42 protein-coding genes and 2 pseudogenes are annotated in these 52,883 nt (G+C 65.8%); 34 read left to right on the top strand and 10 right to left on the bottom strand.

Annotation, left to right across the window (positions count from 1 at the left end):
- Positions 1-56: 56 nt before the first annotated feature.
- The 9 genes from IEW15_RS15680 to IEW15_RS15720 all read left to right on the top strand — a co-directional run bounded on the left by IEW15_RS15680 (position 57) and on the right by IEW15_RS15720 (position 13,576).
- Positions 57-572: a SidA/IucD/PvdA family monooxygenase gene (locus IEW15_RS15680; RefSeq protein WP_229708157.1), complete on the top strand. Its 516-nt coding sequence runs from the start codon at positions 57-59 to the stop codon at positions 570-572.
- The gene (gene fhuF / locus IEW15_RS15685) at positions 569-1,357 is read left to right on the top strand and encodes a siderophore-iron reductase FhuF (RefSeq protein ID WP_229708158.1); all 789 of its coding nucleotides are present in this window, start codon (positions 569-571) and stop codon (positions 1,355-1,357) included. Before IEW15_RS15680 ends, fhuF begins: the two co-directional genes overlap by 4 nt.
- Entirely contained in the window at positions 1,354-3,735 is a 2,382-nt protein-coding gene (locus IEW15_RS15690) for a penicillin acylase family protein (protein WP_188579616.1), read from the top strand. The genes fhuF and IEW15_RS15690 overlap by 4 nt, the downstream gene beginning before the upstream one ends.
- A 199-nt stretch (positions 3,736-3,934) precedes the next feature.
- Entirely contained in the window at positions 3,935-6,466 is a 2,532-nt protein-coding gene (locus IEW15_RS15695; protein WP_188579618.1) for a TonB-dependent siderophore receptor, read from the top strand.
- A gap of 85 nt (positions 6,467-6,551) precedes the next feature.
- Positions 6,552-7,322 (top strand): ATP-binding cassette domain-containing protein, encoded by a 771-nt coding sequence (locus IEW15_RS15700; protein WP_188579620.1) that lies wholly within the window; start codon positions 6,552-6,554, stop codon positions 7,320-7,322.
- A gap of 16 nt (positions 7,323-7,338) precedes the next feature.
- Positions 7,339-8,268 carry an ABC transporter substrate-binding protein gene (locus IEW15_RS15705; RefSeq protein ID WP_188579622.1) on the top strand — a complete coding sequence of 310 codons (930 nt, stop codon included), beginning with the start codon at positions 7,339-7,341 and terminating at the stop codon, positions 8,266-8,268.
- A 2-nt stretch (positions 8,269-8,270) separates the two neighbouring features.
- Positions 8,271-10,262: a Fe(3+)-hydroxamate ABC transporter permease FhuB gene (gene fhuB / locus IEW15_RS15710; protein WP_372401790.1), complete on the top strand. Its 1,992-nt coding sequence runs from the start codon at positions 8,271-8,273 to the stop codon at positions 10,260-10,262.
- 37 nt (positions 10,263-10,299) lie between these two features.
- Entirely contained in the window at positions 10,300-11,985 is a 1,686-nt protein-coding gene (locus IEW15_RS15715; protein ID WP_188579626.1) for a cyclic peptide export ABC transporter, read from the top strand.
- Positions 11,986-13,084: 1,099 nt separating this feature from the next.
- Positions 13,085-13,576 carry a GNAT family N-acetyltransferase gene (locus IEW15_RS15720; protein ID WP_188579629.1) on the top strand — a complete coding sequence of 164 codons (492 nt, stop codon included), beginning with the start codon at positions 13,085-13,087 and terminating at the stop codon, positions 13,574-13,576.
- 60 nt (positions 13,577-13,636) lie between these two features.
- Here the strand turns inward: IEW15_RS15720 and IEW15_RS15725 are convergent, their stop codons facing one another.
- The gene (locus tag IEW15_RS15725) at positions 13,637-15,463 is read right to left on the bottom strand and encodes an acyclic terpene utilization AtuA family protein (protein WP_188579631.1); all 1,827 of its coding nucleotides are present in this window, start codon (positions 15,461-15,463) and stop codon (positions 13,637-13,639) included.
- A 315-nt stretch (positions 15,464-15,778) separates the two neighbouring features.
- Between IEW15_RS15725 and IEW15_RS26480 the strand changes: the two are divergent.
- Both IEW15_RS26480 and IEW15_RS15735 read left to right on the top strand, forming a co-directional pair.
- A pseudogene (locus IEW15_RS26480) lies at positions 15,779-16,938 on the top strand (acyl-CoA dehydrogenase family protein).
- Positions 16,939-17,028: 90 nt separating this feature from the next.
- On the top strand, positions 17,029-18,018 hold the full coding sequence (locus IEW15_RS15735; protein ID WP_188579633.1) for a phosphoenolpyruvate carboxykinase (ATP): 990 nt from the start codon (positions 17,029-17,031) through the stop codon (positions 18,016-18,018).
- Here IEW15_RS15735 and IEW15_RS15740 read toward each other — a convergent pair.
- The gene (locus IEW15_RS15740) at positions 17,995-18,834 is read right to left on the bottom strand and encodes a GntR family transcriptional regulator (RefSeq protein ID WP_229708159.1); all 840 of its coding nucleotides are present in this window, start codon (positions 18,832-18,834) and stop codon (positions 17,995-17,997) included. The genes IEW15_RS15735 and IEW15_RS15740 overlap by 24 nt on opposite strands.
- A 320-nt stretch (positions 18,835-19,154) precedes the next feature.
- On the opposite strand from IEW15_RS15740, the gene IEW15_RS15745 reads away from it, so the two are divergent.
- From IEW15_RS15745 to IEW15_RS15775, 7 genes and pseudogenes are all read left to right on the top strand, one after another.
- Positions 19,155-20,315 carry an acyl-CoA dehydrogenase family protein gene (locus tag IEW15_RS15745; RefSeq protein WP_188579635.1) on the top strand — a complete coding sequence of 387 codons (1,161 nt, stop codon included), beginning with the start codon at positions 19,155-19,157 and terminating at the stop codon, positions 20,313-20,315.
- A gap of 13 nt (positions 20,316-20,328) precedes the next feature.
- Entirely contained in the window at positions 20,329-21,156 is an 828-nt protein-coding gene (locus IEW15_RS15750; protein WP_188579637.1) for an enoyl-CoA hydratase/isomerase family protein, read from the top strand.
- 215 nt (positions 21,157-21,371) lie between these two features.
- Positions 21,372-22,985, top strand: a complete 1,614-nt coding sequence (locus IEW15_RS15755; protein ID WP_188579639.1) for a class I adenylate-forming enzyme family protein — start codon at positions 21,372-21,374, stop codon at positions 22,983-22,985.
- 125 nt (positions 22,986-23,110) lie between these two features.
- Positions 23,111-24,265 (top strand): C4-dicarboxylate TRAP transporter substrate-binding protein, encoded by a 1,155-nt coding sequence (locus IEW15_RS15760; protein WP_188579641.1) that lies wholly within the window; start codon positions 23,111-23,113, stop codon positions 24,263-24,265.
- A gap of 105 nt (positions 24,266-24,370) precedes the next feature.
- Positions 24,371-24,937 carry a TRAP transporter small permease gene (locus tag IEW15_RS15765; RefSeq protein ID WP_188579643.1) on the top strand — a complete coding sequence of 189 codons (567 nt, stop codon included), beginning with the start codon at positions 24,371-24,373 and terminating at the stop codon, positions 24,935-24,937.
- On the top strand, positions 24,934-26,241 hold the full coding sequence (locus IEW15_RS15770; RefSeq protein WP_188579645.1) for a TRAP transporter large permease: 1,308 nt from the start codon (positions 24,934-24,936) through the stop codon (positions 26,239-26,241). Before IEW15_RS15765 ends, IEW15_RS15770 begins: the two co-directional genes overlap by 4 nt.
- A 119-nt stretch (positions 26,242-26,360) precedes the next feature.
- Positions 26,361-27,094: pseudogene (locus tag IEW15_RS15775) on the top strand (DUF4396 domain-containing protein).
- Positions 27,095-27,098: 4 nt separating this feature from the next.
- Here the strand turns inward: IEW15_RS15775 and IEW15_RS15780 are convergent.
- Positions 27,099-28,364, bottom strand: a complete 1,266-nt coding sequence (locus tag IEW15_RS15780; RefSeq protein ID WP_188579694.1) for a cation:proton antiporter — start codon at positions 28,362-28,364, stop codon at positions 27,099-27,101.
- 221 nt (positions 28,365-28,585) lie between these two features.
- Here IEW15_RS15780 and IEW15_RS15785 point away from each other — a divergent pair, with 221 nt between their 5' ends.
- Genes IEW15_RS15785 through IEW15_RS15840 form a run of 12 tightly spaced genes read left to right on the top strand, consistent with a single transcriptional unit; the run spans position 28,586 to position 40,839 of the window.
- Positions 28,586-29,254: a cytochrome c3 family protein gene (locus IEW15_RS15785; RefSeq protein WP_188579648.1), complete on the top strand. Its 669-nt coding sequence runs from the start codon at positions 28,586-28,588 to the stop codon at positions 29,252-29,254.
- A gap of 4 nt (positions 29,255-29,258) precedes the next feature.
- Positions 29,259-32,261 (top strand): TAT-variant-translocated molybdopterin oxidoreductase, encoded by a 3,003-nt coding sequence (locus tag IEW15_RS15790; RefSeq protein WP_188579650.1) that lies wholly within the window; start codon positions 29,259-29,261, stop codon positions 32,259-32,261.
- Entirely contained in the window at positions 32,258-33,571 is a 1,314-nt protein-coding gene (nrfD, locus tag IEW15_RS15795) for an NrfD/PsrC family molybdoenzyme membrane anchor subunit (protein ID WP_188579652.1), read from the top strand. The genes IEW15_RS15790 and nrfD overlap by 4 nt, the downstream gene beginning before the upstream one ends.
- Positions 33,571-34,131, top strand: coding sequence for a DUF3341 domain-containing protein (locus IEW15_RS15800; RefSeq protein WP_188579654.1), 561 nt, complete (start codon positions 33,571-33,573; stop codon positions 34,129-34,131). The genes nrfD and IEW15_RS15800 overlap by 1 nt, the downstream gene beginning before the upstream one ends.
- Positions 34,132-34,172: 41 nt before the next feature.
- Positions 34,173-34,733, top strand: coding sequence for a c-type cytochrome (locus IEW15_RS15805; RefSeq protein WP_188579696.1), 561 nt, complete (start codon positions 34,173-34,175; stop codon positions 34,731-34,733).
- Entirely contained in the window at positions 34,730-35,803 is a 1,074-nt protein-coding gene (locus IEW15_RS15810; RefSeq protein WP_188579655.1) for a hypothetical protein, read from the top strand. Before IEW15_RS15805 ends, IEW15_RS15810 begins: the two co-directional genes overlap by 4 nt.
- A complete protein-coding gene (locus IEW15_RS15815) occupies positions 35,800-36,282 on the top strand; it encodes a hypothetical protein (protein WP_188579657.1) in 483 nt (160 codons plus the stop codon). Before IEW15_RS15810 ends, IEW15_RS15815 begins: the two co-directional genes overlap by 4 nt.
- Complete coding sequence (locus IEW15_RS15820; RefSeq protein ID WP_188579659.1) at positions 36,279-37,091, top strand: SCO family protein; 813 nt, start codon at positions 36,279-36,281, stop codon at positions 37,089-37,091. Before IEW15_RS15815 ends, IEW15_RS15820 begins: the two co-directional genes overlap by 4 nt.
- Positions 37,088-38,092, top strand: a complete 1,005-nt coding sequence (gene coxB, locus IEW15_RS15825) for a cytochrome c oxidase subunit II (RefSeq protein WP_188579661.1) — start codon at positions 37,088-37,090, stop codon at positions 38,090-38,092. The genes IEW15_RS15820 and coxB overlap by 4 nt, the downstream gene beginning before the upstream one ends.
- Positions 38,089-39,894, top strand: coding sequence for a cytochrome c oxidase subunit I (locus tag IEW15_RS15830; RefSeq protein ID WP_188579663.1), 1,806 nt, complete (start codon positions 38,089-38,091; stop codon positions 39,892-39,894). The genes coxB and IEW15_RS15830 overlap by 4 nt, the downstream gene beginning before the upstream one ends.
- Entirely contained in the window at positions 39,891-40,529 is a 639-nt protein-coding gene (locus IEW15_RS15835) for a cytochrome c oxidase subunit 3 (RefSeq protein WP_188579664.1), read from the top strand. The genes IEW15_RS15830 and IEW15_RS15835 overlap by 4 nt, the downstream gene beginning before the upstream one ends.
- Before the next feature lie 4 nt (positions 40,530-40,533).
- The gene (locus tag IEW15_RS15840) at positions 40,534-40,839 is read left to right on the top strand and encodes a cytochrome C oxidase subunit IV family protein (RefSeq protein ID WP_188579666.1); all 306 of its coding nucleotides are present in this window, start codon (positions 40,534-40,536) and stop codon (positions 40,837-40,839) included.
- Positions 40,840-40,860: 21 nt separating this feature from the next.
- Here the strand turns inward: IEW15_RS15840 and IEW15_RS15845 are convergent, their stop codons facing one another.
- On the bottom strand, positions 40,861-41,847 hold the full coding sequence (locus tag IEW15_RS15845) for an alpha/beta fold hydrolase (protein WP_188579668.1): 987 nt from the start codon (positions 41,845-41,847) through the stop codon (positions 40,861-40,863).
- Positions 41,848-41,925: 78 nt separating this feature from the next.
- On the opposite strand from IEW15_RS15845, the gene IEW15_RS15850 reads away from it, so the two are divergent.
- Positions 41,926-42,597, top strand: a complete 672-nt coding sequence (locus tag IEW15_RS15850; RefSeq protein ID WP_188579670.1) for a TetR/AcrR family transcriptional regulator — start codon at positions 41,926-41,928, stop codon at positions 42,595-42,597.
- Here the strand turns inward: IEW15_RS15850 and arcC are convergent.
- The 5 genes from arcC to IEW15_RS15875 all read right to left on the bottom strand — a co-directional run bounded on the left by arcC (position 42,575) and on the right by IEW15_RS15875 (position 48,406).
- Positions 42,575-43,492, bottom strand: coding sequence for a carbamate kinase (gene arcC / locus IEW15_RS15855; RefSeq protein WP_188579673.1), 918 nt, complete (start codon positions 43,490-43,492; stop codon positions 42,575-42,577). The two genes, IEW15_RS15850 and arcC, sit on opposite strands and share 23 nt — an antisense overlap.
- A gap of 1 nt (position 43,493) precedes the next feature.
- Positions 43,494-44,495: an ornithine carbamoyltransferase gene (locus IEW15_RS15860; RefSeq protein ID WP_188579675.1), complete on the bottom strand. Its 1,002-nt coding sequence runs from the start codon at positions 44,493-44,495 to the stop codon at positions 43,494-43,496.
- An 18-nt stretch (positions 44,496-44,513) separates the two neighbouring features.
- Positions 44,514-45,746, bottom strand: coding sequence for an arginine deiminase (locus IEW15_RS15865; RefSeq protein ID WP_188579677.1), 1,233 nt, complete (start codon positions 45,744-45,746; stop codon positions 44,514-44,516).
- Between the two features lie 24 nt (positions 45,747-45,770).
- A complete protein-coding gene (arcD, locus tag IEW15_RS15870) occupies positions 45,771-47,240 on the bottom strand; it encodes an arginine-ornithine antiporter (protein WP_188579679.1) in 1,470 nt (489 codons plus the stop codon).
- A 227-nt stretch (positions 47,241-47,467) separates the two neighbouring features.
- Positions 47,468-48,406, bottom strand: coding sequence for a LysR family transcriptional regulator (locus IEW15_RS15875; protein WP_188579681.1), 939 nt, complete (start codon positions 48,404-48,406; stop codon positions 47,468-47,470).
- Between the two features lie 107 nt (positions 48,407-48,513).
- On the opposite strand from IEW15_RS15875, the gene IEW15_RS15880 reads away from it, so the two are divergent.
- A complete protein-coding gene (locus IEW15_RS15880; RefSeq protein ID WP_188579683.1) occupies positions 48,514-49,533 on the top strand; it encodes an NADP-dependent oxidoreductase in 1,020 nt (339 codons plus the stop codon).
- Between the two features lie 167 nt (positions 49,534-49,700).
- On the top strand, positions 49,701-50,603 hold the full coding sequence (locus tag IEW15_RS15885) for an alpha/beta fold hydrolase (protein ID WP_188579685.1): 903 nt from the start codon (positions 49,701-49,703) through the stop codon (positions 50,601-50,603).
- A 54-nt stretch (positions 50,604-50,657) separates the two neighbouring features.
- On the opposite strand, the gene IEW15_RS15890 is transcribed toward IEW15_RS15885, so the two are convergent.
- Positions 50,658-51,911: an acyl-CoA dehydrogenase family protein gene (locus IEW15_RS15890; protein ID WP_188579687.1), complete on the bottom strand. Its 1,254-nt coding sequence runs from the start codon at positions 51,909-51,911 to the stop codon at positions 50,658-50,660.
- 263 nt (positions 51,912-52,174) lie between these two features.
- Here IEW15_RS15890 and IEW15_RS15895 point away from each other — a divergent pair, with 263 nt between their 5' ends.
- A complete protein-coding gene (locus IEW15_RS15895) occupies positions 52,175-52,417 on the top strand; it encodes a hypothetical protein (RefSeq protein ID WP_188579688.1) in 243 nt (80 codons plus the stop codon).
- Positions 52,418-52,883 lie beyond the last annotated feature (466 nt).

Consider the following 52,883-nt stretch of genomic DNA (forward strand, 5'->3'; position numbering starts at 1 on the left):
CACCTCACCCGAGGGAATCAGCCCCGCAGCGCGGGGGCAAGCGGACATCGACAGGGTTGGAGCCCATTCTGCAACAGGCTCTCGATCTGGACCTGATCCGCAAGATCTATGAGGCGCTGTATCAGCAGAAGGTCTCGGGTATTGAACGCCTGCGCGTGCTGCGCGGCCGGCGGATCACCGGTGTGGCCGCCGATGCCGCCGGGGTGGTGCTGGGCAGCCGCGACGTGCTGACCGGCGACAGCGAGACCACCGGCTATCAGGCGGTGATCCTGGCCACCGGCTATGACCGCGATGTGCCGGACCAGATGGTTGCCGGGCTGGCGCCGCATGTCGTGTCCTATACCCCCGATCGCTGGTACCGCGCGCAGACCGCGCCGGGCTTCGGCCCCCGCATCTTCCTTCAGGGGAGCTGCGAGGACAGTCATGGGCTCAGCGACACGCTGTTGTCGGTGGTGGTGGTGCGGGCGCATGAAATCGCCACCGCCCTGCTGGACGGGACGCTGTCCCGCGCGTTCGACTCCGATGCGCTCGACATCGTGCCGCAGGCCGTGGGGGCAGGGCGCCGGCCGTGACACTGCCCTGTCTTCAGCCCTTGCTGCCCTGGCTGACCGGCGATTATGTCGGCTATGCCGGGGTGTTCGCCGTTCATGGCACCGTTGAGCGTGGCCCGGTGGTGCCGCTGGCCGATCCGGCGGCACTTGGCGCTGCGGTGCTGGGATTTGCGGCGCCCTTGGGGCCCGCCCGCAAGGTGGCGGCCGTGTCGCAATGGACCAAATCCTATTTCGGTGCCCTGATCCTGCCGGCACTGGCGGCCAATCTGGTTCTGGACGTGGTGTTGCCGCTGGACCCGCGGGCTATGGCGATGGTGCTGGACGGCGATGGCCGGCCGGCGGGCTTCGACGTTGCCGGCGACGGGTTGCCGCTGGATGCCGTGGCTCGCGCCAGTGACTGCGGCTTCGTCCGCCATGCGGCACTGGTCGACGGGCATCTGACGCCAATGATCGCGGCCTTCAGTGCCGCGACCGGTGTGCCGGCGCGGATGCTGTGGAGCAATGCCGCCGATTATCTCGACCGGGCCGCGCGGATGCTGGTGCCGCTGGCCCGGTCGCTGCCCGGCCGGCAGGCGGCGGCCGAGGCCACGGCCGGGCTGCTGTCGCGCGCCGACCGGCCCGACGGCACCCCCAACCTGCTGCATGATCCGGTGCGGATGGTGGCGGATCTGCGAACCCGCAAGGTCTGCTGCCTGCGCTATGTGATGCCGGGCGAGGCCTTCTGCGGCAGTTGCCCGAAGCGGCGCCGGGCCGAGGCGGTGGAACGCGATCGTGTGGCACGCCTGACCGGTGCGGCCGGGGCATGACCATGAAGCCTCTGATTGTCGGGCTGGCACTGCTGCTGGCCGGGCCGGTTGTGGCCGCCGATGCGGATACCGCCGCCTATGACGTCGTCATCCGGGAAACGGCCTTCGGCATTCCCCATATTCAGGCCGATGACATGGCGAGCCTGGGCTTCGGGGCCGGTTATGCCTATGCCGCGAAGAATGTCTGCCTGCTGGCCGATGCGCTGGTCACCGTGCGTGGTGAACGCTCAATGGCCTTCGGGCCGGAGGCGATGGTCGATCTGGTCGGCGGCCCGACCCGCAATCTCGACAGCGACGTGTTCTTCCGCGCCTATCTGGATGACGACCGCATCGCCGCCGGCTATGCCGCCGGCGATGCCGATGCCGTGGCGCTGATCGATGGCTATGCCGCCGGGTACAACCATTATCTGGCCGAGCGCGGCGCCGGCGGGCTGCCGATGGCGTGTCGCGATGTCGATTGGGTGCGTCCGGCCAGCGGCGGTGATCTGCGCCGGTTGTTGACCGAACGCGCGATCCAGGCCAGCGGCGGCCGTTTCGCCACCGCCATCGCCACCGCCGCGCCGCCGGCCAGTGATGCCGCCACGCCGCCCGTGCCCGTCTCCGTGCCCGCCTCCGGCCTCGTCTGGCCCGATGATGCGGTCCGGCTGGGCAGCAACGCCTATGCCCTGGGCGGCGGGCTCACCGCCGATGGTGGCGGCTTGCTGCTCGGCAACCCGCATTTCCCCTGGCAGGGCAACAGCCGCTTCTTTCAGATGCATCTGACCCTGCCAGGGCGGCTGGACGTGATGGGGGCCGCACTGCCGCCCTTTCCGGTGCCGGTGATCGGTTTCAACCGCGATGTCGCCTGGAGCCATACGGTGTCGGGCAGCCAGCGTTTCGTGCTTCATGAACTGCCGCTGGTGCCGGGGGATCCGCTGTCCTATCTGGTCGATGGACGGCGCGAGCGGATGCAGCCGGTGACGGTGACCGTGCCGACGGCCGGCGCTGCCCCGGTGACCCGGACCGTCTATGACACCCGCTTCGGCATGGTGGTGACCATGCCCGGTCGCGGGCTGGCCTGGACCGGCCGGATTGCCTATGCGCTGGCCGATCCGGAACGCCACGACACCCGGCTGGTGGAACAATGGCTGCGGCTCGCCACGGCCGCCAGTGTCGGCGAGATCGATCGGGCGCTGGCGGATGTCAGGGGCACGCCCTGGATCAACACGCTTGCCGCCGACCGCCAAGGCGATGCGCTCTATGCCGACATGACCGGCGTGCCGGCGGTGTCCGACGATCTGGCCGTCCGCTGTGCCCCGTCGGCTGCCGGGGCGGCGATCGCGCGCGCGGCGCGGCTGGTGGTGCTGGCCGGCGACCGTGCCGCCTGTCAGGTGGTGGATCGCAATGGCGATCGGCCGGATCACGGGTTGATGCCGGCCGACCGCATGCCGCGCCGGATGACCCGCGGGCTTGTGTTCAACAGCAATGACAGCCATTGGCTGGCCGATCCGGCGGCACCGCTTGCCGGCTATGCCCGGATCATCGGGCCGGAGGCGGTGCCCCAACGGCTGCGCACCCGGATGGGCAAGCGGCGGCTGGACGAGATCGTCGCCGCGACCGGCGGCCGCGTCGCCCCGGCCGATCTGGAGGCGATGTTGTTCGACAACCGCAATCTCGCAGCCGAGCTGGTGGTGGATGCCATGCTGTCGGTCTGCCGGGTGGAGAGGGGCGGGCCGGGTGAGAGGGGAGAGGGCGATCTGGCATCCGCCTGCGCCGCCCTGGCCGGCTGGGACCGGAGCAGCAGCCCCGACAGCCGGGGTGCTGCGCTGTTCCGCGAGGCGTGGCGCCGGGCACGGGCGATCGACGGGCTGTGGGCGGTGGCCTTTGATCCGGCGCAACCGTTCACGACGCCGGCGGTGGTGGATCTGGCCAATCCCACGGTCGCCTCGGCCATGCGGCGGGCATTGGCCGAGGCGGCGGCGCAGTTGCGCGTGGCAGGTTTTCCGGCCGATATCGCCCTGGCTGCGGTTCAGCAGCGCCGGACTGGTGCCCGAACTGATGCGGCGGGCATTCCGGTGCCGGGTGGCGATGAGTTCGAGGGCGTGTTGAACGAGATGACCTTCGGCCCGCTTGGGGCCGGTGGCTATGATGCGACCCAGATCTATGGCAGCAGCTATATTCAACTGGTGCATTGGAACGTGGGCGGGCCGGTTGCGCGGGGGCTGCTCACCTATGGTCAGTCGGCCGACCCGGCATCGCCCTTTCATGATGACCAGACCCGGCTGTTCGCGGACGGCCAGTTGATGGCGCTGCCGTTCCGGCAAGCGGAGATCGCCGCCGACCCGGGTTTGCACGTGATCAGGCTGCGTGCCGGCCGGACTGACACCGGCCAACCCTGACACCAAAGGTTGATCAGACCCAAGGGTTTGCAGGGTTGTGGCAGAAATCGGGCATCGCCATGAAAAAACTGCGCCCCGGCCTGAAAAATCCCGCCCCCGGCCCGTCCTATCGGGGAATGCGACTGCCAGGCAGTCGCAAATCAGAACCGATGATAACAAAAGTACGGGAGCCGGTTGGTCGATGGCAGGTCATAGGAACATGGAGGCATCGGGGCCGGCATTGGCCCGGCGCGGACGCAATCTGGCGGTCGCGGGCAGAAGGACGGCCGGACAGCGCCGGGCCGATCTGGTCGCCGATGTCGCCCTGGCTGTGGGCATGGCCGGGTTGATGCTGGCCACCATGCCCGCCGCCCGTGCGGCGGACGCGGCGGGCATCCAGCTTGCCCAGGCTGGCCAGAGCTTCGACATCCCGGCCCAGCCCCTGGCCGGCGCCATCACCAGCTTTGGCCGTCAGTCGGGCCTGCAGGTGACAGTGGAAGCCGCGATCGCCAATGACCTGCAATCACCCGGCGTCAGCGGTTCCTATACCCCCGACGAGGCACTGAGCCGCCTGCTGGCCGGCACAGGCGTGTCCTATCGCTTCATCGATGCCAACACGGTGACGCTGGTGCGTGGCACCGCGGCTGACGGGGCGGTGGTTCTGGATCCCCTCTCAATCGATGCGACGCGTCGCGCCGAAAGCGCCTGGGGCCCCGTTGCCGGCTTCGTTGCCAAGCGAGCCTCGGCGGCGACCAAGACCGATACACCGCTGCTTGAGACGCCCCAGTCGATTTCGGTGGTGACCCGCGACCAGATGGATGCGCAGGCGGCACAGACCATGCCGCAGGCGCTGCGTTATACCGCCGGCATGCAGACTGACCGCAATGGCGCCGACGAACGGACCGATTTTCTTTATGCCCGTGGCTTTCAGGTCAGCCAATACCTCGACGGGCTGCGTCTGATCGGTGGCACCTGGGCCACGCCGCAGATCGACAGCTATGGTCTGGAACGCATTGAAATCGTTCGTGGTCCGTCTTCGGTTCTTTATGGGCAGGTGTCGCCGGGCGGGCTCGCCAATCTGGTCAGCAAGCGGCCGCAGCCGGATGCCTTCAACGAGGTTCAGCTTCAGTTCGGCGAATATGGCCGCCTTCAGACCGCCTTCGACATGACCGGGCCGCTGACGGAGGATGGTGATCTCAGCTATCGCCTGAGCGGTCTGGCGCGAAGTGCGGATACACCCATCGATCAGACCAAGGAAGAGCGTTATGCGATCAACCCGGCGATCACATGGCGCGCCGGCGACGACACGACGCTGACATTGCTTGGTAAGTACCAGAATGATCCCGCCCTGGGCGCCTATCAGCGCCTTCCGGCCTATGGCACGGTTCTGCATAACCCGTCGGGAGACATTCCGACCGACCTGTATATCGGTGATCCGACCTTCGACAAGGAAGAGCGAACCCAATACGGCATCGGTTATGAATTCGAACACCGGTTTGATGACACCTTCACGGTCCGCCAGAACGCCCGGTTCTTCCGGACAGACAGCGACTTTGGGTATCTGTACACCGGTCGGTTGATGGCGGCTGACAGCAGTGTGATCCGTCGCAGCGGCGTTCTGGCCGAAGAGGTCAATGATGCGATCACCATCGACAACCAGCTTCAGGCAAAATTCACGACCGGCGCCGTCGGACACACGGCCCTGTTCGGCCTCGACTATCAGAACAATCACAACGACAGTGATGTCGACTACCTCGCGGCCAATCCCATCGATTACAACAATCCCCAGTATGGAAGCCCCGGCATCGATTTCACGCCGTTCTTCGAACAAAACACGTCGCAGCGGCTTGAGCAGCTTGGTCTTTATGCGCAGGATCAGATTTCGATCGACCGGTGGCGCTTTACCTTGGGTGCGCGCCATGACTGGCTGAACAGCAACACGAACGATCGCTTGACCAACACAAGCACCAAGGTCACCGACCAGAAGTTCACCGGGCGCGTGGGTGCTCTCTATCTCTTCGACAATGGTCTGGCACCGTATGCCAGCTATTCGGAATCGTTCGAGCCGCTTGCCGGCACCAACGACATCGGAGAGCCGCTGAAGCCGACCACGGGTCAGCAATATGAGATTGGTATCAAGTACCAGCCGACCGGCTATAACAGCTTTGTATCGCTGGCGCTCTATGACCTGACTCAACAGAATGTCCTGAGCTATGGCTCTCGCACGATCATTGATGGGTCCGGTAACCCACAGGTGATTAGTTTTTCAACTCAAAACGGCGAAGTGAGCTCACGGGGTATCGATATCGAAGGAAAGATCAGTCTGAATGATAATATTAGCCTGACAGCGGCTTATAGTTACCTAGAGACGGAAGTGACGGAAGGGTCTACGGGCGATAATACAGCAGGGAAGACGCCGGTATACCTGCCGGAGAATTCTGGATCAATCTGGGCGGACTACAGATTTATTGATGGATATTTCAACGGGCTCGGGCTTGGTGCCGGTGTGCGGATCAGCGACGAAACCTATGGTGACGCGGCAAACAGCTTCACGGTGCCTGGTTATGCCGTGATGGATGCGGCCCTGCGCTACGACCTCGGCAATCTGGCGCCCGATCTGACGGGCGCCCGTCTGGCCGTGAACGCGACCAACCTGTTCGATAAGATCTATGTCGCCGACTGCCAGAATAACACCAACTGCTATTACGGCTCGCGGCGGAAAGTCTATGCCACGCTCAGCTATCAGTGGTAACGCGGCCAATATCCACAGCGGCGCGGGCGGCGATCGGGGAAACCCGGCGCCGTCCGCGGCTGTCGTTTCGGGTGAGGGCCGGGTGATGAGCTTCGAGGCCGAGGGGCTGGGCGTCACGGTCGGCGGGCGGGTCTTGCTTGCCGATGTCGATCTCGGCGTGGCCGGGGGCCGGGTGCTGGGGCTGATCGGGCATAACGGCTCGGGCAAGAGCACCTTGTTGCGGCTTCTGGCCCGGCAGATCACGCCGACGGCCGGCACGGTGCGGCTTGAGGGGCGGGCGCTTTCCGCCTGGGGCGACCGCGCCTTCGGTCGTAAGGTCGCCTATCTGCCGCAACAGCCGCCGACCGCGGCCGGCATGACGGTGCGCGAGCTGGTGCGGCTGGGGCGCTATCCCTGGCATGGGGCGCTCGGCCGGTTCGGATCGCGCGACCAGGACCGGGTGGACGAGGCCATGGCCCTGACCGACGTCACCGGCTTTGCCGACCGGATGGTCGACAGCCTGTCGGGTGGTGAACGGCAGCGGGTGTGGCTGGCGATGCTGGTTGCCCAGGACAGCGCCTATATGTTGCTGGATGAACCGATCTCGGCGCTGGATATCGCCCATCAGGTGGAAATCCTCGATCTCGTGCGTCGGCTGGCCCGGCTGCGCGGGCTGGGGGTGGTGATCATCCTGCACGACATCAACATGGCGGCGCGGTTCTGCGACGACATTCTGGCGCTGAAGGCCGGGCGGGTGCTGGTGCGCGGCACGCCCGAGACGCTGATGACCGAGGCCGAGCTGGCGCGGATCTTCGGCCTGCGCATGGGCATCCTGCCGCACCCGGCCGGCGGTGCGCCGCTCGGTTTCGTATATTGAGACGGGAGCCGGGATCATGACCCTCTCGCGGCGATCGCTGCTGGCCGGGCTCGGCTGTCTGTCATTTCTACCGCAGGTCGTTTCAGCGTCACGCGCGGGGCAGGGGGCTGGCGATGCGATCTCGCCACGGGTGGTGGCGCTCGACTGGTCATCGGCCGAGACGCTGATCATGCTGGGCCTGCCGCCGGTGGGCATCGTGCGGATTCCGGACTACAAAGCCTGGGTGGTGGAACCGGCCCTGCCCGCCGGTGTGGTCGATGTCGGGCTGCGGCTTGAACCCAATCTTGAGGTGATGCAGCAACTGGCCCCCGACCTGATCGTGATCGCCCCGGGGCTTGAGACGGTCCGCGCGCGCCTGGAGCAGGTGGCGCCGACGGTCAGCCTGACGATCTATGGCACGGGACAAGAGGCCTTCCCTGCCGCCGTCGCCGAGACCAGACGGCTGGGGACGCTGGTCGGGTGCAGCACCGAAGCCGAAGATTATCTCGCGCGTGCGGCCCGGCAGATCGACCGGGCGCGCGACCGATTGCGCGGCTATGACGGCCGACCGGTCCATGTGGTGAATTTTCTCGACGATCGTCATGTGCGGGTGTTCGGCACCACCAGCCTGTGGCAGCACGCGCTGGGCCGGCTGGGCCTGCGTAATGCCTGGACAGGCGACAGCGGACCATGGGGCTCGGTGACCGTGGGAATCGAGCGGTTGTTGAGCGATCCGGAGGCGCGATTGGTGCATGTGGCGCCGGCGCCCGAGGGGGTGGTGGCACGGCTGCGGACAAGCCCGCTCTGGCGCCATCTGCCGGCGATCGCGGATGGACGCATGGTTGGCCTGCCGGCTGTTTTTCCTTTTGGTGCCGTGCCTTGCACGGTGCGCTTCGCTGATTGTCTCAGCCTGGCCCTCGGCGGTGGCGCCGATAAGTCCAGCACGACGGAAGGGCGTGGCGCATGACCATGACCATGGACAGGGTGGCGCCTCGCGGCCGGCACCCGGTGTGGCTGGTGGCAGCCCTGGCCCTGCCCGCCCTGGCGCTGGCGCTGATGCGGCTGAACGGCCATGTACCGCCGGCTTTGTGGTCATCGGCCATTCTGTCGCCGGACACCGCCGACATCCGGCAATTGCTGGTGCATTACAGCGTGTTGCCGCGGATTGCGGTGGCGGTCTTGTGTGGCGCGGCGCTGGGGCTGGCGGGTGCCGTGTTCCAACAGGTCTTGCGCAACCCGATTGCCTCGCCGATGACCCTTGGGGTGGCGGCCGGCGCGCGCATGGCGCTGACCGTCGCCACATTGTGGGCGCCGGCGCTGATCGCGCCCGGCGGCTGGGGGCGCGAGGCGCTGGCGGTCGCGGGGGGCGGTGTCGCGGTGATGGCGGTGTTCGGCCTGGCCTGGCGGCGCGGCTTGTCGGATGTGTCGCTGATCCTGGCGGGCATGATCGTCAGCCTGTATTGCGGCGCGCTGGGTGCTGCGCTGAACCTGCTTTATGAGCCCTATCTGACCGCCCTGTTCATCTGGGGCGGCGGGTCGCTGGTTCAGCAGGACTGGACGGTGGTCGTGTGGTTGCTGCCCCGGCTGGTGATCGTGGGCGCGCTGGTCGCCGTGATGGTCCGGCCGCTCAGCCTGTTCGAATTGGATGATGAAGGTGCATCCGGTCTGGGCGTGTCACTACGCCGGATGCGGCTGGCGGCAATGGCGCTGGCCGTGGCGCTGACCGGCTTCGTGGTCGCCGCCGTGGGCGTGATCGGCTTTATCGGCCTTGCGGCACCCGCCCTGGCGCGGCTGGCCGGCGCCCGGCGGTTGCGCGACCGGTTGATCTGGGCGCCGCTGGTGGGCGCGGCGCTGCTGTGGCTGACCGATCAGATCGTGCTTCTGGCCGGCGAGATGCTGCCGACCGGTGCGGTCACGGCACTGCTGGGGGCGCCGCTGCTGCTGTGGATGCTGCCGCGGCTGAGCTTCGGCGGCCGACCTGGAGCCGAAATACCGCAGGAGATTGCGGCCCGCCAGGGCGCGGTCCGGCGGATCGCCATCATCGGCCTGGCCGCTCTGGCGGTGGTGGTGATCGTGGCGCTGGGCTTCGGCCGCACGGCGGATGGCTGGCAATGGCTCGGCCTCGACGGCGCCGGTGACATGTTGCGCTGGCGCTGGCCGCGCGTGCTGGCGGCGCTCACCGCCGGCGGTTTGATGGCGGCGGCGGGCTGCCTGATGCAGCGCTTCACCGGCAATCCGATGGCCAGCCCGGAAGTGCTCGGCATCGGCGGTGGTGCCGCCATCGGCACCATCATCGTCGGCTTTCTGCTGCCGGTGGTCGGCCGGCCGGAACAGATCGCCGCCGGGTCCGCCGGCGCGCTGGTGACGCTGATCTTCATCCTGTGGGTGGGGCGGCGATCGGGCTTCGGCCCCGAACGGGTGCTGCTGGCCGGTGTGGCGGTGGGGGCGCTGTTCGATGCGCTGGTCGTGGGCATGCTGGCGACGGGCGATCCGCGCGCGACCATGCTGCTCAACTGGATGGCCGGTTCCACCTATGTCGTGGGGCCACGGGATGCCGTGGTGACGCTGGTCACGGGGGCGGGGCTGCTGGCCCTGGTGCCGCTGGCTGCGCGCTGGCTGGACATCCTGCCGTTGGGCGGCCCGACCGCACGGGCGCTGGGTGTGCCGGTAGGGCTCAGCCGTCTGCTGGTGCTGGTGCTGGCGGCGGGCTTGGCGGCGATCGCCACGCTGGTGATCGGACCGCTCAGCTTCGTGGGGCTGATGGCCCCGCATATCGCCCGAATGGCCGGTGCCCGCCGGGCGCTGGCGCAGATCGTGGTCGCGATCATCCTGGGCGCCCTGATCATGGTCGCGGCCGACTGGCTGGGCCGGACCCTGCTATTTCCCCGCCAGATGCCGGCGGGCCTGCTCGCCGCATTGATCGGCGGGCCGTATTTCATGTGGCTCCTGCGCCGTCGCTGATCCTCAGCGCTGGCCGGGCGACCGGAAAGGAACCCGGATGCTTGCCGAAATCCTGCGAATCCTGCGGCCATTCTGGCCGATCGCGCTGTTCTCGACCCTGATGGGCACGGCGAGTGGCCTCGCCACGGCATCTCTGCTCGCCACGATCAACAATGCCCTGCACACCGAAGGCGGGGCCACGACGGCGCTGTTGCTGCTGTTCGGCGGTCTGGCGGTGCTGACCCTGGCGGGCGAGACCATCTCGGATATCGGCAACAGCCTGGTCGGGCAGAAGGTGGTGGCCGAGCTGCGGCGCGATCTGTGCGGGCGCATCCTGTCGGCGCCGGTGGCTGAACTTGAGCGCTATCGTCTGCACAGATTGACGGCGGTGCTGAATCAGGACGTCGACACGATCACCCAGTTCACCTTCAACTTCTCGGGCTTTGCGATCTCGATCGCGATCGCACTGGGCTGTTTCGCCTATCTGATCGTGCTGTCGCCGATGATGTTCCTGATCGCGCTGGTGGCGATCATCATCGGCACTGCCGGGCACACCTATGCCCGCAAGAAGGGCTTCGAGGGGTTCAGCGCGGCGCGCGAGGCCGAAGACGACCTTCAGAAACAGTATCGGGCGATCACCGAAGGTGCCAAGGAACTGCGCATCAACCGCCAGCGCCGGGTCGACATGTATGGTGTGCAGATCGACCGCACCATCGGCCGGATCCGCGATCTGCGGATGCGGGCGGTTCAGATCTTCTGCACCGCCAATGCCTTCGGTTCGGCGCTGTTCTTCGTGGTGATCGGGTTGATGCTGCTGATCCAGGCCCTGTCGCCGACGGCGGATGCGCGGGTGATCAGCGGTTTCGTGCTGGTGCTGCTGTATGTGAAGGGGCCGATCGAGGGGATCGTGGCGATGCTGCCGCTGCTGGGCCGCGCGCAGGTGTCGATCGGCCGGATCGCCGATCTGCGGGCGAGGTTCTCAGCGCCGGAGGCCCATCTGCCATTGGTCGACCGGCCGGTGGCGCTGGCACCGATGGAGCGGATCGATCTTGTCGGCCTGCGCTATGCCTTTCCGGCACCGGATGGCGGCACCGCCTTCGAACTGGGGCCGGTCGATCTGACCATCCGGCGCGGTGAAATCGTGTTCATCACCGGCGAAAATGGTGGTGGCAAGACGACGCTGATTAAACTGTTGCTTGGCCTTTATGAACCGGCTGCGGGAGAGCGGTTGTATAACGGCCAGCCGCTGGCGCCCGATGTGGTTGACGACTATCGACAGATGTTCTCGACGATTTTTGCCGATTACTTTCTGTTTGATGATCTGAGTGTACCGGAGGGCGTGCCCATGCAAGACGTCGAGCGCTACCTCAAAGAACTTGAAATTGCCCATAAAGTATCGGTGAAAGACGGAAAATTCACCACCACCGACCTGTCGACCGGCCAGCGCAAACGCCTCGCGTTGGTGCATGCCTGGCTGGAAGGCCGGCCGATCCTGGTGTTCGATGAATGGGCGGCCGATCAGGATCCCGAATTCCGCCGGGTGTTCTATACCGAGTTGCTGCCGGCATTGAAGGCGGAGGGCCGAACGATCATCGCGATCTCACACGATGACCGATACTTCCATGTCGCCGATCGCCATATCCGCATGCAGGCCGGACGGGTGCTGCCGGCGGCGGATGCGGCAGATCCCAAGACCGCCGAGATCCGGCACGACGGCGTGGCCATGCAGGCCGCTGCGGATTGACGGGCCGCAGATATTCAACGCTGATCTGATGTTGACAGAAGGCTTGATGGGCAAGGAAGCTGCCCATCAAGCCTTTGTTTTGTTTGGAAGATATCGGTGTCAGGCACCAATCTGCCGCAGCCTTGAATGCGAGCGACGGCAGGACTGCACGAGCAAGCGGCAACACTTCCACATCTGTTCGATCCATGGCGACTGAGCGAGAATTGACCATCAAACTGTGGGAGTCAGCAGACTGTCCGCCTGCCCTGGCCCGAAATTAACAGGCCCGATAATGGATGATTATCGATCTTTTATGCATAAAGATGGGTAAGCTCATAACAAGGTACTGAAATGACTGACATTCTTACCCTCGACATACCGAGCACGTCATCATTGCAAGCCATGAAGAGGGGTAGGCAGCTATGGCAGAGCTTGGCCGGCAGCAGATGTGAGCCGGCCAGGAGATCGCGACATCCATTGGTGGTGGTTCTTCATCAATCGGGTAGGTGGCGTGCCGTCAACAGCATATTTGTGCGCCGCTGACGCAGATCCCGATCAGACGGAACCACCTGATGCGCTTTTCGCGATCTGGCTGGCCCAAAAGGCGTTCCGAACCGTCATCAATCGGATGGAGGAACAGGCCGGGCTCGCGACACTGGCACTTGTCCGGCCCATTGTCTGGCATGCGTCTCGACGTGCTGACAAGATGCAATCCCCGCTAGGCGACGGACAGGGAACCTCTCCACGTGGTGGCTAACGATCCAGCACGCGGGGTCTGCCGCATAGAGTTCAGCGGCGAGTGGGTGGGGTTGTGCGCCGACAGGCCGCGAAGGGGCTATTCTGCCGCCTCTAAGGTCGATAATATGCGGCCGTTTGATGCAGCACAACCGCCCGCCCGGCCATACCGCGCGACGTGGTCGTGCCGGACCCTTGACGCATGAGAGGTTGCCGTGGTTTCTCCCCTGTCATTGGCTGGCCTCCCGCTCTTTGATGACGAGCGATCCGTTTGCCGAGCCAATCACCACCGAGTGCGTGGTACGGCCTATCAAAGAACGATAATATGTTGCCATCTGCGGCAGCGCGCCAGACGGGCACCGCAGCTTACGGGAGTACGCCGGTCATGATGATCCGTCACTATCATTCCGAGGATGCGGCAGCATTGTCGGATCTGTATCGCGCCTCAGTCATGGAACTTGGCCGCCGCCACTATTCGGCGGCGCAGGTTGCGGCCTGGTTATCGTTGACACCCGATCCGGTGCGGCTGGACAGGCTGGCGCAGGATGGACGCCTGCGGCTGGTGGCTGTGGATGAGGTTGAGCAGGACAGCGGGACCACATGCACACAGTATCTCGGTTTCGCAGACCTGGAGCGCGATGGCCATCTTCATTTTCTGTATGTCGCTCCGGCAGTGGCGGGGGCGGGCGTTGCCAGCACGCTCTGCACGCATCTGGAACGGCATGCCGCCGAAAACCACCTGCCCCGCCTGTTTGTCGAGGCCAGCGAGGCCGCATCGCGGCTGTTCGTGACGCGCGGGTTCACGATCATCAAACGCAACGACATCGACATCGCGGGCGTTATGATTCACAATTATGATATGGAAAAATGGCTATAGGATACGCCCATCAGCGATGATGGACGTATCCTGACCGTATGACACAAGCATGAAGAAGGATCAGGCCGCCGGCTTGCGTAATTTCGGATGATCGAGCCAATCCGCCGGCACATCCACAACCATGTCCAGGAGCATCTGCCCGAAACCCTTGCCCAGCGGGTCGTTCCGCAACGAGGCCATGCCGCCCCCCCCCAATGCGCGGGTGAGCAGGAAATTGACTGCGTTCACGCCCGGCACCTCGAACCGCGCCACCGTGCTGTCGGCCGCCAGCAGATGAGCGAAATAGGCCTGGACGCGTGCCGGGGTGAGATCGCGACGCAGCAGCGGCAGAAAGCCGGGGTCACGGGCGATGATGCCGATATTCGAACTGTCGCCCTTGTCACCGCTGCGCGCATAGGCGAGCGACACCAGTGGCACGCCGACCATCGCCGCAGCAGCATCGGCAGCGACCGGATCGGCGGCCGGCATGGGTTCGGGTGCCTGAAGGGCGGCACCGCCGCCAGCACTGCCGGCGGGAATCGCGACCGGCATGGTCTTGCCGCCCAGCGTCACCGTCACTTGCACATCGGCCTTCGGCATTAGAAACGAGAACAGCCGCACGATCGGTGACGGCTTCGGCCGCCCCCCTGCCCCGGTCGTGCCCGGCGACCAGGACGTACCGGCCGGCGCGATTTCCCGTGCGAACATCGCCAGAGCCTTGCGATCGTCATGGGTGACCGCCAGGCGCATCACCACCTCGCGGGCGCCAAACGCACGACCGTGCGGCCCGTACATCGATTCCGCACCGAGAATTTCGGTATGAGTGGCACGGTAGTCGGGCAGGTTGCTGTGGCGGAGCATCTGACGCGTGCGTTCAAGGATCGCATCGGCTGTCCGCTGCGCCTTTGCCGCCGCATCGATGCCGATGATGGTCAACTGCGCCACCGCGCGCCAGCCATCCATATAGGTGGCGGAGGCCTTGTAACTGTCGGTGGGTGCATGCCCACGCGTGCCCTGCACCAGCACCCGGTCGGGGCCCGCGGTTTCCATGGTCACGGCGGTGAAATCGCAGATCACATCCGGCAGCAGATAGGCGGCGGGGTCACCCACCTCGTACAACATCTGCTCGGCCACCACCGCCGGTACCACCAGACCGCCGGTTTCCGGCGCCTTGGTGACGACGAACGAGCCATCGGCGGCGCATTCGGTGATCGGATAGCCGATCCCGGCCCAATCCGGCACCAGATCCCAATCGGTATGCAGGCCGCCGGTCGCCTGACAGCCGCATTCCAGGATATGCCCGACCAGACTGCCGGCCGCCAGACGATCGTAGTCGTCCGCCGTCCAGCGGAATTCATGCATCAGCGCGCCAAGCGCAAGCGCGCTGTCGGCCGACCGGCCGGTGATGACGACATCGGCACCGGCATCGAGTGCGACCTTCACCGGCAGCGCGCCCAGATACGCATTGGCGCTCATCAATTTGTCGGGCATCGGTGCCCCGGTGAACATCTCGGTCATGCCGCCCGCGCGCAGAGCGTCGGTCCGCGGCAACAGATCGTCGCCTTCGACCACCGCAATCTTCAACGTGACACCGGCCTCGTCGGCAAGTTTCGCCAGAGCGGCGGCACAGGCCCGCGGATTGACCCCGCCGGCATTGCTCAACACCTTGATGCCCTTGGCGGCGACATCGCGGATCACCGCACGCATCGCAATGTCGACGAAATCGGTCGCATAGCCCTGATCAGGCGATTTCGACCGCATCGTGGCCAGAATCGACATGGTCAGTTCGGCCAGATAATCGAACACCAGATAGTCGATCTGCCCATGCCGAACCAGTTGCGGCGCGCCGACGGCGCTGTCACCCCAGAAGCCCGATGCTCCACCGATCCGCACGATCCTGTCGCTCATGGCCGCAATCTCTCCACATGATGTCCGGCCGGATGTCCGCGCGGGGTGGCGGATGCGGCCTTGTTTTTTGGGGATATCGTCTGGCGCCCGGGCAAAAGGGACCGGTGCCGCAGCGAAGATGCCGGCACCGGCGCGGTTCCGGATTGTACCGGCGCGCATTTTCTATATACCTATCATTAGGTATTACATAACTGCAAGCGGCCAGCACGCTTATTCTCCCATCACGCCGCCTCGACGCCTCTCGACAGGAAGGCCTGCCATGCGTCTGGACCACTCCCCCGTCTGACCGAGATCAAGGCCCGGCTCGAAGCCTTCATGGACGCCCATATCTATCCGAACGAAGACCGGTATTATCGCGAAAGCGAGGAGTTGGGCCCGTGGAAGGTTCAGCCGGTGGTCGAGGAGTTGAAGCCGCTGGCCAGGGCCGCCGGCCTCTGGAACCTTTTCCTGCCCGAAAGCGCCCATGGCGCCGGGCTGAGCAACGCCGAATATGCGCCGCTCTGCGAGGTGATGGGGCGGTCGCATCTGGCGCCCGAAGTGTTCAACTGCTCGGCCCCCGATACCGGTAATATGGAGGTGCTTGCACGCTATGGCACACCCGAACAGCAGGAGGCATGGCTGACACCGCTGCTGGACGGCCGGATCCGCTCGGCCTTCGCGATGACCGAGCCTGCGGTCGCCTCGTCGGACGCCACCAATATCGAGAGCCATATCCGCCGCGATGGCGACCATTATGTCATCAACGGCCATAAATGGTTCACGACCGGCGCTACCGATCCGCGTTGCAAGATCCTGATCTTCATGGGCAAGAGCGATCCCGATAATGCCGACCGCCATCACCAGCAATCGATGATCCTGGTACCGATGGGACCCCCGGCATCACCGTGCTGCGCCCGCTGCCGGTGTTCGGCTTCTATGGCATGCCCGACCGGGCATCGGATGTGCGGTTCGACAACGTCCGGGTGCCGGCCGCGAACATGCTGCTGGGCGAGGGCCGGGGATTCGAGATCGCGCAGGGGCGCCTGGGCCCGGGGCGGATACATCATTGCATGCGCCTGATCGGCCTGGCGGAACGGGTGCTGGAGACGATGTGCCGGCGCGCCGATGAACGCGTCGCCTTCGGCAAGCCGGTGTCGGAACAGACGGTGACGCTGGAACGGATCGCCGATGCCCGGATCATGATCGAACAGGCACGGTTGCTGACCCTGAAGGCCGCCTGGATGATGGACACGGTGGGCAACAAGGCCGCGCGCGCCGAGGTCGCCATGATCAAGGTGGCGGTGCCCAACATGGCCTGCAAGGTGATCGACATGGCCATTCAGCTATTCGGCGGCGCCGGCGTGACCAATGATCATGGCCTGGGCGCCGCCTATGCCACCGCCCGCCTGCTTCGGATCGCCGACGGCCCCGACGAGGCTCACCGCAATCAGATCGGCCGGCTGAAACTGCGCCGACATCGCATGGCGCGCAACTAGCGCCTTTTTATATCGTTCCCCTTGCGGCCGATGACCACCGCGCCGTATCACTTGGCCAGGAGACCAGCGGCCGCAGGGGGCATCGCCATCGTGACGCAGGACCATCTACTGTTCGGCTGGCATATCCGGTCCGAGATCCCCTTGCCGGAAGTCCCGGCCTGGGATGGTCCCGCCGGCCATCAGCCGGATGTCATCATCCGCGTCGGGCCGGTGCCTCATGCACTTGAGACGGCGCCCGACGAGACGGCGCATGACCCGGCCGTCACCCCGCCCTTTCGCACGGTCGAGGTCGCAGACGGCCGGGTTCTGATCCGGCTGAAAGACTGTGGCAACGTTCTGGTCGCAGGCGGCTGCGAGATCGTGGTGTCACCCGAGACCGACATCGACGCGGTGGACATCCGCACCTATCTGCTGGGCATCATCATGGGCGCGCTGTGCCATCAGCGTGGCGAGATCGTGCTGCACGCGGCCTGCCTGCGCATCGGCGATCAGGCCGTTGCGATCACCGGTGCATCCGGTGCCGGCAAATCGACCCTGGCCGCCAGCCTGGTCGCCCGCGGCCTGGGCATGCTGGCCGATGATCTGACGATGCTCCGCATCGGTGAGGATGGATGCTGCCGGGCATGGCCCGCCTATCCCCGCATGCGGCTATGGCAGGATTCCGCCGACCGCCGGCAGATCGACACCACAGCGCTGGATCTGTGCATCCGCGACCTGACCAAGTTTCAGGTGCCGATCGACGACCGGTTCGTGCGCCAGCCGCTGCCGCTCGCGGCCGTGGTTCATCTGGATCGCTGTGACGATCCGGCCGATGAAGGGCTGTTCCCATTGCGCGGGCTCGGCGCCGCAGCCGAGATGCGCAACGCCATCTATCGGCCCGGCATTGCCGTCCGGCTGGGGCTGCAGAGGCCCATGCAGGTCAAGGCGACGCGGCTGGCGGCATTGATACCGCATCACATGCGGCTCACCCGGTTTCTCGACGACCTGTCGGCCGAACGCGCCGCCGATCGCCTGCTGTCGTCAGGCACAACCGGGATACCGGGCGCCGGCGGCAGCTCAATGGCCGGCGCGGGTCGGTGACCGGCTCGGATCGGGTATGCTCGGCACGCCGATATTCTGATCGACATGCTCCATCACGAACATGTCACCCCGGTACAACGCGTTGTTGGCGATCAGGACTTCGCCATCCTCGCTGAGAATGGTGGAGATCATCTTCACCATGACGCCGCCCATTGAGTAATCGAGCGCCCGCGCCACCGCCTGATCGGCATGGGATATGGTCATGATCTGTCGCGACCGGCCCATTTTCTCGCGACCATGATTGATCAGCATCCGCAGCATCTTGGCATTATGTTCCGAGTTCGGCGGGAACAGACGATAGGCGGCAGCGTCGACATAGACGTCCATCAGCGCGAAGGGCGTCTCGTTATACAGATGGATCTTGGTGATCTTGACATAGGCGCGTTTGGCCCGGCCATCGATCGCCGCCAGATCCGGCGGCAGCGCCACATCCATTTCACGCTTCAACACGCGAATACCCTGGCCGGGGGTCAGGTCCAGGCGGTTGTTGATCGCGCGCCGCAGTTCTGGATCATCCACCGCCGCCTGCTGGCCCTCGGTCACAAAGGTGCCCCTGCCACGGATCGCAACCAAAAGCCCCTTGTCGGCCAGCATCCGCAGCGCCTGACGAACGGTGATCGGCGCCACGGCGAAATCGCGGCACAATTCAGGCACAGGCGGCAGTTTGTCGCCCGGCGCCCATTCGCCGGATCGGATGCGGTCGCGGAAGATGCGCGACAGCCGCACATACAAAGCGACACGGTCATTGTCGTCGCTGTCGTCCGCGACGCGCCCCGCGCCGAGTCTCTGCATCCGGAACACCGTGTCGTTGATCACACCCTTACTCCCGCCGGCTGCATCGGCAGGCCGGTTTCACTTCGCATCTGCAACGGTCCGGCCGCGATGCCGCTTGCGGCGCAACATAACACTCTGTGCGCCGCGACACGATCCCCGACTGTCATGCGATCGACGCGCACGAAGACTTTACAACGCCACCGGTCAATGCCTATTGTTAGATATAAGGGCATATAAGGCAAGCGGCGGCTTCGCAGGGCCTCTCCGCCCTCTCGTCACCACGCCCGACCGCCCTCCCCCCAATAACAACCTCGTCCCGCGCGACCGCCACGCGCCAGGATGACCTGAGGAGCTTGAGGCACATGCTTTACACAGAGCAGCATCAGCAGATGATGCATTCAGTGACGAAGTTCGTGGAAACCGAAATCAATCCACACGTTCAGGAATGGGATGATGCGGGTATTTTCCCCGCCCATGACCTGTTCAAGAAGATGGGCGATCATGGCTTCCTCGGCATCAACAAGCCCGAGGAATTCGGCGGCCTGGGCCTCGACTACACCTATCAGCTGGCGTTCTGCGAGGCGATCAGCGCCGCGCGCTCGCCTTCGGTGGTGATGGCGATCGGCGTGCAGACCGATATGGCGACACCGGCATTGTCGAAGCACGGCTCCGATGAATTGCGTCGCGAATTTCTGGTGCCGTCGATCGCCGGCGACCGCGTCGCCTGCATTGGCGTGTCGGAAGTGGGTGCCGGATCCGACGTCGCCAGCATCAAGACCCGCGCGCGCAAGGATGGTGACGACTACATCATCGACGGCGGCAAGATGTGGATCACCAATGGCACCCAGGCCGACTGGATCTGCCTGCTGGCCAATACCGGCGATAGCCCGTCGCACCGCAACAAATCGCTGATCTGCGTGCCGATGAAAACCCCGGGCGTCACCATTGCCCGCAAGCTCGACAAAATGGGCATGCGTGCGTCCGATACCGCTCAGATTCATTTCGAGGGCGTGCGCGTGCCGCAGCGCAACCGTATTGGCGACGAGGGCATGGGCTTCGTCTATCAGATGCAGCAGTTCCAGGAAGAGCGCATCTGGGGCTCGGCCTCCTCGCTGCGCCTGCTTGAGAGCACCATCGCCGACACGATCGCCTATACCCGTGAGCGCAAGATCTTCGGCAAGCCGGTGCTCGACAACCAGGTCGTGCATTTCAAGCTGGCCGAGCTTCAGACCAAGGTCGAGCTGCTGCGCTCGATCATCTATCGCGCGGTCGAGGGCTATGTGGCAGGCGAGGACATGACCCATCTGGCATCGATGGCCAAGCTCTGCGCCGGTCGCTTCACCCGTGAAATCGCCGATGGCTGCCTGCAATACTGGGGCGGCATGGGCTTCATGAACGAGACCGAGGTGACCCGGCTGTACCGCGACGGCCGCCTGACCTCGATCGGTGGCGGCGCCGACGAGGTGATGCTGGGCATCATCGCCAAGGGTATGGGCATCCTGCCCCCGCGTGCCGCCAGCTGATCGGGGCCATCACATGACGACGTCACGACTGCCGATCTGCCCCGACCTTCTGCTCGATCTTGACGGCCCGGTCCTGAAGCTGACCCTGAACCGGCCCGATGTCCGCAACGCCATGACCCATGAACTGGTCCGCCAGATGATCGAGGTGGTGGCGTGGCTGGAAGATCACCCAGACGTCGGCGCGCTGGTCATCCGCGGCGCCGGTGGCACCTTCTGCGCCGGCGGCGATATCAAGGGCTTCATGGCCGCGTTCCGGGCGCCGAAGCCCGCCGCCGGCCAGCCCGACCCGATCATGGCCGACAACCGCCGCTTCGGCAGCTTTCTGATGCGGATCGAGGCTTTGCCGCAAACCGTGGTGGTCGCTGTTGAAGGGGCGGCTTTCGGTGGCGGGCTGGGCCTCGCCTGCATCGGCGACGTGATGATCTGCACCGGCGATGCGCGCTTCGCGCTGTCGGAAACCGGGCTCGGAATTCCACCGGCACAGATCGCGCCCTTTGTGGCCGCCCGGATCGGCATTTCGCAGGCTCGCCGGCTGGCGCTGACCGGTATGCGCTTCGACGGCGCCGAGGCCGGACGCATCGGGCTGGCACATGAGGTTATGACCGACACGGCGGCGCTCGATGCCCGGCTCGATCGCCTGCTCGCCGACATCCGACGCTGCGCGCCCGGCGCCAACGCGACCACCAAGCGGTTGTTGATGGCCGGCAAGATCACACCCCTCGCCGACCTTCTGGACCAGTCCTCGGCCGAATTCGCCCGCTGCCTGCGTGGCGCTGAAGGCCAGGAGGGCGTCGCGGCCTTCCTTGAGAAGCGCAAAGCCAGCTGGGTAACCGGGGCCTGACCCGCATCTCCCGTCCATGTCGACCGGCCCCGGGCCGGAGGCGCCCCGGGCCATGATCCCCGACCGCCACGGGGACGACCAGATCCGGAACGGACCGGCCATGGGCGCCTGATAACACACCAGCATCACCTGTCACACGCACCAATCGACATCTACGATCAACTGAATGACCAGAGCGCCATACCGACAGGCGCCGCCAGGGAGGAAAGACCACCATGACCACCAGCACGCAGCGCGTGATCGAAGGCGTTGCCGGGCCGGGAAGTATCGGCCGTGTGGCAATCGGCGACATTCTGCGCCGCACCGCACAGCGTCATCCCGACAGGGCCGCGATTGTGGAGGGCGACCGCTGCACCACATATGCAATGCTTGATGATGCGGCCAACCGCTATGCCAATTTCCTGTTGGCCCAGGGCCTGACCACAGGCGACAAGGTCGGCTGCATCTGTGCGAACAGCACCGATTTCATGCCGGTCATCTTCGGGATTCACAAGGCCGGCCTGGTCTGGGTACCGGCCAATGCGATGCTGGCGGCGGAGGATATCGATTATATCCTGCACCATGCCGGCGTCGGGCATGTGGTGGTCGATGACGTGCTGGCCGCACAGCCGGCCATGGCGGCGATGCTGGCGGCGCTGGGCGTGCCGATGACAGTGATTTCAGTGTCCGGCAGCGGGATCGCGGCCGGTGCCCTGCCCGGCACAGGCTTTGCCGACGCCATCGCCAGCCAGCCCGCGACCGAGCCGGTGGTCGAGATCGACGAGCGCGAGCTGGCCCTGATCATGTACACGAGCGGCACCACGTCACGGCCCAAGGGCGTGATGCATTGCCACCTGTCGGTGGTGATGGCGGCCATGAGCAATGCGATCGAATGGAGAATTGGGCGCGAGGATGGGGTTACCGCCGTCTTGCCGATGTTCCATTGCGCGCAACACTCGGTGATGCTGACCGGCGTGCTGGCTGGCGCCAAGATGCTGCTGATGCGCGGCTTCGACCCGGCGGCGCTGATCGAGGGCATGGCCGCCGAGAAGATCAATATTATGGTCGGCCTGCCACTGATGTACCGTGCGGTTCTTGACCACCCGTCGCGCAAGCAGCGCGACATCAATTTGCGCATGTGCGTGTATGCCATGGCACCAATGCCCGAGCCGCTGATGACCCGGCTGGTCAATGAACTCTGCCCCGATTTCCGCCTGTCGAGCGGCCAGACCGAAATGTATCCATCGACCGTGATGTCACGGCCCGACCGAGCACTCGCCCGCTTCGGTAATTACTGGGGCGAGTCCAATGTGGTCAATGACACCGCGATCATGGACGATGATGGCAACATCCTGCCGCGTGGTACCATCGGCGAAATCGTGCATCGCGGCCCGAATGTGATGCTGGGCTATTACAAGCAGCCTGAGGCCACCACGGCCGCGCGGCTACATGGATGGCACCACACCGGCGATCTGGGGCTGATCGACCACCACGGCGAATTGCTGTTCCTGGACCGCAAGAAGGACATGATCAAGTCCGGCGGCGAGAACGTGCCCTCGATCAAGATCGAAGAAGTGCTTCTGGGCCATCCGGACGTTCAGAACGCCGTGGTCGTGGGCCTGCCCCATGCCCGCTGGGGCGAAGCGGTCACCGCCTTCCTGGTGCCGAAGCCCGACACCGATCCCACCGAAGACAGCATTCTTGAGCATTGCCGCAAACATCTGGGCGGCTTCGAGATGCCCAAGCTGGTGATCTTCCTGGAAGAAATGCCGATGACCGTGACCGGCAAGATCCGCAAGACCGAGTTGCGCACCAAATTCGCCGACCACTTCGAGACGGCGACCACCTGATCAACGGCGGCAGATGTGACGAGGGGCCGGCCCATGCGCGGCCGCCCCCCGCGCGGACATGCGCCAAGAGAAGCAAGACAAGCCAAGAAAACCAAACAATAAGGCCCAACGGGAGGAAGACCACGATGACGTTCGCCAAGAGACTGATGTCCATGGCCGTGGCGGCCGGCGTGACGGCCGGCGCCGGCCTGACTGGCGCCGCGGAAGCACGGGAGCTGCGCTATGCGATCGGCTTTCCGGCCAACACCGCATCGACCATCGCCGCCGATGTCTATACCAAGAAGGTCGCCGAGTTGAGCAAGGGCACCCTGTCGGTGAAGGTGTTCCCGCTGTCGCTGCTTAACCTGGCCGAAACCCCGGGCGGTGTCCGCGATGGCTTGGTCGATATCGGCTATGTACTGACTGCCTATACCCCGGCCGAGTTCCCGAACATCAATCTCGCCGGCGACCTGACCATGCTGCTCAACCTGATGGACACGGGCGGGCGCGATGGTCTGATCTTCTCCAGCGCCATGCTGGAGTACATCTATTTGAATTGCCCGGAATGCCAGAACGATCTGGCCGGTCAGAACCAGGTGTTCACCGGCACGGCCGCATCGACCCGCTATATGTTGCTGTGCAACAAGGCCGTCACCACCGCCGATGATCTGAAGGGCAAGCGCATGCGGGTCAGCAGCCAGAACTGGCGCCGCTGGTCGGAAAGCATGGGCGCCACCGCCGTGTCCATGCCCGGCAACGAGACTTTCGAGGCGCTGACCCAGGGTGCCGTCGACTGCGTGATCATCTCGGCCCCCGAACTGTCGGGCCTGGCGCTGATTGATGCCGTCACCGACATCACCACCGGTGTCCCCGGCGGCGTGTTCGGCGCATCGACCGTCGCCAACATCAACGCCGACACCTGGCGGTCGCTGACGGATGACGAACGTGCCGCCCTGCTGCGCGCCGGCACCACCATGTCGGCACATGGCGGCTGGCAGTATGTCAATTTCGAAGGTCGTGACCTGAAGCGTGCCGCCGACAAGGGCATCCGCGTCCACGAGGCCGACCCTGCGCTGGTCAATGCGACCAACGATTTCGTCACCACCGACATGAAGACGATCGCCGAATTTTATTCGTCGAAGTTCGGCGTGGCCGAGCCGCAGAAGGCAATCGACACGTTCAAGCCGCTGCTTGAGAAGTGGGCGGGGCTGGTGAAGGGCGTCTCCGGCCCAGACGAGCTGGCGGAGCTCTACTGGACCGAGGTAGTGTCCAAGGTCGACCCCAAGACCTACGGCATGTAATCGCCCGGCCGATGGCCGGCCCGGCGGCCGCCCGCATGGCGGGCACCGCCGGCCGGGCATTGCCTGATGCTAGTCCCGCCACCCGATGACGGGGAGATACGCCCGATGCAGGCGTTGGGACGCGGTTTGTCGCGTCTGATCCATTTCACCACGGTCCTGGGCGTGCTGGCGGTGACGCTGATGATGCTGCACATCACCATCGACGTGGTGGTTCGCAACATCTTCGGCATCACCCTGCCCGGCACCATCGCGGCGGTCAGCAATTTCTACATGCTGGTGGTCGCCTTCCTGCCGCTCGCCTATGCCGAGGAAGCGGACAAGCATATCTCGGTCGAGGTGGTCACCGAACTGATGCCCGCCCGCGTGCAGGGGGCCTTGCGCGGCTTCTCATATGTGTTCTCGGCGCTGGTCTTCGCCGCCATCACCCGGCAGTCCTTTCTTGAGGCGATGAAGAAGCAGGCGGTCGGCACCTTCGTGATCCAGGAAGGCTGGAAGATTCCGATCTGGCCGTCCTATTACATTCTGCCGGTCGGCACCGGTCTGATGACGGCGGTGGTGCTCTACAAATTCTATCTCAGCATCACCGGTGGCCCGTCGGGACTGCGCAACGCCATGCCCGATGACGTCGTCACCAACGCCCACCCCACAGCCCGCAAGGAAACCGACGCATGACCGATGTCGGCACCGGTCTGGCCGGCATCGGCCTGTTGTTTGTCCTTCTGGCGCTGCGAGTGCCGATCGGCATGGCGCTGATCGGGGTGTCGTTCAGCGGCATCTGGTATCTGCTGGGCTGGAAGATCGCCTGGAGTTCGCTTGGCCTGATCCCTTATCAGTTCGCCGCCAACTGGGTGCTGAGCTCGGTGCCGGTGTTTCTGCTGATGGGCTTCATCTGCTATCACGCGCAACTGACTCAAGGGCTGTTCCGTGCCGCCCGGGTGTGGATGTCGGGTATTCCGGGCGGGCTTGCGATCGCCGCGGTGTTCGGCTCGGCCGGCTTCGCCGCAGTCACCGGATCGTCGGTCGCCTGCTCGGCGGCGATGGGCCGGATTGCCGTGCCCGAGATGATGCGCCATCGCTATGACGCCGAGCTGGCCACCGGCACGGTGGCCGCCGCCGGCACCATCGGCGCGCTGATCCCGCCATCCATCCTGATGATCCTGTACGGCGTGATCGCGCAGGTACCGGTGACGGCGCTGTTTCTGGGCGGTATCGTCGCCGGCCTGTTGACGGCGCTGGGCTATATCATCGTCATCCTGATCCGGGTGAAGCTGAACCCGGCGCTGGCACCGCAGGTGCGCGAAGACGTTCCGATGTCGGAAAAGCTTGAGGCGCTGCGCGACACCTGGCCGGTTCTGGCGATCATGCTGGGCGTGTTCGGCGGCCTGTTCGGCGGGCTGTTCACACCCACCGAAGCGGGCGCCGTCGGTGCGTTTCTGTCGTGCGTGGTCGCCATCGTCAAGCGCACCTTCAGTTGGACCATGTTCCGCACCGCGGCGCTTGAAACGCTGATGACCACCAGCGCGCTGCTGATCATCGCCATCGGCGCCAGCCTGCTCAGCCGGTTCCTGGCGCTCAGCGGCACCGGCAGCTGGCTGTCGGAGATGGTCATCGAGATCGGCGCCAACCCGTTCCTGCTGCTGCTGGCGGTGTCGGTGATGTATCTGCTGCTCGGCATGTTCCTTGAGCCGATGGGCATGATGCTTCTGACCATGCCGATCGTGCTGCCAATCATCGATGCCGCCGGTTTCAGCCTGATCTGGTTCGGCGTGGTGCTGACCAAGTTCCTGGAAATCGGCATGATCACGCCGCCGATCGGGATGAATGTCTTCGTCATCAAGGGGGTGGTCGGCAATCTCGTCACCACCAGTCAGATCTTCAGGGGCATCATGTGGTTCCTGGTCGCCGATCTGGTGCTGGTTCTGCTGCTGATCGCATTTCCCGAAATCGTGCTGTTCCTGCCGGCGCTGATGCAATAGCGCCGCCGGCGACATCCGCGACCGCCGTCATCGGAACAGCGGCGGCATCCCTCCGTTGAGACAAGACCCGCCGGACCTGCGCCGGCGGGTCTTGTCTCATTGCGAGCGGAGGTCCGCCCATGGTTCCGGCCTGGCTTCACATCCTGTCGATCGCAGCCCTTGTGCTGGGCGCGGTTATCGCCATCGGCATTGCCGTCGACGAATTCCGGCATCCGCAACACATGGCGATCATGAATGTCGTCTGGCCGGTGACGGCGCTGTTCGGCACCGTGATCACGCTGTGGGGCTATCGCCGTTTCGGACGGCTGGCCACCCGGGCCAAGGTCATGGCGGCGAAGGACAAGGACGAAGATCCGCCCCATATGCGCGACACGCCGTTTGCAGTGAAAGTGGCCAAAGGGGCGGCTCATTGCGGCAGCGGCTGCACTCTGGGCGACATCGCCGCCGAATGGCTGGCGGTGGCGGCGCCGGCGGCGGCCATCTGGTTCGGCTGGCAGGGGCTGTTCGCCGAGAAGATGTTCGCGGTGTGGATCCTCGACTATATCTTCGCCTTCTTCCTGGGGGTGATGTTCCAGTATTTCACCATCAAGCCGATGCGGGATCTGTCGGTGGGTCAGGGGCTGATCCAGGCGGTGAAGGCCGATGCCTGTCGCTGACCGCCTGGCAGGTGGGCATGTATGGCTTCATGGCCGTGGCCCAGTTCCTGATCTTCCGCCAATGGATCGGCATGCGGCTGGAGGTGGCGACGCCCGAATTCTGGTTCATGATGCAGATCGCGATGCTGGTGGGCTTCCTGACCAGCTATCCGGCGAACTGGTGGCTGCTGAAGCGCGGCATCAAAGAGAGGATGTGACGCATCAGCCATGGTGCTGACCGGCCGGCGGCCGCCCCGCCATCCGCCGCGCCACCCGGGCGACGGTCAGCCCCTGCACCACCACCGTGAACAGAACCACCGCATAGGTGGCGGCCAGGATCAGCGGTCGGGCCGGGCTGTCGGGCAGCGACAGCGCCAGCGCCACCGAGATGCCGCCGCGCACCCCGCCCCAGATCAGCACCGGCACGGCACCGCGCGCAAAGGGCTGCCAGCGGTCCAGCACCGCAACCGGTGCCGCCACGGCCACCGCGCGCGCCGCCAGCACCAGGGGCACCGCGATCAGCGCGATCCAGCCGAAATCCGGATCGAAGTTCAACACCAGAACCTCAAGCCCGATGAACAGGAACAGCACCGCGTTCAGGATCTCGTCGATCAGCGTCCAGAAGCCGAAGACATAGCGTTTGGTGGTGTCGCTCATCGCGTGCGCAGCACCGTGATTGCCGATCAGCAGTCCCGCCACCACCACCGAGATCGGGCCGCTCATCCCCAGCCGGTCGGCCACCGCATAGGTGCCGGTCACCAGTGCAAGCGAGATCATCACCTCGATCGGGTAATCGTCGATCGTCTGCATGGCGACGAAGGCGACATAGCCGGTCGCCACCCCCAGCAGCGCACCGCCCCCCGCTTCCACCACCAGCAGGTCCAGCCCCTCGATCAGCCCCATGTCGCCACCACCCGCCGCGAGCTGCACCGCGATCGTGAACAGCACCACGCCGACGCCGTCATTGAACAGCGCCTCGCCCGACATGTCGGTTTCCAGCGATTGCGGCACGTCGACCATCTTCAGGGTGGTCAGCACCGCGACCGGATCGGTGGGGGCGATCAGCGCGCCGAACACCAGACACCAGCTGAAGGCAAGCGGCAGCGACAAAACCTGCCCGGCCCCCCACAGCCCGGTCGCCACGATCGCCATCGAGATCAGCACGCCCACCGTCGCCAGAACCCCGATCGCCGGCGCACGCCAGCGCAACCGGTCCAGATCGACATGCAGTGCGCCGGCAAACAGCAGGAAGGCGAGCATGCCGTGCATCACCGCTTCATAGAAATCGATCTGGCCGATCATGGCGGAGACCGACCGGTAGATGGTCGTGGCCGGAAACAGAAGCTCGATCGCGATCAGGATCAACGAGGCGCCGAGCCCCATCAGCAACAGGCCGATATTCTCCGGCAGGCCGATCAGGCGGTGGTTGATCCAGGCGAAGCCGGCCGTGATCGTCAACAGGCTCGCCATCAGTTCGAACAGCGACAGCACGGGCTGGGGCTCCTTCCGGTGATGGATCTTGATGGCGCGTGTGCAAGCGACGGACAGTGCCGGATATAAGGCCCTGCCCCCCGCTCGCGTTCCCTCAGCCACGGCTGCACAGGTTGATGCGCCATCGGTTGGCCATCCGGTCGGAACTTTCTGCGGCGGCACCCATTGATGATGCACGGAGCGCGGCCAGGAACCGGGCGGAAAGGGGGGCGAGATCCGTGCCACAGATCTTCACCGCAACGGCCGATACGCGCTTGCGCGCGGCGCTGCTGGTGCTGCTGCTTGCCTGTCTGGGCGCGGGGCTTCTTGTCGGGGGTTATATGGAATCGAGCTATGCCACCCTGGTCGGCTGGGTGCGCGACCAGCCGGTGCCGTTCAGCCATGAACATCATGTGGGCGGGCTGGGCATCGATTGCCGGTATTGCCACACCAGCGTCGAGACCAGCGCGGAAGCGGGCCTGCCGCCGACCCATGTCTGCATGACCTGCCATTCGCAGCTATGGACCGGTGCGCCGATGCTGGCGCCGGTGCGGGAAAGCCTGGCCCGCGACACGCCGCTTGCCTGGCAACGGGTCTCGCGGGTGCCTGATTACGTATATTTCAATCATTCCATCCATCTCGATCGCGGCGTGCCCTGCGTCACCTGTCATGGCCGGGTCGATCAGATGGCGCTGATGAAGCGCGCGCAGGCCCTGCAGATGGAATGGTGTCTGGATTGCCACCGCAATCCGGCACCACGGTTGCGGCCGCCGGCCCAGGTCACGCGCATGGACTGGTCGGACTGGGACCAGCATCCGGAACGCCATGCCCTCTATGGCCAGATGATGGTCAGGCTCTATGGCATTCAGCCATCGAAGCTCGACGACTGCGGTATCTGTCACAGGTGAGATCATGCGAGACCACAGGTCAGACGATGTCACGACCATCCGCGCAAGGCTCGCCGGCAGAACCGGCCGCGACTTCTGGCGCGGTCTGGATGATCTGACCGAAACGCCGGCACTGCGCCGGGTGGTCGATACAGAATTGCTGTCACGCCTGCCGGCCGCCAGCGACATCGACCGTCGGTCGATGCTGAAGCTGATGGGCGCATCGCTGGCACTGGCGGGCCTGACCGGTTGCAAGACCGAGGCGGACGAGACCGCCATGCCCTATGTGACGGCACCGGAATTCACCACGCCCGGCGTGCCACGCTATTACGCCACCGGAATCGGCTTTGCCGGCTATCTTCAGCCGGTGGTTGGCAAAACCCATGTCGGTCGGCCGGTGAAGCTGGAAGGCAATGACCGGCATCCCGCGACCGGCGGCGCCACCGACCCGTTCATGCAGGCGGCATTGCTGGGGCTGTATGATCCCGACCGGTCGACGGTACCCCGCGAACTGGGCGGCCCGACCACCTGGCAGGCCGTCGAGAGTGCCGCCGCCGCGCGCGCCGCCGCTCTGGACGCCAGCGGTGGTGCCGGCTTCCGCCTGCTGACCGGCGCCGTCTCGTCACCGACGCTGCACCGCCAGATCGTCGCCATGATGCGCCGCTGGCCGCAGGCGCGCTGGCATGTGCTGGAACCGGCCGCCGAGGACAGCCGTCTTGCCGCCTCGCAATGGGCCTTCGGACAGCCGCTCGACCGCGATCTGCGCCTGGATCTGGCCGAAATGGTGGTGGATCTGGACGACGACATCCTGGGGCCCGGTCCGTGCCAGGCCATGCATGGCCGGCGCTGGTCGACACGCCGGCTGGCCCGGCAGGCAGGGCGTGGCGATGCGGCCCTGCATGTGGCCGAAGCGAGCCCCACCCTGACGGGCCTGATGGCCGATGAGCGGCTGATCGCCGAAAGCGCCCGGATCGGTGCGCTCACCACAGCCCTTGCCGTCAGCCTCGGGCTTCCGGGTGCGGAGGCCCCGGCCCTCACCGCCGTGGAACGCCGCTGGGTGGCGGGGGCCGTCGCCGGTATCCGCAGCCATGACGGCCGTGCCGTGGTTTGTGTCGGCGACCGCCAGCCGGTCGCCATCCAGGCGCTGGGCCTGCTGATCAACCGGCATATCGGGGCGATCGGCACCACGCTGCACCTGATCCGTCCGGTGATCGCCCCGCCGCCCGACGGCGCCGGATCGTTCGCGACGCTGACCCGCGACATGGCGGCGGGCCGGGTTGGCACGCTGGCGATCATCGGCGCCAATCCGGCCTATACGGCACCCGCCGATCTTGGGTTCATCGCCGCGATGGATACCGTGCCGGTGCGGATCCATGCCGGCCTGCATGTCGATGAAACCGCGGCCCTCTGCCATTGGCACCTGCCGCTGGAACACGATCTGGAAACCTGGAGCGACGGCCGGGCGGTCGATGGAACAGCCGGCATCGTGCAGCCGCTGGTGCGGCCTTTCCATGATGTCCGGTCGGTTCACGTCGTCGTCGAGGCATTGCAGGGCGGGTCGACCGGCGCCGCCGGCGGCGGCCGCACCATCGTGCAGGATACATGGCGGGCGGCCTGGGGCCCTGATTTCGACCAGCGCTGGCGGGATGCGCTGCTGCAAGGCTTCATCACCGACAGCGCCGCGCCGCCGGTCATACCGGGCCGCGCCACCGCCGCCGCCCGGCTGGGCCTTGGCGACATGCCGGCCCCCGGCGATGCCCACGGCGAGGCCAATGGTGGGCTGCATCTGGAACTGCGCCCCGATCCCACCATCTGGGACGGCCGTTATGCCGGGAACGCCTGGCTTCAGGAAACCCCCAAGCCGCACACCAAGCTGACCTGGGGCAATGTGCTGATGATCAGCCCGGCGCTGGCGGCCGAACGCGGCATCGCGACCGGCGACGGGCTGCGCGTGGAGACCGAGAACGGCGCCGCCGTGTCGGGTCCGGCCTGGGTTCTGCCGGGCCAGGCGGCGCGCACGGTAACGGCCACGCTCGGCTATGGCCGCAGCGCGCCGGGCCGAATCGCCGACGGCCTTGGCTATAATGCCTTCCGGCTTCGGCGACATGACCGGCCATGGCATGTCGGCCGGGCGGAGGTGACGGTCGAGGATGTCCGGCACCGGCTGGCGACCACCCAGCGCCATCAGGCGATGGACGGTCATGATTTCGTCCGCACGGTGCCCGCCCCCGACGCGCCGCCGCCGAAGCCCGAGGCCGTGCCCGAGGCCGTGCCGCCCAGCCTGTATCCGCAGCCGGCGGGTGGCAGCCCGTCCTGGGGCATGTCGATCGACCTGGATCTGTGCATCGGCTGCAATGCCTGCGTGGTCGCCTGCGTGGCGGAGAACAACGTGCCGGTGGTGGGCCGGGATCTGGTCGCGGAGGGCCGCGAGATGCACTGGCTGCGCGTCGACCATTATCACGAGGGCGCGCCGGAAGACCCGCGCATGTATGTTCAGCCGGTGCCGTGCATGCATTGCGAACAGGCGCCGTGCGAGATGGGCTGCCCTGTGAACGCCACGGTCCACAGCAGCGACGGGCTGAACCTGCAGGTCTACAACCGCTGCATCGGCACCCGGACCTGTTCGTCCTTCTGCCCCTATAAGGTCCGCCGGTTCAACTGGTTCGACTATACCGGCGACGACCCGGAACCGGTGCGGGCGATGCGCAATCCCGACGTGACGGTGCGCGACCGCGGGGTCATGGAGAAGTGCACCTATTGCATCCAGCGAATCAGCGCCGCGCGGATCGAGGCCAAAAAGGACGGGCGCCCGATCCGCGACGGCGAGGTCGTTCCCGCCTGTCAGCAGGCCTGCCCAACCCAGGCGATCGTGTTCGGCGACGTCACCGACCCCGATACCGCGGTCAGCCGCCGCAAGGCCGGCCCGCGCGATTACAGCCTTCTGGAAGAGGCAGGCACCCGGCCGCGCACCACCTATCTGGCCCGGATCGAGCCGCCGCATGCCCATGCGGAGGACGACCGGTCATGACCGACCGCTATGCCGGCATCACCGAGGAAATCACTCGCATACCGGTGGCCTATCCGAAGCCCGGCGCCTGGTGGATCTGCTTCGGCGTGGCCCTGTGCCTGCTGGCGCTGTTCCTGGTCTCGGCCGGCATGCTGTTCTGGAAGGGCGTCGGGATCTGGGGCAACAACATCCCGGTCAATTGGGGCCTCGCGATCTCGAATTATGTCTGGTTCCTGGGCATCGGCCACGCCGGCACGCTGATTTCCGCATTGCTGCTGCTGGGTCAGCACTGGCGCAACGCGCTGAACCGCTTCGCCGAGGCGATGACCCTGTTCGCGGTGATCTGCGCCGGCCTGTACCCGATCCTGCATCTGGGCCGGCCGTGGCGGTTCTACTGGATGGCGCCCTATCCCAATGTGATGAACATCTGGCCGCAGTTCAAAAGCCCGCTGGCCTGGGATTTCTTCGCGGTGCTGACCTATCTGACCGTGTCGGTGCTGTTCTGGTATATCGGCATCGTGCCCGATCTGGCCTCGACCCGTGATCGCGCCCGCAAGCGGTTGCCGCAGGTGCTCTATGGCCTGTTCGCGCTGGGCTGGCGCGGCTCGGCGCGGCACTGGGCGCGCTGGCGCCAGAGCTATCGCCTGACCGCGGCCATCGCCGTGCCACTGGTGGTGTCGGTGCATTCGGAAATCTCGCTGCTGTTTGCGGCTGGCCCGATCCCCGGCTGGAACTCCACCGTGTTTCCGCCTTATTTCGTGCTCGGCGCCGCCTTTTCGGGTTTCGCTGTGGTGGCGATGATCGCCGTGGTGCTGCGCCATGCGCTGGGCCTGGGCGATCTGGTGACGCCACGCCATCTGGACCTGCTGGGCAAGTTCACCCTGGCGACCGGCATGATGACTGCCTATGGCTATTGGGCCGAGGCGTTCGACGTGCTGTATGCGGGCGAGGATCGCGAACTCGCCACCCTGGCCGACCGCGCAGGCGGCAGCTATGCCTGGAGCTATTGGGGCGCGATCATCGCCAATTTCGTGCCGCTGCAATTGCTGTGGGTCCGCCGCGTGCGGCGCCACCCGGTAGCACTGTTCCTGATCGCGCTGTCGGTGACCATCGGCATGTGGTTCGAACGCTATATGCTGCTGGTGACCGCGCTGTATCGCGATTACCTGGTCTCGTCCTGGGGTGAGTATCACGCCAGCCTCTGGGAGTGGGGTCTGTTCGCCGGCATGCTCGGCGTGTTCCTGGTGCCGTTTCTGCTGTTCGTGCGCTTCCTGCCGGTGATCTCGTCCTTCGAGGTCAAGGAAGCCCTGTTCGAAGAGAGGGGCGGTTGATGCGCGAACCCACCCCGCATACCGAAGCCTTCGGCATCGTTGCCGAATTCGACCGCGCCGAGGCACTGGTAAACGCGGTGCACAAGAGCCGCGACGCCGGCTTCAGGCGTATCGATGCCTATACGCCGTTCCCGATCGCCGAACTCACCGACGCGCTGGATTTCACCGAGAACCGCGTGCCCTGGCTGACGCTCGCCGGCGGCCTGTTCGGCGCGGCGCTGGGCTATGGCATGCAGGTCTGGACCAATCTCGACTACCCGATCGATATCGGCGGCCGACCGCTGTTGGCGCCGCCGGCCTTCATGCTGATCACCTTCGAATTGACGGTTCTGTTCGCGGTTCTGTTCTCGATCGGCGGCATGCTGATCCTCAACCATCTGCCGCGCCTGCATCATCCGATCTTCAGCGTCGACCATTTCCACCTGGCCAGTTCCGATAAATTTTTCCTGGTGATCTTCGGCGATGACGACCAGTTCCACCCCGACCGCACCCGCGCCTTCCTCGACGGATTGCAGCCGGTGGCGATTTCCCTGGTCGAGCACACGGAGGAGCCGGAATGATCCGTGCCTGTCTGTGGGTGATGCGTGCCTGTCTGTGGGTGATGCGTGCCTGTCTGTGGGTGATGCTGGCGCTGGCGCTGTGGTCCTGCGACGAGATGAACCACCAGCCGCGCTATGATTCCGCCGAGGCCAGCACCCTGTTCGCCGATGGCAAATCGTTGCAGGCGCCCCCTGATGGCACGGTCGCGCGCGACGCGGCGGCACTGGATGCCGCACTGACCCGGCGCCCGCCGATGACGGCGGCACTTCTGGCGCGGGGCCGCGACCGGTTCCAGATCTATTGCGTCCCCTGCCACGACGCATCCGGCTATGGCCGCGGCACGGTGCCCGCGCGCGGGTTTCCCCAGCCGCCCAGTTTCCACAGCGATCGGCTGCGCGGCGCGCCGTCGCATTATGTCGTCGACGTCATCACCAACGGCTATGGGGTGATGTTCTCCTATGCCGACCGCGTGGCCCCGGCCGACCGCTGGGCGATCGCCAGCTATATCCGCGCCCTGCAACTCAGCCAGAACGCCGACGCAGCCGAGCTGTCGTCCGAAGACCTGGCGGCGCTCGACGCCACCGGCACGGGCATCGCGACCGATGCCGAGGTGGCACGATGAGCCGGCGGGGATGGGATCGCCGGCCGGTCGCGGCCATCGCGGGCGCCGCGTGCTGTGCGGCGGCGCTGCTGCTGACCATCGCCGACCCGCGCGCCGCCCTTGCCGGCTGGCTCGGCGGCTTCGCGCTGTGGAGCGGGGTTCCCATCGGCGCGCTGGCGCTGGTGATGATGATGCGGCTGCTGCCGGGGCCGTGGCGCGACGCCCTGCGCCAACCGGGCGAAGCGGCCCTGCTGCTGCTGCCGCTGGCGGCGGTGGCGGCACTGCCGGTGCTGTTCGGCCTGCCGGCGCTGTATGACTGGGCGGGCACCGGCGGGGCGGATGAAACCGCCCGCACCGCCTATCGCGCGGCCTATCTCGATCGCTGGACCTTCAGCCTGCGCACGGTGGTGTTCTTTGCCGTGGCGATCGGGCTGGCGGCCCTGCTGCTGACGAGGCGCGGGCGGCCGAAAGCGGTGGCGTCCGCCGGGTTGATCGGCTTCGTGCTGCTGGACACGACCATGGCGGTCGACTGGCTGATGTCGCTGGATCCCGATTTTCACTCATCGGGCTTCGGGCTGTATATCCTGGCCAACCAGATCACCATGGCATTGCTGGCGATGGTGTCGGCACGGCTGCTGTCGGGCGATGGCGGCCGGCATACCGGCATTCCGGGCGGGCTGATACTGACGATGTTGCTGTTCTGGGGCTATTTCGCCTTCATGCAGTATTTCATCATCTGGTCGGGCAACCTGCCCCAGGGCGCCCGCTGGTATCAGCACCGCAACAGCGGGCTGTGGGCCGTGGCCAGCCAGACCATGATCGCGCTGCATATGGGGCCGGCCCTTCTGCTGCTGTTCCCTCCCATCCGCCACAGCCGCCGCTGGCTGGCGGGCCTGTGCGGCCTGATCTTCGTCGGCAAGCTGGTGGAAATGACCTGGCTGGTGGTGCCGGAGGCCGGCGAGGCCAAAGCCCTGGCTGTGGTGGCGCTGGTGTTATCGGTCGCCGGGCTTGGCCTGATCGGCCTTGCCGCCTGTGCGACCGCCCGGCGATGGGCGGAGAGGCGACGTCAGACACGGGAGGCGCCATCATGACCGCGCACCGGCAGTCCGGAACAGGTGGCGCACGCAGTTACGAACGGCGCGACGTGGCGCCGCGCAAGGTGGTCTATGCGGTCATCGGGCTGTTCGCCGGCATCGCGCTGTCGATCGGCATCGTCGTGGCCGTCATCGCCCTGGTGGATGACGGGGCACCGCCCGCGCGATCGGCCCTGGTGGCCGCCGGTCGCGCGCCGCCGGCGCCACGGCTTCAGAACGCGCCCTCGGCCGATCGCGCGGCGATCGAGGCCGCCGCGCGTGAGCGGATCAGCGGCTATCGCTGGATCGATCGCGCGGCCGGCCGCGCCGCCATCCCGATCGAGCGGGCCATGGCGCTGATGGCCGCGCGCGGCTGGCCCGACAGCCCCGGCGGCCCGCCGCCCCCGGCCGCACATGCCGACCCGGACGCCACCGAAGGACCAGCCACGGAAGCACCCGTCACCAATAGACCCGCCAGCGAAGGATCCCGGCCATGATGCGCAGCCTCGCCCTGATCCTGGTCATCCTGGCCGGCGGCATTGGCGTCGCCCTGGCCTTCGATCCGTTCGGCCGTGCGGGCATCGACCAGAAGCCGGGCGCCAGCATCCCTATGGATCTGCCGTTTCGCGACCAGACCGGCGCCACGGTCACCCTGGGGCAGATCGGCAATGGCCGGCCCCTGCTGCTGGCCCCGGTGCTGCACGACTGCCCGAATATCTGCGGGGTCACCCTATCGGGGCTGATGCGTGCCATCGCCGCACAGGATTACCGCCCCGGACAGGATTTCCAGATCGTGGCCTTCGGCATCGATGCGCGTGAAGGCCCCGATGCCGCGCGGGCATCGCTGGATGCCCTGCACCGCAGCTTTCCCGATCTGCCGCCGGCCAGCCTGCATGGATTGACCGGCACCGCCGACAGTATCGCCGCCGTCACCGATGCGCTTGGCTATCGCTATGCCTGGGATGACGAGATCGGCCAGTACGCCCATGTCGCGGCGGTGGCGGTTCTGGACGGCGGCGGCCGGCTCGATCGCTGGCTGTATGGCGTGACGCCGGAGCCGACCGATCTGCGGCTGGCACTGACCGAGGCCGGCGATGGCCGGCTGGGCGATTGGGGCGACCAGATCCTGCTGCTCTGCTATCACTACGACCCCCAGACCGGACAATATGGGTCGATCATCTGGACCCTGCTGCGGATCGCGGGCGGCACTGTGGCCGCGGGTGGCGCCGGGTGGATCGGGCTGGCGTTGCTGCGTGAACGGCGACGCGCGCACAAGGCGCCGGGCACCGGGCGGGACGGCGCATGATCGGCGATCTGTTCACCCGCTGGGCCGGCGAGGCATCGGCCCATGCCGGCCAGGTGGATCTTCTGGTTCTGGGCTTCACGCTGCTGGTCGCGGCGCTGTCATTGCCGGTCTTCGTGCTGATGGTGGTATTCGCGCTGCGCTATCGCCGTGGCCGCGCCGTCAACCGCCGTCACCCGATCAACCGCAATGTCTGGATCGAGGTCTCGTGGGCGATCATCCCCTTCATCCTGATCGTGATGTTCTTCGTCTGGGCGACATCGCTGTATGTCGACATCTATCATCCGCCCGACGACGCCATCGAGATTCAGGTCGAGGCGAAGCAATGGATGTGGAAATTCCAGCATCCCGGCGGTCAGCGGGAAATCGACGAACTGCATGTGCCCGCAGGCGAGCCGGTCCGGCTGACGATGGCGTCACAGGACGTGATCCACAGCCTGTATGTCCCGGCGCTGCGCCTGAAGCGCGATGTCGTGCCGGGCCGCTATGTCAGCATGTGGTTCACAGCCGACAGACCCGGCGACTATGTCATGACCTGCGCGGAATTCTGCGGCACCAACCATTCCACTATGGGCGGGCGGCTGGTGGTGATGGCGCCGGCCGATTATGCCCGCTGGCTTGCCGAAGCCGATGTCGACCGCTCGCTGGCAGCACAGGGCGCGGCGCTGTTCCGCAGCGCCGGGTGCAGCGGCTGCCACGGGGCGTCCGCCACCGTGCATGCGCCGCCCCTGGCCGGGCTTTATGGCCGGCCGGTGCCGCTGGATGACGGCACTGTGGTCACCGCCGACGATCAGTATATCCGCGACAGCATTCTGCTGCCGCACGCGCAGATCGCCGCCGGCTATCCGCGGATCATGCCGACCTTCCGCAACATTCTGGACGAAGCCCAGGTGTTGCGGCTCGTCGCCTATATCAAATCGCTCGCCAATGATCCGCCATCCAGCCAGTCGCCCGCCGACGACCACCCCGCCGGCGGGCAGCCCCCCGTGGAGCAGGGCCGATGACCGACAGGACCACGACCATCGATGACCGCCGCGCGCGCAGCCGGCCCGAGACTGGTACTGGTGACGCCAAGACCGGTGACGCCGAAATCGGCACCGAGCAGGTCAGCTATCTGCGGGCCGGCCACACGCTGCGCTCGTGGCTGCTGACCACCGATCACAAGCGGATCGCGATCCTGTATCTGATCTCGGTGACGATCTTCTTCTTCATCGGCGGGGCCGCCGCCGCCCTGCTGCGGGTGGATCTGCTGACCCCGGAAGGCGATCTTCTGACCAATGAGGGCTATAACCGCGCCTTCACCCTGCACGGGGTGATCATGGTGTGGTTCTTCCTGATCCCGTCGATCCCCAACACCTTCGGCAATTTCCTGATCCCGTTGATGATCGGCGCCCGCGACCTTGCCTTTCCGCGGCTGAACCTGATCAGCTGGTATATCTATATTCTGGGCGGATTGTTCACGGTGGTCGTGCTGATCACCGGCGGCGTCGATACCGGCTGGACCTTCTATACGCCGCTGTCATCGATGTTTTCGAACGGCAATGTGGTGCTGGCGGCGACGGCGGTGTTCATCGTCGGCTTCTCGTCCATCCTCACCGGGCTGAATTTCATCGTCACGGTGCACAAGCTGCGCTGTCCGGGCATGACCTGGGGGCGGCTGCCGCTGTTCGTCTGGTCGCATTACGCGACCGCGCTGATCCTGGTTCTGGCAACCCCGGTGCTGTCGATCACGCTGGCCCTGATCGCGGCCGAGCGGGTGTTCGGGCTGGGGGTGTTCGATCCGGCGCTTGGCGGCGATCCCCTGCTGTATCAGCATCTGTTCTGGTTCTACAGCCATCCGGCGGTCTACATCATGGTGCTGCCGGCGCTGGGGGTGGTCAGCGAACTGATCGCGGCGGCGGCGCGCAAACCGGTCTTCGGCTATCGCTTCGTGGCCGGTTCCTCGATCGCGATCGCGATCATCGGCTTTCTGGTCTGGGGCCATCACATGTTCGTGGCCGGCCAGTCGATGTATGCCAGCGCGGTGTTTTCCTTCCTCAGCCTGGTGGTGGCGGTGCCATCGGGCATCAAGGTCTATAACTGGACGGCGACGCTGTACAAGGGCCACATCTCGCTGGATCCGCCCTTCCTGTTCGCCATGGGCTTCATCGGCCTGTTCGTGGTCGGCGGGCTGACCGGGCTGATCCTGGCGATGCTGGCGGTGGATGTGCACGTGCATGACACCTATTTCGTGGTCGCCCACTTTCATTACATCATGGTCGGCGGCACGGTGTCGGCCTATTTCGGAGCGCTGCATTTCTGGTGGCCGAAGATGATCGGCAGGCGGACATCGGTGGTCTGGGGGCGGCTGTCGGCTGTCCTGATCTTTCTGGGCTTCAACCTCACCTTCTTTCCGCAATTCATTCTAGGCTATCTGGGCATGCCCCGGCGCTATCATGTCTATGCGCCGGAATTCCAGGTGCTGCATGTGATGTCGTCGGCCGGCGCCGGCATTCTGGCGGTCGCCTATCTGCTACCATTCACCTATCTGTTCTATTCGATGCGCTATGGCGCGCCCGCGGGCCCCAACCCGGTGGGCGCGACCGGGCTTGAGTGGACAGTGCCGTCACCGCCGCCCAAGCACAACTTCGCCACGCTGCCGGTGGTGACCGGCCCGCCCTATGACTATGAGATCGAGCATGAGGAGGCGGGCAAGGCCGGAGGCGGCAGGAAGGGCAAGGCCCGAACCACGCGCCGCGACCGGGCCGACGATCAGGGCCGCCCGACCAGGCAGGCAAAGACGGCGCCCGGGGAGGAATGGCAATGACTGACCGCCGTGTCGATCTGCGCGACCCCTATGCTCGGCCACACCAGCAGCACAGCGCCGACATGATGGGCATGTTCGTGTTCCTGGCCAGCGAGATCATGCTGTTCGGCGGCCTGTTCGCGGTGATCTTCGTCATGCGCCGCCTGCACCCGGCCGAGGTGGTCGCGGCATCGATGCGGCTGCATCTGTGGATCGGCGGGCTGAACACGCTGGTGCTGCTGACCTCCAGCCTGATGGTGGCGCTGGCGGTGCATACGGCCCGCGCCCGCCGCCGCCACGCGGCCGCCGGCTGGTCGGCCGCTGCGGCACTTCTGGGCATCGTGTTCCTGGCCATCAAGACTTACGAATACAGCATCGAGGCCGCCCGCGGCCTGCTGCCGGCGGTGTCGGTGCCGACCCGGTTCTCCGGACCGGTCGAGCACCTGTTCATGAACGCCTATCTGATCGCCACCGGCCTGCATGCTGTTCATGTCACGATCGGCGTGCTGCTGCTGGCCTGGATGGCGCTGCGCCTGAGGCGGGGCATGCTGCCCCTGCCCGGCCGCATCGTCACCGTCGAAGTGACGGCGCTCTACTGGCATCTGGTCGATGTGATCTGGGTATTCCTCTATCCTGTTCTGTATCTTGCACGGTGATGCCATGACCCGGGACACCAGCGACGGCATCAGTTCAAACGGCACCGGTTCTCTTGTTCTGGCCTGGGCGGCAATGGTGGCGCTGCTGGGGCTGACCATCGCCGCCAGCTTCGTGCTGTCGGGGCCGTTCAGCATCGCGGCCGCCATCGGGATCGCGCTCGCCAAAGCGGGGATCATCTTCTGGGTGTTCATGCATCTGCGCCAGGAAAGCGGCCTGCTGCGGTTGGCGGCGGTGGGTGCCCTGGTCTGGCTGATGATCCTGCTGCTGCTGTCGGGCGTCGACTATGCGACACGGGCGGCCGGCGCATAGCGCGCGCGCCAAAGCCTCTCCTCACGCCCGGTGAGCGGCTGTCGTGAACGCGGCGAGTTCCTGCCCGTACCGGGCCGGCTCCTCGTAAAACGGGCTATGTCCGCTCTCGTCGAACAGCGACAGCCGGCTGTTGGCGTGACCGGCGGTGATCAGTTCCGACATCGCGACATGAACCAGCCGGTCGTGACTGCCGTGTGTCAGCAGAATCGGCCCGGCATAGGCTTTGAAGACAGGTTCAAGATCCAACGTCGTCGTCTTGACGAAACCTTCGTTGACGGCGCGGGCGGTCATGCCATTGACGACCAGCATGCGCTGCATCTCCACCTGCGTTGGTTGCCGGTGGAAGCAGGCGGCGAGGAAATCGGCCGTGGCTGCGGTGCGCTCGGCCAGATCGTGCGAGGTGGTGGTGCGGGTGAAATCTCCCGCCTCTTTGGTGAGCAGATCCGGCGACAGCCGGATGACCGCATCGACCAGGTTTGTGCCGGCGATCCGCGCGCCGCCATATTTGCACAGGTGGGCGCCGGCCACATAGCCGCCCAAGGACCAGCCGACCAGCACCGGCCGGCGAAGCCCGGTAGCGGCGATCACGGCGGCCACTTCATCCGCCCAGCGATCGGCATCCCGATAGGCGTCGAGCGACGCGGGCTTGTCGGAATCGCCATGGCCACGCAGGTCGAAGCCGACCAGCCGGAAGCCTGCCAGCGCGGGATCGGCAAACTGCTTCTCCCAGCTCAGGCGGCTTTGACGCAGGCCGTGGATGAACAGGATCTCGGGCGCCTGACTGTCGCCCTGCGCCTCTCCCGCCAGCATCACGCCATCGGTCGAGCGGACGACGAACGGCTGACGCGCCGCCACAAATGCCCGATCGGTATTTGGGGCTGGCGCCGCGTGGTCTGCGGCACCCGTGGCAGATGCGCCCTGCGCGCGCCGCGGCGCATAGGCGGCGTCCACCGCCAGGGCGACGAGGCCGGCCGAGCCAGCGAGAAAGCTGCGTCTTGAGGGGGGCATGCGTGCCGCTCCATGTTGTTTAGCGACTGCTATTCAACCGACTTGACGTGCGGTGTCAGGGGTTGTTCAATGCCCGCTATGGAACGAGATGTGACATCACGTAGCGGCCGCCCCTGGAGTTTCGACCGCGACAGAGCGGTCGAGACCGCGATGCGGCTGTTCTGGCGGCACGGCTATGACGGCGTGTCGATCAGCGACCTCACGAAAGCCATCGGCATCGCGCCGCCAAGCCTCTATGCCGCCTTTGGCAGCAAGGCGGCGCTCTATGGGGAAGCGGTTCTGCGCTATGAGCAGACGGTCGGATGGCTGGATATGACGGCCATCCGGTCGGCGACCTCGCTGGCCGGGGCGGTGCGGGTATTGCTGGAACGGGCGGTAAAATCCGTGACCGACCCCGACCTTGAAGCCGGCTGCATGATCTCAAGCGGCATGATCACCTGTCACCCTGCGCATGTCTCGCTCGCCCGCGACGCGGCCACGCGCCGTGATGCCATGCGCGAGCGGATCGCGGAGGCGCTCCGGCCTTTTGCCGGCGCCGACGAGATCCGGCGATTGGCGCGCCATCTGGCCGCCGTCATGCAGGGCATCTCGATCCAGGCGCGCGACGGCAGCCCGCCCTCGGCCTTGCGGGACATCGTCGACGATGTGGTCGCGGGCGTCGCGGCACGGTTCCCGGCAGACGGCGCCGCTTTGCCCGATCATCCAGCACGGTCGGGCAGAAAGGCCGTCAGCGCGCCGGCGCGCTCGTGATCCGTGTGCCGGCCCTGCCATCCAGAATGGCCAGGGCATCCTCCAGCCGGCCGATGCCGGTGAAACCGCCGGTCAGGGCAAAGTCACGCCCGGCGGCGAGTTTCGGACCCATAGAGCCGGCGGGGGCGCCAAGCGCATCGGCTTCGGCCGGCGTCAGATCGGCGATCCTTGCCGCGTTTTCGGTGCCGAAATCGCGATAGACGGCATCGACATCGGTCAGCAGCAGCAGCGCATCCGCGCCCAGTTGCCGGGCGAGCAAGGCGCTGGCCGCGTCCTTGTCGATCACCGCTTCGATCCCGATCAGGCTGCCATCATCGCGCCGGATGACGGGAATGCCGCCACCACCGACGCAGACGACGATTACCCCGGCATTCAGCAACAGGTTCAGCACCCGCAAGTCTGGAATGTCGACGGGTCTGGGCGAGGCCACGACACGGCGCCATCTGGCACCGTCGACGGCGATCGCCCAGCCTGCGGCCCTGGCCCGGGCTTCGGCCTCGTCGCGATCATAGACCGGCCCGACAAACTTGGTCGGCTTGCCGAAGGCCGGATCGTTGCGGTCGACCACGACCTGCGTCAGCAGGGTCGCCACCGGCCGGTCGTGATCCAGGGCGTTTTCCAGTGCCTGCTCGATCATATAGCCGATCATGCCCTCGGTCTCAGCCCCCAGCACATCCAGCGGATAAGCCTCGTCGGGCTTGTAGGACGCGCCTTGCAGGGCCAGGAGCCCGACCTGCGGCCCATTGCCGTGGGTGACGACCAGACGATGCCCGGCCCGCACCACGCCAGCCAAGGCCTCGGCCGCGCGCGCCACGTTCGCGCGCTGCGCCTCCGCCGTCAGCGGCTCGCCACGTTTCAACAGGGCGTTGCCGCCCAATGCCGCCACAACCAGCATCTCAGGCCCCCAGCGTGGCGACGAGCACCGCCTTGATGGTGTGCAACCGGTTTTCCGCCTGATCGAATACGATCGAGGCCGGGCTTTCGAACACCTCTTCGGTCACCTCCATGGCGCTGATGCCATAGGTGGCCTCGATCTCGGCGCCGACCGTGGTTTCGGTGTTGTGGAAAGCCGGCAGGCAATGCATGAACCGCACCCGCGGGTTGCCGGTTCGGGCCATCATGGTCGCGTTCACCTGATAGGGCATCAACAGCCTGATCCGCTCCGCCCATACCTCTTTCGGTTCGCCCATCGAGACCCAGACGTCGGTGTAGACGAAATCGACGCCCTTGACCGCGGTGTCGATATCGTCGCTGATCAGGATCCGCGCGCCGGTCTCCCGGGCCAGGGCCTGTGCCTCGTCCTGGATCGCCTGCGACGGCCAGCATTCCCGGGGCGCGCACAGGCGCACATCCATGCCCATCTTGGCGCCGCCGATCAGCAGGCTGTCGCCCATGTTGTTGGCCGCATCGCCGACAAACACGTAAGATACCTGATGCAGCGGCTTGTCGACATGCTCCTGCATGGTCAGGAAATCCGCCAGGATCTGGGTCGGGTGGAATTCCTTCGTCAGTCCGTTATAGACCGGCACCCCGGAATACCTGGCCAGCTCCACGACGATATCCTGGCCGAAACCGCGATATTCGATCGCGTCATAGATCCGGCCCAGCACCCGTGCGGTATCCTTGACCGATTCCTTGTGCCCGATATGGCTGCCGGTCGGACCCAGATAGGTGACGCGCGCGCCCTGGTCATAGGCGGCCACCTCGAACCCGACACGGGTGCGGGTCGAGTCCTTCTCGAAGATCAGGGCGATGTCCTTGCCCTGCAATCTCGGCACCTCGGTGCCGGCATATTTGGCGGTCTTGAGGTCGGCGGCAAGTTTCAGAAGAAAGGCGATTTCGCGCGGGGTGTAATCACGCAAGGTCAGCAGGCTGCGGTTCTTCAGATTGAACGCCATCGGGGCAATCCTTTCAGGTCAGACGGCGTCGCGAATGGTGGGGCAGCTCATGCAATGCCCGCCGCCACGGCCACGGCCGAGTTCCGCCCCCGGCATGGCCAGAACCTCGATTCCGGCCGCCTGGAGTGCCGCATTGGTGTCGTCGTTGCGGTCATAGCCCACCACCACGCCGGGGCGCAGCGCCAGCACGTTATTGCCGTCATTCCACTGTTCGCGCGCCCGTTCCTCTTCCGTGTTGCCACCGGTGGGCACGATCTCCAGCTTTTTATAGCCCAGTACCTCGGCCACGATGTCGAAGATCGGGCGCGGGTCATGGCGGAAGGACAGCGGCGCCTTGCCCTCGGCGGGCCGGATGTCATAGCAGACCAGTTCGTCCGCGACTTCCTTGAAGGTCGTCACCACATCGCCGCCACACAGGGTGAAGACGGTATCGAGATGCATGGCCGCGCGCGATTTTGGAATGCGGAAGGCCAGCACCCGGTCCACGACCTCCTTGGCAAACAGGGCTTCGGCCAACTGGCCGATCCCCTGCGGGGATGAGCGTTCCCCCATGCCCACCAGCACGGTGCGCTGGCCGACCGGCATCACGTCGCCGCCTTCCAGTGTGGCCAGCCCGTGTTCCCGGGTGGGATCGCCCCAATGGATGGTGACCTGGCCGGCAAATTTCGGATGGTACCGGTAGATCGCCGTGTTGAGCAGGGTTTCCGGGCGCCGCGCCGGCCAGTACATCGGGTTCACCGTCACCCCGCCATAGATCCAGGCCGAGTTGTCGCGGGTGAAGAGCGCATTGGGCAGTGGCGGCAGAATGAAGCCGTGATGCCCCAGATAGCTGCCGAACAGGTTGTGGGGTTCGAATGGCAGGTCGTCGGCCGCCAGCCCGCCCAGCAGGTATTCGGCCAGTTGCGCACCCGACAGGGTATCCATCCAGCCACGCAGCTCGGTCTGCATGCCGACACCGACATGATCCGGAGTTATCCGATGATCCAGCACGAAGGCGCGCGCCCCGGCGATGTCGAGCGTTTCGGCCAGCAGGTCGTTGACGTCCAGCACCTCGACGCCCTCGTCGCGCATCAGCCCGGCAAAAACGTCATGATCCTTTTGCGCCTGCTTCACCCAGAAAACGTCGTCGAACAACAGATCCTGGCAGTTCGATGGCGTCAGGCGCCGATGGGCAAGGCCGGGACGGCAGACAATGACCTGCCGCAGCCTGCCGGTTTCCGAATGGACACCAAGTTTCGGGGGCGTCGTCATTTTATCACTCCAGGATGTCGGGGGTCACAGCGCGCTGATCGCGCCCGTCCACATCTGATAGGCGGCGATGCCGGCGGCGATGACGATGCCGATGCCGATGAGGGCTTCGATGCCCGAGAAGGCCTTTTCGCCACGTCTGGACCGCGCATACCAATAGATCGGAACACCGGCCGCATAGAGGATGGCGCACATCAGCAGGTAGGCGGGGCCGGCCGCATAGACCAGCCATGCGCCATAGACCGTGGCCAGCGCACCATAGAACATGTCGCGCCCGCGCCGTTCGCCCGCGGCATAGCCTTCGCCGCTCAGGGCCAGCTTGAAAGCATAGGCCCCTGACAGCACATAGGGCACCAGAATCGCCGTCGAGGCGATGTAGAACAGCGCGAGATAGGTCGAGTTCGCGAACAGCGTGACGATCAGAAAGATCTGCACGAAGATGTTGGTGATCCACAGCGCGCCCGCGGGCGAGCCGTTCTTGTTCTCCTTGGCGAACACCGCCGGCAGCATGCCTTCTTTCGCGGCGCGATAGGGGATTTCCGCGGCGAACAGGGTCCAGCTCAGAAAGGCGCCCGCAACCGAGATGACCAGCCCGATGCGCACCACGATCGAGCCCCAGGGGCCGACCGCCTGTTCAAGCACATTGGCCATCGAGGCCGCCGCCGGCAGCCCGGCCAGTTCCGGCTGGGTCATCACACCGAACGACAGAAGCGACACGAACAGATAGATCGACAGGGCAAGAATAAAGCCGATGATCGTGGCGCGCCCGATATCGGCGCGCTTCGCGGCACGGCCCGAGACGACGCTGGCGCCTTCGATCCCGATAAACACCCAGAGCGTGACCAGCATCGTGCTTTTGACCTGCGCCATGATCCCGCCCAGATCCGGCGTCTCCAGGCCCCAGATGTCGATGCTGAATGTCGGCATGTTGAACGCGATCGCCACCAGCACGATGAACAGCGCGATCGGCGCCAGTTTGGCGAGGGTGGTAACGACATTGATGATCGCCGCCTGCCGGATGCCCAGCAGGACCAGAGCGTGCGTGACCCAGAGAACGACCGATGCGCCGATGATGGCCTGCACCGTGTTCCCCTCGGCCCCGAAGGCCGGATAGAAATAGCTGAGCGCGCCGAAGATCAGCACGACATAGGACACATTGCCCAGCCACGCGCTGAGCCAATAACCCCACGCGCTGTTGAAACCGATGAAATCGCCAAAGCCCGCGCGCGCATAGGAATATGGGCCGGCATCGAGTGCCGGTTTGCGGGTCGACAGCCCCTGATAGACGAAGGCCAGCGCCAGCATGCCGATGCCGGTGATCAGCCATCCGATGATGACCGCCCCCGGAGACGCACCCTTCGCCATGTTCTGGGGCAGGCTGAAGACGCCGCCACCGATCATCGACCCGACGACCAGAGCGATCAGGGGCACCAGACCGAGCTTTCGGGACGGTTTCCCGTCCGATGCCGGCGTTGGCACCGTTTCGGTGACGCTCATATGCGCGTTCCTTCGATTGACGTCCATCTGCCGAGGCGCCAGACACGCCCGCACGACGTCCTGTCGAGCCGGCCCGTCAGGAACAGCGGTGCTGTTCATGGCGCCGCGCCCGATCCCGTCGAACATCCAGTCATGCGATGCTAGGCCCGGCGGCACCGGGGCGACTTGACCCAAGTCAATCCGGCTTCAATCATGTCGCAATATGCAAATGTCGTGGATCGGGCCGATCAAAGCGACAGATCGGCGGCAGCGGTCATGCGGTCGTGGAAAATCTCGTGCAGCACCGCCAGGAAAGCCCGCACCGCCGGGTTCGCCCGCCGGCTTTCCGGCCAGAGTGCCGTGATGTTGTCGCGGTCGACGGCAAATTCGGACAAGATCGGGACCAGTTCGCCCCGCGCCACATAGGGCGCCGTGATGAAGGTCGCACAGACGCCGATGCCACCATCGGCCGCGAGGGCTGCGATCAGCGCATCGCTGGCGTCGACGACGAGTCCGGATTGCGGGACGATCTCGACGACCTGCCCACCGATCCGGAACGGCCAGCGGAACACCTGCCCCGTGCTCTGGTAACGGAGGTTGACCGTGTCATGCCCCGCCAGGGCGTTCGGGTGCGCCGGCGTGCCACGCCTCGCCAGATAGCCCGGTGATGCGAAGGCACAGAGCCGGTGCGGCGTAAGCCGGCGCGACAGCAGCCGGCCGTCCGCCAGTTCGCCGATCCGGACCGCGACATCGATCCGGTGCTCGATAAGATCGACGAGCTGATCGTTGAGCCGCAGATCGACCGCCACCGCGGGATAGCGTCTGCGGAAGGCCGGCAGCGCGGGGGCGATCACATGGATCCCGATCGGCAGCGGCGCTGCGATCCGCAAGGTGCCGGAAGGCTCGGAGCGGGCGGTTATGGCCATCTGCTCGATGTCTTCCGCGTCACGCAGCAGCGTCAGCGCACGCTCGTGCAGATCGCGCCCTTCGGGTGTCAGCGTCAACGAGCGCGTGGTGCGGGTGAACAGCGACACGCCCAGGCGCTGCTCCAGCCGTTGCACACTCTTGCTCACCGCCGAGGGGGTGATCGACAGCGACCGGGCAGCGGCCGTGTAGCTGCCCATCGACCCGGCCCTGGCAAAGGCGATCAGACCCGCCAGCCGCTCCAATCCCATTTGTTCCTTCATGGCATTATTAAAGCGAAAGCGACGGCTATTATCAATATCGGCATCCGGGAACATATGGTTGCTGTCGCCACTGCTGGCGGCACATCATGCTGTGAAGGACGACATCGATGTCGAGAGAGATGATGAAGGCCGTGCGCCTGCACGCATTCGGTGGCCCTGAGGTGCTGGTCTACGAGGATGCGCCCATGCCCGATCTGGCGCCCGGTCATGTCCGTGTCCGCGTGCATGCGGTCGGCCTCAATCCCCCGGACTGGTATCTGCGGGACGGATACAAGACACTGCCCCCTGAATGGCGGCCGCCGCACACCTTCCCCATCATTCCCGGAACCGACATCTCGGGCGTGGTCGAGGCGGTCGCCGACGATGTGCCCGGCATCTCGGTCGGCGACGCGGTCTATGCGATGGTGCGCTTTCCGGACGGCGTGTTCGGGGACAGCAAGGCCTATGCCCAGTATGTCAGCGTGCCGGTGTCGGACCTTGCCTTGAAACCGGCCGGCATCGATCACCTGCACGCCGCCGGCGCGCCGATGTCGCTGCTCACCGCCTGGCAGTTCATGATCGACCTCGGGCACGACGTGCCAAACCCGCTTCAGCCCCATAAGCATGAGCCGGTGCCGCTGGACGGCAGGACCGTTCTCGTCAACGGAGCCGCCGGCGGCGTGGGGCATTTCGCCGTACAGATCGCCAGATGGAAGGGCGCGCGGGTGATCGCGGTGGCATCGGGCCGGCATGAAGCAGTTCTGCGCGAGCTGGGCGTCGACGACGTCATCGACTACAGGAAAACGGCCCCCGAGGACATCGTCCGCGACGTCGATCTGGTCATCGACACGCTTGGCGGCCCGACCACGGGGCGCTTCCTGCGCATGTTGAAGCGCGGCGGCGCCCTGTTCCCGATCTTTCCGCTGGGCTTTGCCAGTGCGGACGAGGCAAGCGCACGGGGGATCACGGTGTCGGCCACCCAGGTCCGCTCCAACGGCGCGCAACTGGCGGAACTCGCCCACCTGCTCGACAACGGCACCGTCCGCGTCGTCATCGACAGCAGCTATCCGCTGGCCGATGCCCGCAAGGCCCATGAGCGGGCCCGGGAAGGGCACGTTCAGGGCAAGATCGTGCTCGCCGTCGACTGACCGGGCGGAGAGGCGGCATACAGGGCGCGCGCGCAGGGGCACGGCGCGGCGCAAGCTGCAACCGGCGGACAGAATGTTCTTTATTTGTTCGCGTTGCGGTTCTAGGATCATCCGGCTGTTGCACCTGTACGCAGCGCTTATGCACCACCAGCGCCGGTCGTTACGCCATGTCTCACGAAGCTGCCCTGCCCGCCCCCGAAAGCCGTCTGGTGACGGTCGATGGTTTCGCCCTTCAGGTGCGTATCGAAGGCCGCGACACGCCCGGCCGGCCGGTGCTGCTGGTGATCGGCTCGGCCCTGTATTATGCCCGCAGTTTTCCGACCACCCTGCGGCAGAAGATGCAGTTGGTGTTCGTCGACCATCGCGGCTTCGCGCCGGGCAACCACTGCACCGATCCGGCCGCCTATGCGCTGGACAGGCTGCTGGGGGATGTCGAGGCTGTTCGCCTGCGTCTGGGCCTGGGGCAGGTGGCGGTGTTCGGCCATTCGGGCCACGGATTTCTGGCGCTGGAATACGCCAAGGCCTATCCCGATGCCGTCACCCATGTGGTGATGGCCTGTCTCAGCCCCGATTATTCCGTGGCGGCGCATGAGGCAGGCGAACGCCATTTCGCCGAAACCGCCTGCCCCGACCGCAAGGCGTTGCTGGCGGCCAATCTGGCGCGGCTGCCGGCGGCGATCGCCGATGATCCGTCGCGCGCCTTCATCACCTATTGCCTGCTGACCGGCCCCAAGGCGTGGTTCGATCCGACCTTCGATGCCGCCCGGCTGTGGGCCGGGGTGGAGACCAACATGGCGATGTTCGACCATGTCTGGGGCACGGTGTTCCGCGACATCGACATCACCCGCGGGCTGGACCGGCTGGCGGTGCCGGTGCTGCTGATGCTGGGCCGGCACGACTATCTGGTGCCCCCGGCCTGGCTGTGGGAAGCGGTGCGCGACCGCTTCGCCGATCTCACCATCCGCGTCTTCGAACACAGCGCCCATGCGCCCTTCTTCGAAGAGCCCGACCAGTTCGATGTCGAACTGGTCGGCTGGCTGGACGCACACCCCTCGCTGCGGTCCGATTGACCGCCCGCCCCATTGACCGGCCTGTCGTCGTCGTAAGCACCGCCGCCGGGCGGATCAGACTGCCGGCGCCACGAAATGCAGCGCGTTGCGGCCGGTCGCCGCCCGTGCCGCCGCCAGTTCGGCGCGGGCCACGGTTTGAAGATGCACCTCGTCCGGCCCGTCGAGCACACGCAGCGCCCGGCCCCAGTTCCACAAGGCCGCCAGCGGCGTGTCGGGCGACAGGCCGGCGGCACCGAAAACCTGCATCGCCCGGTCCACGACGCGGGTCTGCAGACGGGCACTGGCCAGCTTGATCGCCGACACCGCGGTGCGGGCGGCGGCGTTACCCTTGGTGTCCATCAGCCAGGCGGCATGCAGCACCAGCAGGCGGCACTGGTCGATCTCGATCCGGCTTTCGGCGATCCAGTCGCGGATATTGGCCCGCTCAGCCAGGGTCTGGCCGAAGACCCGGCGTTCCAATGCCCGTTCGGTCATCAGTTCCAGCGCCAGTTCGCACTGGCCGATGCTGCGCATGGCATGATGCACCCGACCCGGCCCAAGCCGCGCCTGGGCGATGGCAAAAGCCGATCCTTCCTCGCCGATCAGGTTGCAGGCGGGCACGCGCACGCCCCGGAACACCACCTCGCCATGCCCCTCAGGCGAGTGCGCGCCCATCAGGGTGATATCGCGGGTGATGCTCACCCCCGGCTGGTCGATCGGCACGATGACGAAGGAATGCCGCCGGTGGCGTGCCGCCGCCGGATCGGGGTCGGTGATGCCGAACACGATCGCGACCTTGAGCTTCGGATGGCGGGTGCCGGTGATGAACCATTTCCGGCCGTCGATGACGTAATCATCGCCGTCACGACGGATGGTCGTCGCCAGATTGGTCGGGTCCGACGAGGCCGCATCCGGCTCGCTCATGCAGAACACCGAGCGGATCTCGCCGGTCAGCAGCGGATCGAGCCAGCGGGCCTTCTGCGCGGCCGATCCGAACAGTTGCAGCAACTCCATGTTCCCGCTGTCGGGGGCCGCACAATTGAACACCTCGGCCGACCACGACACCCGCCCCATGATCTCGGCCAGTGGCGCATAGTCCAGGTTCGACAGGCGCAGGCCCGGCTGGTCGTCGGCGAGCGACGGCAGGAACATGTTCCACAACCCGGCTTCCCAGGCCCTGGCCTTCAACCGCTCGATCAGCTCCACCGGATGACCGCCGGCAGCAACGGCATGATGAAACGCGGCATTGGCCGGCAGGATGTAGTGGTCCATGAAATCGCGCAGACGCTGGCAGAGCGCCTCCACCTCTGGGCTGTGATCGAACTGCATGCTGCACTCTTTCGAACGGCCGGACCGGCAAGCTCTCTTGCCCCAGAAAATTATTCATACGTTTGTTTGAATTTTAATATCAGCCACCACGAGGGCGGCGTCAAGCGCGAAGCGGCGCCCGGCTCCATGTGCGGAGGCCGGCCGTTCAACGATCCGCCTCGGTCATCCACGGGTTTTCGACGGGAACCATTGCGCGCCGCCGGCGTTTCATCACCCTGATGGGGCCGTGCACCGGCCCCGTCCCATTGCCGAGAGGACACAGGATGACGGACAATCAGAACGACCGCCGCACCGGCGACGGCATCACCCCCGGTCCCCATCCCGATGCCGACGCAACCGCGACCCCCGGCCCCGATGCCCGCCCCGACCCCACGGGCACGCCGCCGGTGATGCCCAAGACCGAGGCCCGCCAGGCCCGCACCACCGGCCGTGTCCGCTATATCCTGACGATCAGCCTGGGGCTGGCGGTGCTGGCGATGATCATCGTCTATCTGGTCGTTGCCTGATGGCGGCCGCATCACCTGATCGCAAAGACAGTCCCGACAGGCACCACCGGCAAGTTGACATCACCGACTGATATCAAGCCATCAGCCGCCCTGGCGGCATACGCGTCGTTGCAGCCGATTGGTCATGACGCCAGCATAGTGCCCATGTTTTCATGTCATCATGGGTCGCGGCAGAGGTCCGCTGTCGTCATATGTCGGGATCGCTCGTCTCGGAAGCGGTAATTCCGGCCGCTCTGTCGCGTGTCGACGGCAAGGTTGCCGCCGAGGAAATCACTGATCTAAAAGTACTGATCTAAAAGTATGGTGTGGCCGAGCATCCTGATCCCGATCAGGTGGCTCCCCCTGATCGGGATCTGCTCCAAATTATTTATTGGGCGAGCATCTTAGCATTACAGTTGCGTATTTCTCCTGATGTGAGCGAGCTTTGCTTGGGCCTGATGGGTGCGTCGCCAGATTGACCAAGCGA

Origin of the sequence: Tistrella bauzanensis (assembly GCF_014636235.1) — a bacterium.
Lineage (GTDB): Bacteria > Pseudomonadota > Alphaproteobacteria > Tistrellales > Tistrellaceae > Tistrella > Tistrella bauzanensis.

Excerpts from the sequence above, each read along its gene's own strand:
- IEW15_RS15895 (WP_188579688.1), top strand. The coding sequence starts at position 52,175 with ATGACGGACAATCAGAACGACCGCCGCACCGGCGACGGCATCACCCCC.
- IEW15_RS15810 (WP_188579655.1), top strand. The coding sequence starts at position 34,730 with ATGAGCCGGCGGGGATGGGATCGCCGGCCGGTCGCGGCCATCGCGGGC.
- IEW15_RS15835 (WP_188579664.1), top strand. The coding sequence starts at position 39,891 with ATGACTGACCGCCGTGTCGATCTGCGCGACCCCTATGCTCGGCCACAC.
- arcC (WP_188579673.1), bottom strand. The coding sequence starts at position 43,492 with ATGCTGGTTGTGGCGGCATTGGGCGGCAACGCCCTGTTGAAACGTGGC.
- IEW15_RS15725 (WP_188579631.1), bottom strand. The coding sequence starts at position 15,463 with ATGAGCGACAGGATCGTGCGGATCGGTGGAGCATCGGGCTTCTGGGGT.
- IEW15_RS15745 (WP_188579635.1), top strand. The coding sequence starts at position 19,155 with ATGCTTTACACAGAGCAGCATCAGCAGATGATGCATTCAGTGACGAAG.
- IEW15_RS15820 (WP_188579659.1), top strand. The coding sequence starts at position 36,279 with ATGATGCGCAGCCTCGCCCTGATCCTGGTCATCCTGGCCGGCGGCATT.
- IEW15_RS15770 (WP_188579645.1), top strand. The coding sequence starts at position 24,934 with ATGACCGATGTCGGCACCGGTCTGGCCGGCATCGGCCTGTTGTTTGTC.
- IEW15_RS15890 (WP_188579687.1), bottom strand. The coding sequence starts at position 51,911 with ATGCAGTTCGATCACAGCCCAGAGGTGGAGGCGCTCTGCCAGCGTCTG.
- IEW15_RS15700 (WP_188579620.1), top strand. The coding sequence starts at position 6,552 with ATGAGCTTCGAGGCCGAGGGGCTGGGCGTCACGGTCGGCGGGCGGGTC.
- fhuB (WP_372401790.1), top strand. The coding sequence starts at position 8,271 with ATGACCATGGACAGGGTGGCGCCTCGCGGCCGGCACCCGGTGTGGCTG.
- IEW15_RS15840 (WP_188579666.1), top strand. The coding sequence starts at position 40,534 with ATGACCCGGGACACCAGCGACGGCATCAGTTCAAACGGCACCGGTTCT.
- IEW15_RS15805 (WP_188579696.1), top strand. The coding sequence starts at position 34,173 with ATGCGTGCCTGTCTGTGGGTGATGCTGGCGCTGGCGCTGTGGTCCTGC.
- IEW15_RS15845 (WP_188579668.1), bottom strand. The coding sequence starts at position 41,847 with ATGCCCCCCTCAAGACGCAGCTTTCTCGCTGGCTCGGCCGGCCTCGTC.
- IEW15_RS15830 (WP_188579663.1), top strand. The coding sequence starts at position 38,089 with ATGACCGACAGGACCACGACCATCGATGACCGCCGCGCGCGCAGCCGG.
- IEW15_RS15690 (WP_188579616.1), top strand. The coding sequence starts at position 1,354 with ATGACCATGAAGCCTCTGATTGTCGGGCTGGCACTGCTGCTGGCCGGG.
- coxB (WP_188579661.1), top strand. The coding sequence starts at position 37,088 with ATGATCGGCGATCTGTTCACCCGCTGGGCCGGCGAGGCATCGGCCCAT.
- IEW15_RS15885 (WP_188579685.1), top strand. The coding sequence starts at position 49,701 with ATGTCTCACGAAGCTGCCCTGCCCGCCCCCGAAAGCCGTCTGGTGACG.
- IEW15_RS15880 (WP_188579683.1), top strand. The coding sequence starts at position 48,514 with ATGTCGAGAGAGATGATGAAGGCCGTGCGCCTGCACGCATTCGGTGGC.
- IEW15_RS15715 (WP_188579626.1), top strand. The coding sequence starts at position 10,300 with ATGCTTGCCGAAATCCTGCGAATCCTGCGGCCATTCTGGCCGATCGCG.
- IEW15_RS15760 (WP_188579641.1), top strand. The coding sequence starts at position 23,111 with ATGACGTTCGCCAAGAGACTGATGTCCATGGCCGTGGCGGCCGGCGTG.
- IEW15_RS15850 (WP_188579670.1), top strand. The coding sequence starts at position 41,926 with ATGGAACGAGATGTGACATCACGTAGCGGCCGCCCCTGGAGTTTCGAC.
- IEW15_RS15720 (WP_188579629.1), top strand. The coding sequence starts at position 13,085 with ATGATGATCCGTCACTATCATTCCGAGGATGCGGCAGCATTGTCGGAT.
- IEW15_RS15695 (WP_188579618.1), top strand. The coding sequence starts at position 3,935 with ATGGAGGCATCGGGGCCGGCATTGGCCCGGCGCGGACGCAATCTGGCG.
- IEW15_RS15765 (WP_188579643.1), top strand. The coding sequence starts at position 24,371 with ATGCAGGCGTTGGGACGCGGTTTGTCGCGTCTGATCCATTTCACCACG.
- IEW15_RS15875 (WP_188579681.1), bottom strand. The coding sequence starts at position 48,406 with ATGAAGGAACAAATGGGATTGGAGCGGCTGGCGGGTCTGATCGCCTTT.
- IEW15_RS15790 (WP_188579650.1), top strand. The coding sequence starts at position 29,259 with ATGCGAGACCACAGGTCAGACGATGTCACGACCATCCGCGCAAGGCTC.
- arcD (WP_188579679.1), bottom strand. The coding sequence starts at position 47,240 with ATGAGCGTCACCGAAACGGTGCCAACGCCGGCATCGGACGGGAAACCG.
- IEW15_RS15705 (WP_188579622.1), top strand. The coding sequence starts at position 7,339 with ATGACCCTCTCGCGGCGATCGCTGCTGGCCGGGCTCGGCTGTCTGTCA.
- IEW15_RS15755 (WP_188579639.1), top strand. The coding sequence starts at position 21,372 with ATGACCACCAGCACGCAGCGCGTGATCGAAGGCGTTGCCGGGCCGGGA.
- IEW15_RS15860 (WP_188579675.1), bottom strand. The coding sequence starts at position 44,495 with ATGGCGTTCAATCTGAAGAACCGCAGCCTGCTGACCTTGCGTGATTAC.
- IEW15_RS15865 (WP_188579677.1), bottom strand. The coding sequence starts at position 45,746 with ATGACGACGCCCCCGAAACTTGGTGTCCATTCGGAAACCGGCAGGCTG.
- IEW15_RS15800 (WP_188579654.1), top strand. The coding sequence starts at position 33,571 with ATGCGCGAACCCACCCCGCATACCGAAGCCTTCGGCATCGTTGCCGAA.
- IEW15_RS15750 (WP_188579637.1), top strand. The coding sequence starts at position 20,329 with ATGACGACGTCACGACTGCCGATCTGCCCCGACCTTCTGCTCGATCTT.
- IEW15_RS15815 (WP_188579657.1), top strand. The coding sequence starts at position 35,800 with ATGACCGCGCACCGGCAGTCCGGAACAGGTGGCGCACGCAGTTACGAA.
- nrfD (WP_188579652.1), top strand. The coding sequence starts at position 32,258 with ATGACCGACCGCTATGCCGGCATCACCGAGGAAATCACTCGCATACCG.